Below are 57671 nucleotides of genomic sequence, written 5' to 3' on the forward strand. Positions count from 1 at the left end.
CTTGCCGCAACCCGACTCGCCCACGATGCCGATCGTCGCCCCTCGTCGTACGGCGATACTGACATCGTTGACCGCGTGAACCGTGCCGGGTTTGAACAGTGATCCCGAACGGGTCTTGTGGACGACGTGAATGTTCTTCAGTTCCAGGATGGGTGCTTCAGCTGTAGTCATCGCACGCTCTCCAATTCCGATTCTGCGTGTGCGGGAGTCGCGGACTGGTTCGCGAAGAAATGCTCGGTCTCGCCGATCCGAACCATCTCGGGCTTTCGGTTTGGATCGGAATCCGGACGCAGGGAACGTTCGGCAAAACGGTCACCGGCGGCGAAGCTGCCTGGCGACGGTACGGTTCCCTGGATCTGGTGGAGCCGCGGAGCCTCGTCCTCGATGGAGAGAACGGCGCCGAGGAGGCCCTGAGTGTATTCGTGACGCGGATCGACGAGTAGATCGCTGGTGGGCGCAGACTCGACGACCTGACCGGCGTACATCACCGTGATCTTGTGAGCGAGTGAAGCAACGAGTGCAAGATCGTGGCTCACGAAAACCATGGCAAAGCCGAGCTTTTCCCGAAGATCGTTGAGCAAGTCCACGACCTGGGCCTGGACGGTGACGTCGAGAGCGGTGGTGGGCTCGTCCGCGACGATCAACCGCGGACTGCGGGTGAGCGACATGGCGATCAGAACGCGCTGACGCTGACCACCGGAAAGCTCGTGTGGGTAGCTGGAGAGAGTGCGCACCGGATCGAGTCCGACGAGTTCGAGCAGTTCCTCGGCTGTGCGGGTACCGCCGCGCTTGGTGAGCTGCTTGAACTGCGCGCGGATCAGCATCGCCGGATTCAGTGAACTCAGCGCATCCTGGTAGATCATGGCCATGTCGTGCCCGCGCAGCTTGTTTCGCTCCCGGTTGTTCAGCTCGAGGACGTTGAGGCCGTCGAACAGGATCTCGCCGGTCACCACTGCCGTCTTGGGTAGCAGACCCATGATCGCCAGCGAGGTGAGCGATTTTCCGCAACCGGACTCGCCGACGAGCGCCATCGTCTCGTTCGGGCGGACGGTGAAGCTCACGTTGTCGACGATCGCGGTGTCTCCGTAGCGTTCCGGGAACCGGATCGTGAGATTACGGACCTCGAGGAGTGGTGCTGCATCGCCCTCGTACACAAGACGATCGGAGCGGGATCGCTCGGTTTCCGCCAGGATCTTCAGGTGAGTTTCGAGAGGAGTCGGCTCGGCGGCCGGCTTCAGGACATCTTTCACGACGCTCGGGTCGGCGAAGTCGTCGATCAACTCCGGAGTGTTGGCGACCGATGCGGCTTCGTCCTCCAGAATGAGTTCGTTGGAGGTCTCCTCCGCTGCGGCGGTCTGCGCTGCTTGGAGTGCGGAGGGCGTCTTCTTGGTCTTCTTCAGACTCGGATCGGCCATCGCGTCCGTCAGGCCCTCGGCGAGCACGTTGAGGGAGAGCACCGTCAGAAGAATCAGCAGACCGGGGAACACCGTTGCCCACCAACCACCGAGAAGGACCATGTTCTTGCCGTCGGCGATCACCGATCCCCACGACGGATCCGGGGGACGGACACCTGCTCCGATGAACGACAGGCTGGCTTCCAGCACGATGGCGTCGGCGACCATGACAGTGCAGAAGACGAGAACGGGCGCAGCACAGTTGGCTACGACGTGCTTGACGACGATGTGTGAAGTTCTTGCGCCGATGACCTTTTCGGCCGCGACGTAGTCCTCACCGTACTGAGCGAGAACGTTCGCGCGAACGACGCGGGCGACCATCGGTGTGTAGAGGAACGCGATGGTGACGATCAGAACCGGAATCGAACCACCGAAGGCTGCGACGAGTACGGCAGCGAGCGCGATGCCCGGGAACGCCATGACCACGTCGAGCACTCGCATGATGGTCTCGTCGACGCCTTTTCGGCTCGTTGCGGCGACCGACCCGATGAGAGCACCGGCGCACAATGCGAGGAAGGTGGACCCGAGACCGATGGTCAACGACCAACGTCCGCCGTAGAGCAAGCGGCTGAACAGATCTCGGCCGAGACTGTCCTGACCGAACCAGTGATCGGCGCTGGGGCCCGCGGTACCCACCGCCTGTTCGAGCGGGGTGTACTGCGTGATCAGCGGCGCGAAGAGGCAGGCGAGCACGATGATCGCGAGAACCGCCATCGACAGCCAGGCCGAGAGGGGGAAGCGAGAAAAGGTGATGCCGGGTCGCGAAAGCTTCTCGGTGAGTTTTCTTCTCATCATGCTGCGCTCCGAAGTCGTGGATTGACGAGCAGGTAGAGGATGTCGACAGCGAGGTTGACGACGACGAAGCCGACCGCGATCACGATGACTACACCCTGAACGACTGCGGGGTCACCGTTGGTGACGCCGTTGATCATGAGCTGACCCATTCCGGGAAGACCGAAGATCTGCTCGATGACCACAGCGCCACCGAGGAGGTATCCGACACGTAGACCCAGGACGGTGAGCGGGTTGATCAGTGCGTTACGCAAGACATTTCGCCCGATCACCACGTGATAGGGCAGGCCGCTGCCGATCGCGGTACGGACGTAGTCCTTGTCCAACTCCTCGACCATCGACGTGCGGATGATGCGCGTGAGTTGTGCTGCGACGGGCAGTGACAGGGACAGCGCCGGGAGCGCCATGTACCAGAGCCAGTCGGTGACGGAGTCGCTCGGATTGACGTAGCCACCGGTAGGGAACCATCCGAGTTGGACGGCCAGATACTGAATCATCAGCAGTGCCAACCAGAATGACGGTGCTGCCACACCACCGAGGGAGATCACTCGGATGACCTGATCCGGCCAACGATCGCGGAACAGTGCGCTGGTGACACCGAAGATCAGCGAGAGCACGATGGCGATCACCAGTCCGAGAACCGTGAGCTGAATGGTCAGTGGCAGAGCGGTGGAGATCGAATCCAACACCGGGGTACCGGAAATCAGACTGTCACCCATATTGCCGCTGACCAGATCGGTCACGAAGTGAACGTATTGCAGCGGAAGCGGATCGAGCAGTCCGTTCTCTTCCTTGAACTGCTGCAACTGTTCCGCAGTCGGGTTGCCGCCGTTGAACGCCGCCGTTGCGGGATCGGTGGGCGCGAACTGCATCACGATGAAGACGAACGCGATGATGCCGAGGATCAGGGGGATCAGTATCAGTAATCGCCTGATCAGCATGGGGAGGACTCTTGCCATCGGGGAATCTCTCAGTTGTGGGAAACGGCCGAGCGGGCGGGTATCAGGCCGGCTTCGCCTGAAGCAGGTTGACGCCGGGGTACGGCAGCGGAGTGACGTCGGCGATCTTCTTCGGATCCCACGCAGTCAGGAGTTCCTGATGGAGAACCGGGTAGTAGACAGCGTTTTCGGCGATCTGGTTCAGGTACGACTGCACAAGGGTGCTGCGCTTTGCCGGGTCTGTCTCGCGGGTGGCCTCGTCCATGGTGGCGTAGATCTTCTGTGCCTCGGGGGTGTCGTCCCACTTGGCGTAGGTCTTCGTCCACAGGCCGCCCTTGCTGTACGTGTAGCGCACGAGGAGGTCGACGTCGCTGCCGAACGCCTGTGGGTTGGACGTACCCGCAGCGATCTGGAACTTCTGGCCGCTGTTGAGCTTGCTCACCATGGCGCTGGTGTCCTGCGGTTCGAGCGTCGTGTTGAATCCGACTGCATCCCAAGACTCTTTGATGGTCGGCAAGCAGTCGGCCAACCAGCTGACGTTGGTGGAGAGCAGCGTCAGGTCGAGGCCACTGACACCGGCGGCAGCGAGAAGCGAGCGGGCCTTGTCCGGATCGTACGAGTAGACGGTGGACGCTCGCGCGTAGTCGGGGTTGCGCTCGTACAGGTAGCTCGTGGCCGGTGCTGCCTTGCCGCCGAGGGCGATCTCGATCATCTTCGGGGTGTTGATCGCATAGAACATCGCCTGGCGAACACGAACATCGTCGAACGGTGCCTGAGTGGTGTCGAAGAGCAGGTACATGAGGTTCATGCCCGGGTTGCCCTCGACGGTGCGCCCACCGGAGGTGAGGGTGGGGACGTTGGCGACGGGGATGTTGTCGGCGAGTTGTGCACCGGCATTGTTGCCCGAGACGCGCGCGATGCGTGAGGAGGTGTCGACGATGGAGAGCCAGTTCATGGTCGCGAAGTTGGCCGGACGCGGCCCGTTGTACGCCTCGAACGCCTCGAAAGCTGTGTTGCTCTTGGGGGTATGGCTCTTGAGCTTGTACGGACCGGAACCGACGACCAGCGCTCCGGACTTGGCCTCGTCCCAGTGGCCGTCGAAGACGTGCTTGGGCATGATCTTGGCGATCGAGAGACGCTGTGCGGCAGCGCTGAACGGGTAGTTGAAGTTCAGGGTCACCGTTTGGTCGTCGACCTTGGTGACGGACTGCAACCAGGAGGAGAAGAAGGAGCGGATCAGTACGTTCTGCTGTGGATCGAGGATGCGATCGAAGGTGAAGACGACGTCGTCCGAGGTGACCGGAGTGCCGTCGTGCCAGGTTGCTCCCTCGCGGATTTTCATGGTCCAGCTCGAGGCGGTGGCGTCGGTCGGGACGGCCTGTGCGAGCGCCGCATACGTCTCACCGGTGCCTGGATCGTTTTCGAGCAGTCCCTCGTAGACGTGGTTGACCGCTGCCATGAGGAAACCGGATGCAGTCTGCATCGGGTCGAAGCTCTGGTCGTTGCCGTATCCGATGGCGGTGGTCAGATCGCCGGTGCTCGCGGAACCGCCGACAACCGAGGTCGACGACGGGCCGCCGCCGCAGGCCGCGAGAGTCGCGGTGATACCTGCTGCAGCTCCCAGTAGCCCGGTGTACCGGAACAGGTCTCGGCGTGTGAACGCGGAGCTCAGCGGTCGTTCGTTCTTCAAGGCGGCCTCCAAGGCGGGGAGCGGGACATCAAGGGAGTGGATAGGGGATGTCCTATGTTCGACGTCCGATGTTGCGTAACTTACATTGTGGATCAGAAAGCGTCTAGAGAATCTTCGGAACTGGCGGTGTTGAACTTCGACGTTTCGTCGGTTTCGAACCAAAAATAGTGCTCTCACCTGCATAGATGAAGACTGTGTTACCGACGTCGAATTGACGACCGATGACGCTGGCCGTATAACATAGGACATCCCTCATCCAATCTTTGGAGACTTCATGACCCGATACAAAGTCGGTGTGGTCGGTTGCGGATTCTTCGGTAGTTCTCTCGCTCGCGAGCTGGCTGCCCATCCACGTTTCGAACTGGCGATGCTGTGCGACCGTGACTTCGAGCGGGCCAAGGACGTCGCCGCAGAGTTCTCGGCAACCCCGACAGACGATCACGACGCGGTGGCCGCTCACCCGGAGTTGGCCCTCGTTGTCGTCGCGACGCCCAATCACGCGCACGCCGAACCTGCCATCGCGGCGCTCGAACACGGCAAGGCAGTTTTTGTCGAGAAGCCACTCGCCGTCGAACTGGTCGATGCGCAGAACATGATCGCGAGCGCCGACGCGAGCGGTTCGCCGTTGATGGTCGGGCACATCATGCGGATGATGCCGGGTGTACGACGTCTGGCGGACCTGCTGGCGTCGGGGGAGCTCGGCGAGGTCGCTGCGATCGAAACGTCTCGCTCACGCTGGATCGACACCGACGGCGCAGATCCACAGTGGTGGAAGCTCGACAAGAGCCGAACGGGTGGAGAACTGACTCACGAGATTCACGAACTGGACCTGATGTGCTGGCTCGGCGGCGAGGTGACTGCCGTGTCGAGCATCGCCACTGCGGACGACGGCTTCCGCAACACAGTGGTGTCGTTCGCCGGCGGCGCGATCGGCAGACACACCATCTCGACGCGTTCACACACTTCTTCGTGGGAGCTGACGGTCGATGCCGCCGAAGGCTCGGTCCACGCGGACTTCCACACCGGCCGGGTCAGCCGACTGCGCGGGGGACGGGTCGAAGAGTCGTGGCCGATCTTCGACGTCGACGCCGAGAATCAATCGTTGATCGACTCTGCGAGCAGGACGCAGAAGTACAACTCGGGTAGCGGAGGATCCTCGCTGTGGATGCAGGCTGCGATTCGCCACGAAATCGACGAGATGGCAGCAGTTCTCGACGGCAAGGCTGACTCCGGCTCACCGTTGACATACGCACGTGAACGCGCACTCGTCGTCGCCGAGCAGGTGCGACTCGGTGGCGGGGAACCGGCGGCGCTGTCGGGAAGTGCGAAGTGACCGTGCGTGTAGCCGTCATCGGCAGCGGCGCAATCGCGCGGGACCACGTCAGCGCTTTGGCGCGCATCCCGTCGGTCGAAGTCGCCTACGTATTCGGCAGTGACTTGGACCGTGCCGCATCGGTTGCGGCATTGGCGCCGGGTGCGAAGGCCAGTACCGATCTGGCGAAGATTCTCGCAGACCCGAGCGTGCACGCGGTCAACGTCGTGGGGGCCACTCCGGACCACGCGCCCGTGACGATAGCCGCAGGCCGCGCGGGAAAGCATGTGCACGTGGAGAAGCCCGCAGCGCTGACAGTCGCGGACTTCGACGCGATGGTCGAGGCCACCGAAGGTGGCGGCACCTCACTGATGGTCGGACAGACCGTACGATTCCAGCCGTCGATCACCTCGATCGGAAACTCGGTTGCACAAGGCGCCATCGGCGACCCCCGGTTGATCCACCTCAGTTGGTACACCGGCCACGTCTGGCCAGGGGGCTGGCGAGGCTGGCAACACGACAAGGAACGCTCGGGTGGTCACCCCGTTCACAACGGAACCCACGCTCTCGATCTGGTGACGTGGCTGATCGGTCGTCGTCCGATCCGTGTGTTCGCTCGTAGTTTCCCCACCTTCGCGGCGGGGATGCCCGTGCACGACAGCTTCCATCTGACCGTTCGCTTCGAGGACGGATCGCTGGCGCTCATCGAATTGGCTTACGCACTGCCGCAATCGGGAAAGATGGTACGCCGGATCGTGGTGTCGGGGACGTCCGGCACGCTCGCGCACGACACCGGCGACGACCCAGGCCTGATGACGGATACGACAAACGCGCCGCCGTCGTCGATCGAAGATGCGATGGCGCATCAGATGCGCCACTGGATCGCCACTCTCGACGGTTCCGCGACCCCGATAGTCGAGAACTGGCAGGTACGTGCAGCTCTCGCGACTGCCATCGCTGCACAACAGTCACTCGACACCGGCCGCGCGATCTCGATCGGAGAACACCAATGACCGGCACCGGTTCGATCCGCGTCGGATTTGTCAGCGGCGTAAGGCATGCCGGCTCCTATGCGGACCTGTTGCGCTCCGATCCTCGAGTGAGCTTGATCGGGGCCTCCGACGAATCCTCGGTCCACGATTGGATTCGTGAGGACGGAATCGCGATGGCAAAGGCCGCAGACATCGAGTGGATCGACGAACTCGGCGAGCTGCTCGACCCCGAACGGATAGACCTGGCGATCATCTGCAGTGAGCCGACCAGGCATGCACGGCTTGCGATTGCCGCACTGAACGCGGGACTCGACGTCCTGGTGGACAAGCCGGTGGGTATCGACGAGTCGGAGGCCGCGGCGGTCGAGGAAGCGGCACGGTCGAACGGGCGAATCTGTACGGTGGTGAACCGCACTCATTCACCTGCGCTCCGGCGACTGCGCCGCTGGATCGATGCCGGAAACCTCGGACTGCCGCGCCACGTGGACATCGAGTTCCTTGCAAGCGGAACACATTTCGCGACGTCCGTCGAGCGTCCCGAACTGGTGGTGGATCCCGCGTTGTCCGGCGGGGGAGAAGTAGTGAACTTCGCCGGTTACGCCGCCGACTACCTCAGATACCTCACCGGCCTGGACGTCACCGAGGTGTACGCCGAGACGAGCACACTCTACGGCGGGGCCCACCAGCAGTTCGGAGTCGAAGACACGGCGTTGATCTCGCTCGCCCTGGAAAACGGCGTCACCGCGACGGTGACCGTCGGAAGAATCCCCGCAGCACCGGGTTTCGGCGCGAATACCGCGACGGTTCGGGTCCTCGGCTCCCACGGATACGCGAGTTCCGACGACGACAAACCCGCGGTGACCCACTTCGCATCCTCGGGAGACGTGACCGCACTACCCATCGGCGGCTTCGGTTCGGACAACGCGGTGTCGAGCTTTCTCTCTCACGTGCTCGATCGACTTCCCACACGGACCGAACCCGACTACACCGTGGCAGACGCCCGCGCGTCGATGCGCGTGATCGATGCTGCCTATCTGTCCGCCTCGAGCGGTCAGCCGGTCTCCGTTTCTCCCTGACAGCCGCACCCACAACTCAATCCGACAACCAACATATGGAGACCCCATGAGCACGGAAACCACCACCTTCAGCGGAATCGTCCCGCCGATCGTCACACCACTGACGCTCGAGGGCGAGGTCGACACCACGTCGCTCGAACGCCTGCTCTCACTGCAGATCGAAGCCGGAGTCGACGGCTTGTTCGTCCTCGGTTCCTCGGGTGAGGTCGGTTACCTCACCGACGCTCAGCGCGCCCAGGTGGTGCAGACGGCCATCGGTCACGTCGGCGGCCAGGTACCGGTCCTCGTCGGAGTGAACGACATGACCACCAACCGGGTCATCGCCGTCGCCGAGCAGGCGCGCGAGGCTGGTGCGGATGCCATCGTCGCGACGGCGCCGTTCTACGCGATCACCGACGCAGCCGAGACGGCAACGCATTTCCGCTCCATCCACGCCGCAGTGGATCTTCCGTTGTTCGCCTACGACGTCCCGGTTCGTGTCCACAGCAAGCTCAGCCCGGCAATGCTGGTCGAGCTCGGTCGCGAGGGAGTCATCGCCGGCGTGAAGGATTCGAGCGGCGACGACGTCAGTTTCCGTATGTTGCTCCGTCAGTCGGCCGGGCTCGAAAACTTCGCCGTCTTCACCGGGCACGAGGTAGTCGTCGACGGATGCCTGCTGATGGGTGCTTCGGGCGCTGTGCCCGGCCTGGCCAACGTGGACCCCCACGGTTACGTGCGACTGTGGCGCGCTGCGCAGGCAGGAGACTGGGCGGCGGCGAAGGCCGAGCAGGATCGACTCACCGATCTGTTCTCCATCGTCGAGGCACCGACACCGGGTCGCGTCAGTGCCGGTGCCGCGGGTCTGGGCGCATTCAAGACGGCTCTGGCCCTGCGCGGCGTCATCACCGGCAACACGATGTGCGCCCCGATGCTCTCGCTCGACGAGTCCGAGACCGCAACGATCAAGGTCGTTCTGGAACAGGCCGGGCTCCTCTGACATGACACCTGGGCAGAAGCGATGGATCGGCATCGACATCGGCGGCACCAAAGTGGCTGCCGCGGTGGTGACGTCCGACGGATACGTGATCGACACCGTTCGTGCGGCAACACCGACGGCCGGTAGGGAGGCTGTTCTCGAGACCGCCACCGCGTTGGTCCACCGTTTGAGGGCGGATCACCCGGTAGCCGGAATCGGAGTCGGTGCACCGGGAATCATCGATCGGGTGCGTGGCCGCGTCGTCTTCGCCTCCGACATTCTGTCCGGATGGAGTGGCGCCGAGGTTCGCGGGGAACTCGAGGCGCACTCGGGTCTACCGGTGACGGTGGACAACGACGTGCGCGCGATGGCCCACGGCGAGAACATGATCGGCGCCGGTCGCGGTCGAAGCTCTGCACTGTTCGTCTCGATCGGTACTGGAATCGGTGGCGCGTTGACCGTGGGCGGACAGCTGTATCACGGCGCCCACGGAACAGCCGGCGAGCTCGCGCATCTGCTGGTTCCGGTCTCCGGGGCGATAGGTTGCGGTTGCGGTAGAACCGATCACCTCGAGGCAGTCGCCTCTGGCCCGGCGATGGAGGCCGAGTACGCAGCGCGGGCGGGTGTGCCCACTCAACCGTTGCAGAAGGTGGTGGCACTCATGCGCTCCGGCGACCCGATCGCCCGTGCCGTGGTCACCGACGCCGGTACTCTGCTCGGCCGAGTCCTGGCCGGCGTCGCCACCGCATTCGATCCCGAGGTGATCGTCATCGGCGGCGGCGCAGCCCAGATCGGAGCCGACCTCTTGTCGCCGCTGACGTCCGCTTTCCGGGTGGAAGCGATGGGTCCCATTGCCGAAACCGCCATTCTTCCTGCCCGTTTGGGCACCGATGCGCCGCTCGTCGGAGCTGCGCTCCTGGCCGCCGCAACACGAATCGAGGTAACACCGTGACTGTCGAAGAACTGCTCACGATCATCAGCGGGAAGCTGATCGTGTCCTGTCAGGCCGGACACGGCCATGCCTTGCGCGACACCGGGACCATCGAGAGGATGGCCCGCGCCGCGGTCGACGGCGGTGCAGTGGCGATCCGCTGCGGCGGTGTGGGCGGAACCCCGGATGTCGCCGCAGTCGTGTCGGCAGTGAAGGTACCGGTGATCGGTTTGACGAAGATCGGCTCGGAGGGCGTGTTCATCACGCCGACAAGGGAATCAGCCCTCGAAGTCGTGGATTCGGGTGCGCAGATCGTGGCTGCCGATGCCACGCTGCGACCGCGTCCGGACGGGCTGACCTTTGCCGACACCGTCGACGCGGTCCATGATCGCGGCGGCCTCGTCATGGCTGATTGTGGAACACTCGAGGACGGCATCGCTGCCGCCGCTGCGGGCGCCGACATCATCTCCAGCACACTGGCGGGATATACCGAGAACAGCCGACGGCTGGCAGGCCCGGACCTGGAGCTGGTTTCGGAACTGCGGCAGGCACTTCCAGATGTAGTCCTCATCGCCGAGGGGCGATACCACAGCCCGGAGGATGCGGCACGCGCCATCGCCCTGGGTGCAGACTCGGTGGTTGTCGGAACCGCAATCACGGATCCGGCGTTCATCACGTCGAAATTTGCAGCCGCAGTATCGGGCGCCGAAAGGCAGAGGGTGTGACCCCGACGTCGAAGGCTTTGAAGTCCAAGACTGCTGAACGGATTCGACTGGAGACTTTGCTCGTAGACTCGTTGACGCCGATCCGGTGGGTCTTCACCGGCGACAGCATCACTCAGGGATTGACGCACACCGACGGTCATCGAAGTTACGTCGAACACTGCGCCGAGCGCGTCCGTGGTGAACTTTCCTTGTTCAACCACGTCCTTGTCAACACCGGGGTGAGCGGCAATCGATCCTCCGATGTGCGTGCAGGTTTCGCACACCGCATCGAAGTGTTCGAACCCTCGGTGGTGTTGATCATGCTCGGTACGAATGACGCATTGGATGGCGAAGAAGGACTGGAGCGGTTTCGAGACGACCTCTCGGACATGATTTTCCGGACGCGAGCGATCGGTGCGGTGCCGATCCTGCAGACGCCGCCACCGATCGACGTCGAGAATGCGCCCACCAGAGCGGGATTGGTTCAGTACGTCGAGGTCGTGCGGCAGGTTGCCGCCTCGACGCGCGTTGTGTTCGTCGACCACTACGCGCAGTGGACGGCCCATTCTCCCGAGGGCCCACCGCCGGCTCTCCTGGCTGACGCGTTCCATCCGAACGAACAAGGGCACTACGTGCTCGCGGACGCCGTGCTCCGTGAGTTGTCGATCGCGGATACCGAAGTTCCCGTTGTACCGCAGGTGATGTCGTGATACTTCGTGGACAAATTCTGCGTGGACAATTGGTGACCGGTGGTCGATTGCTCTCGGACGGGGTTGTCGAGATCTCCGGTGATCGTGTGGTGTGGGCCGGACCCGCGTCGCAGCGAACCGACCCGTTACCCGAACGGGCAGCTGCGGGAACAACGATCATTCCGGGTTTGGTGGACGTTCACTGCCACGGCGCCGGCGGATTCGGTTTCCCCGAGGCAGACGAGTTCGGATCAACCGTGGCTGCCGATCACCATCGGACGAACGGCACGACCTCGGTGATCGGCTCGCTCGTCTCCGCGCCGCCGCAGATCCTGCGCAGTCGCATCGAGCTCCTGGCAGGACTGGTGGACGAGGGCACGCTGGCCGGAATTCACCTGGAAGGTCCATTCCTTTCGGTACTCCGTTGTGGCGCCCAGGATCCCGACAGCATTCTCGACGGCGACCCGGCTCTGCTCGAGTCGCTGCTCGAAGCCGGCCGTGGGCACATTCGCTCGATGACGATCGCTCCGGAGACAGCACACTTCGACGAACTTGCCTCATTGCTGGAGCGTCACGGTGCCGTCGTGAGTATCGGACACACCGATGCGTCCAACCCGATTGCGACACGTTCGATCGCACACTCGGCGCATGCACCGCTCAGTGCCACTCACCTGTTCAACGGTATGGCTCCGATGCATCACCGTGCTCCCGGCGCAGTGGCGGCATGTCTTGCCGCGGCTGCGAAAGGACAGATGGTGGTCGAGTTGGTCGGGGACGGAGTACATCTGGCCGACGAGACGGTAGCGACGGTGTTCGATCTTGTCGGTCCGCATCAGATCGCGTTGGTTTCCGACGCGATGGCTGCCGCCGGAATGCCCGACGGCCGTTACCCACTCGGGCCTCTCGACGTCGACGTGGTCGGTGGCGTGGCGCGATTGGCCGGCCAGGGGGAAACGGCCATTGCCGGCGGGACGAGTCGGTTGATGGACATAGTCCGCCGGGCTGTCAATCACGCCGGCGTCGATCTGCTTTCGGCTGTCATCGCAGCGACAGCAACGCCTGCTTCGCTGATGGGGCTGGCCGGAATGGTCGGCGATCTCGTGCCGGGTTGCCGCGCCGATCTGATCGTCACCGGTCCAGAACTCGAAACCCGCGCCGTCATGGCCGCTGGGAACTGGCTCATGAACTACACCGAAAGCTGAGGAATCAACCGATGGAAATTGTCATTGTCGACAGTGCGGATGCGGCCGGCACCGTTGTTGCCGACATCTTCGAACACGCGGTGCATTCAGGTTCAAGGACTTTGGGCCTGGCGACGGGGTCTTCACCGCTCTCTGTCTACCGCGAACTCGCGCGCCGTCACCGCGAGGACGGGTTGAGTTTTGCCGGCGTGCAGGCGTTCCTGTTGGACGAATACGTCGGCCTGCCGGAAGGCCACCCGGAGTCGTATGCCCAGGTGATCCGCACCGAGCTGGTGAATCACCTGGACCTGGACGCGGCAAGGGTATTCAGCCCCGACGGCACCGCGCCGGATCCATTTGCCGCCGCGGCAGCCTACGACCGGGCGATTGCGTCGAATGGTCCGGTGGACGTACAACTACTGGGCATCGGCGGCAACGGTCACATCGGTTTCAACGAACCGACGTCCTCGCTGAATTCGAGGACCCGGGTCAAGACGCTGACGGAACAGACTCGAACCGACAACGCCCGATTCTTCGAGAGTCCGGACGACGTACCACGGCACGTGATCACCCAGGGCCTCGGAACTATTTGCGAAGCAAAGCATCTGGTGATGATCGCGACCGGCGAGCACAAGGCCGCTGCGATTGCCGCTGCCGTCGAGGGGCCGCTGGCCGCGGTGTGCCCGGCATCGGTCCTCCAACTGCATCCACACGCGACGGTGGTGATCGACGATGCAGCGGCATCACAGCTTCGGCTCACCGAGTTTTACAAAACGGTGTCTGCGCACAAACCGCTTGCTCAGCACTACTGAGATATCGGGCTAGACGGGCTCTCGCGTCTTCTCGAGGCCGAGTGCCATTTCGGGAGTGACTAATTGGAAGTCGGATTCTCCGCGCCGGCGGATCCACACCGGATCGGATGTGTTCCATCGTTCGGCGCTCTGCGTTCGAGTGACCACCTTGAACGTCGCCGTTCTCGGGAACTCACTGCACACGCGGATCAAGGTCGGTTTCTGCTTCGGCCCGAGTTCCGGCCGGGAATCGATGTATTCGGCTACGGCTGCCGGGTCGAAGTTGTCGACGTCGCCGACCGGAATCACCGACGCCATGACGCGGTCGCCGACATCGCTGTCGGGGACTGCGTACACGGACACCTGCGCGAAGCCCGGGTAACCGACGAGTGAGCGTTCGATGGGTGCGGCGCCGATGTTCTCGCCGTCCACTCGTAGCCAACCGGAACTGCGTCCCGCGAAGTAGACGTAGCCGTCGAGGTCGGTGTACGCCAGATCGCCGCTCCAGTACTGGCCGTTGCGCATTCGCTCGGCGTCGGCTTCCGGGTTCTTGTAGTACCCGGCGAATGTGCCTGGGCCGGTGACGTTGACCAGTTCACCGGTTGCCTCGTCGGCATTGGTGATCCGGCCGTCAGCGTCGAAGACTGCAGGCGGGCATGGGGCTCCGGTCTCGGGATCGAGGATCTTGACCCCGTCCGGGAGAAGTCCGAGGGCGCCGGTCCGCGGCACCGGCGCCGCGGAAATCGAAATGCCGCCCTCGGTGGAACCGAACCCGTCGATGACGCGGGCATCGAAGCGCCGGACGAAGGTGGCGACGGCGGGCGCCGAACCCTCGTTGCCGTACATGATCTTCAAGGTGTTGTCCCGCTCGTTCGGCACCTCGGGGGTGGAAGCGATGAACGACAACGGCTTTCCGACGTAGTTGGAGTACGTGATTCCGTACTTGTGAACGTCGGGCAGAAAGCCCGAAGCGGAGAACTTGCGGCGCATGGCAATTCCCGCACGAGCGTGCAGCGCGACCGTCCACGCCGCCATCATGGCGTTGGAATGGAACATGGGCATCGCCATGTAGACGACGTCGTCGGCGCCGAGCCCGAAACGATCGGCAAGCATGACTCCGGGAGAGGCCAACTTGTGGTGCGTGCACCGAACCGCTTTGGGATCACCGCTTGTTCCGGAAGTGAAAATGAGCATCAACAGATCGTCGGGCTGCGCCGTCGACGCGTAGGCCGGCGTATCGGCGAAGGGCGCCAACAATTGCGTCCAGGCCGGAGAATCCACGTTGATCACCCGGACGTCACCGAGATCGACGTCGTCGAGTAGATGTGCCTGGTTGTTCTCGGTGAAGATGACCTGGCAGTCGGAGAGTTGGATGTCTCGCGCCAATGCCGGGCCGCGCCTGGTCGTGTTCAGGCCGGCAGCAACCGAACCCGAGAACGATGCTGCGCCGAGCAATAGTGAGAATTCGGGGACGTTCTCCATCAGAAGACCGAAATGCCGGGGGCGCGTTCGATCGAGCAGCGTGTCCAGCAGCGCTGCTCGATCGAACGAGCCTTGAATGTGCTCGCGCCAGGTGATGACCTGGTCCTCGAAACGGATACCGCGGTCGTCGATCTCGCTGACTCCGAGGAGTAGATCGGAAACAGTGGGGCTCTGACTCATAGCTGCATCATCATCGATTCGTCTCGGACCAGGTCATGGATTTCCACTCGGTGGGACGCACTCAGGCAGGAACTGCGGCAAGTTCCTTGCCCAGTGCGCGAAGCTGATCTGTTGCGTTGCCGAGCAGGAACTCGTGATGCTTGGCCGCGAGGAAGTAGCGGTGAACCGGATGGTCCTCGTCCAGACCAACGCCGCCGTGAACGTGAACAGCGGTGTGCCCGACGCGGTGTCCCGCATCTGCAGCCCAGAACTTGGCCGTCTGCACGGCCCCGTCGGACGGAAGTCCTTCGCTCAGACGCCACGCTGCGGCCCAGAGAGTCAGGCGCACGCCCTTGACGTCGATGTATCCGTCGGCGAGGCGCTGGGCCACGGCCTGGAAACTACCGATCGGACGGCCGAACTGTACACGCTCGGTGGCGTATTCGGCGGTCAGCTTCAGCGCTTGATCGAGCACCCCGTACTGGTAGGCGCTGGAACCGAGCTGAATTCGTTCGACGATCCATGCCGCGATGTCGGATCCTTGGGCAACCGAGCCGAGAACACGATCGGCCGGGATCTGCACCGAATCGAACTCGACCAGGGCCGCACTCGAGAAATCCGTGGTCGATTGCCTGGTAATGCTCACGCCCGCGTCCGACGGTTCGACGAGGAAGACCGCGACACCGTCCTCGGTGATGGCAGGGACGAGGAACAGATCTGCGAGCGGAGCACTGTCGACGGTGATCTTGGCTCCGTCGATGCGCCAACCATCGGCGGTCTTCTCGGCACGCGTGATCGGGTGTGCCGGGTCGTCGTTGTATTCCTCGGCGAGGGCCGCGGTGAGTATCTTCTCACCGGCAGCGGCAGCGCTTGCCCAGTCGTCGCGCTGCTTGTCCGAGCCGAATTCGGCTATCGCTGCGGCGGACCCGACGATGGACGTCAGGAACGGAACAGCTGCGACGCCGCGGCCGAGTTCGGCCAGGATGCTGCACTGCTCGAGGACACCGAATCCGTCGCCGCCCACCGATTCCGGAAGGGCCGCGCCGAGAACGCCGGCCGAAGCCAGTGCATTCCACAAGAGGGCATCGAAACGGTCTTCGGCGGCGTCGAGTTCACGAAGGCGGTCGTTGGTGACCAGTTCGGCGACGACGGATCGTGTCAGTCCGGACAGGTCCTGCTGGGCCTCGGTAAGGGTGAATTCCATGATCGTTGGTCCTTATCGCTTCGATGCGGGAAGCCGCAGAGCTGTCATTCCGATGATGTCGCGTTGCACTTCGTTGGTACCGCCGCCGAACGTCAGGATCAGCGAAGAACGATGCATGCGTTCGATGCGTCCACGTAGAAGAGCGCCGGGGGAGTTCTGCCTGATCGTGGCGGAGGATCCGAGGATCTCCATCAGCAAGCGGTAAGCCTCGGTGGCGAATTCGGTACCGAACACCTTGTTGGCCGACGCCGCTTCGGGACCGGGAGCGTGATCGGTTGCGGAGGCGATTTCCCAGTTCATCAACTTCAGGTACTCGGCCTTGGCATGCACGCGAGCCAGATTGATCTGCACCCATTCCTGGTCGATCATGCGTCGGCCGTCGGGCAGCTTGGTGTTCTGTGCCCACTCGCGGACCTCACGCTGCGCGGTCAGAATCGGTCCGGCCGAGGTGAGGGCAACACGCTCGTGGTTGAGCTGATTGGTGATCAGTGCCCAGCCGCCGTGTTCCTGGCCGACTATCGACGACGCCGGGACCCGTACGTCCTGGTAGTAAGTGGCGCTGGTGTCGGGGCCGGCCATGGTGTGAACCGGGGTGTAGGAGAAGCCTTCTGCGGTGGTCGGGACGATCAGCATGCTGATTCCCTTGTGCTTCTTGGCTTCCGGATCGGTGCGGCACGCCAACCACACGTAGTCGGCGTACTGGATCAGGCTCGTCCACATCTTCTGCCCGTTGATGACGTAATCGTCACCGTCACGGACGGCCGACGTGCGCAGAGACGCCAAGTCGGTGCCGGCCTCGGGCTCGGAGTAACCGATCGCGAAGTGGAGCTCACCGCGGGAGATCTTGGGCAGGAAGAAGGCCTTCTGCTCGTCCGTCCCGAAATGCATGATTGTCGGCGCTACGGAATTGATCGTCAGGAACGGCACGGGCGCACCGGCAATGGCAGCTTCGTCGGTGAAGATCAGCTGGTCCATCGCGGAGCGTTCCTGTCCGCCGTACTCTTTCGGCCAACCCAGCGTGAGCCAGCCGTCCTGGCCCATCTGCGCGACGACTTCGCGGTACACATTGCCTTCGCCGTACTCACCCGTCGTGGCAGCGAGTGCTTCACGCCGCTCGGGAGTCATCAGTTGTGCGAAGTAGGCACGCAACTCCTCCTGGAGCTGTTGCTGCTCAGGGGTGTAGGTGATGTGCATGGTTACCTCTCCATAGAGATACGAATCAAAGCGCCAACCATTCGATTGACACAGGTTCTATCGATGCGTACATCGGCGACAAGGGACGCTCTCGCCGTGTCCGGCGGATCGTTCGACGTCCGTTCTCGGTACTTTTTCGAATCATTGCACACGACTGAAACAGGTTCTAGTGTTATCGCCAGGAACGGTGTGCGGCACAGCCCTGCGGCACTCGTTTCGTATCCGTGTTCGCGCCAGTAGTAGTGAGTAGAGAAGAGGAATCGCCATGGAGGTCAGGGTTGATCTGGACCGTTGCGAGGCAAACGGTGTGTGCGTAGGGATCGCACCCGATATTTTCGACCTCGACGACAACGAGGAGCTCGTGATCAGTTCCGTGCGTCCGCCGGAGGATCGCTGGGAAGATGTCCGTTCCGCGATCGCTCAGTGCCCGCGTGCGGCGCTGACCGAACATCCGTGACGATGGTTGCCCAAAACAAGAACACGTTCTAAAGTTGCGAACTCGTGGGTCACGGCAATCGAGCCGGGTAACTCGACACACGACCGCAGAGAACCGGGAGAGCGCTTCGATGAATGCTGTGAACAGCCCAGAAACCAGTCTCGAAGGCAAGGTCGCCATCGTGACCGGTGCCGGATCGGGGCTCGGAAAGTTCGAGGCCATCGGTCTGGCGAAGGCCGGTGCGTCGTTGGTCGTCAACGATCTGGCCCCGAACGAGGCCGTCGAAGCAACGCTCGAGGAGATCCGCGGTCTCGGCGCCAAAGTCGAATTCGTGGCAGGCAACGTCGGTGAGCGTTCTACCGCCGACGCACTGATGGAAGCAGCGCAGGGGCAGTTCGGCAGTGTCGATATTGTCGTCAACAATGCCGGCGTCGTGCGCGACCGGATGCTGTTCAACATGTCCGACGAAGACTGGGATCTGGTACTCGAAGTTCATCTTCGCGGCCATTTCCTCCTGTGCCGCAACGCCGCTGCCTACTGGCGGGCGAAATCCAAGGAAGCCGGGGCGCCGGTGTACGGGCGCATCGTCAACACTTCTTCGGAGGCGGGCCTTCTCGGACCGGAAGGGCAGCCCAACTACGGCGCTGCAAAAGCCGGAATCACGGCGCTGACGTTGTCGGCCGCACGTGGGCTCTCGCGCTACGGCGTTCGGGCCAACGCGATCTGCCCGCGGGCACGGACGTCGATGACCGAAGGTGTGTTCGGTGACGCGCCGGCCGACGGCATCGATCCGCTCTCGCCCGAGCATGTGGCATCGCTCGTCTCGTACCTGGCGTCACCGGCGGCCGACGCCGTCAACGGTCAGGTATTCGTGGTGTACGGACCGATGGTTGCGCTGATGGCGGCGCCCGTCGTCGAGCAGCGGTTCGACGCAGAGGGAGATTCCTGGTCGCCGGAAACGCTGTCCGCGGTGATGGGTGACTACTTCGCTGACCGTGACCCGGCAAAGATGTTCTCGGCATCGGCGGCCCTGCGCGCGTTGGGCTGATCGACGGGTCTGATTCTCAGGTGCGCGACACGTAGAACCGTTGTTCACACTTAGACGGTCTACGTGTCCACTTCCTGGTAGAAATAGCGTGTTCACGAGTCGGTGGGCGCGGCACTCTGCCTGCGTTCTACAACGAGACCAACGGTCTCGAAAAAACTAGACTGTGTTCCAATTTTGCATTCCTGTGAACGATGCGATATTCGATCGACGTGCCCGGTCAAGGCTGGCGCGGTAGCAGGGTCTCGATCCGGCGCCGATAAGCGCTGATCATTCAAAAGTATTAATTTCCAGGATATTTCGGCGAAATTCGCACCGAAAAGGGATGCTTCCCATGGCCCGAACCTTCGGGTTTCGGATCGTCGCCGTGAGGCTACTTCTTAGAGTTGGACACTTGTTTTTGACAGGTGAACACGTTCTAGTTAATATGACCTGAGTCACAAGCTGTCGGGGGCTGGACTATGAGAACAGACAGTACTGCGGCAACCAAGGACGAGGAGGGCGAATGGTAGACCTCGTCGAGGTGCCATTACGAGCGGTCGGTGGCTTCTTTCAGATGTCCGCCCAAACCTTGAGGGCAGTCTTCTCCCGCCCCTTCCAGCGTCAAGAGTTCATCGATCAGGCCTGGTTCGTGGCGCGAGTCTCGATGGTGCCGACGGTGCTGGTCGCAATCCCGTTCACGGTGCTGGTCAGCTTCACCATCAACATTCTCTTGCGCGAGATCGGTGCAGCCGACCTCAGCGGTGCCGGAGCTGCGCTCGGTACCGTCACACAGGTCGGCCCCATCGTCACCGTGCTGATCGTCGCCGGCGCCGGCGCAACCGCCATCTGCGCGGACCTCTCGGCCAGAACCATTCGCGAAGAGATCGACGCCATGAAGGTGCTCGGTATCAATCCGATCCACCGGTTGGTCGTTCCCCGGGTGCTCGCGTCGACGGGAGTGGCGCTGCTCCTCAACGGACTGGTCTGCACCATCGGCATCCTCGGCGGTTTCGTCTTTTCCGTGTTCATCCAGGACGTGAATCCCGGCGCCTTCGTCAACGGCATCACACTGCTCACCGGATTCGGTGAGCTCATGCTCTCCATGGTCAAAGCAGGACTGTTCGGCATGATCGCCGGCCTGGTTGCGGCCTACCTCGGACTCAACGTCAAGGGCGGCGCCAAGAGCGTCGGTGACGCGGTCAACCAGACCGTCGTGTTCGCGTTCATGGCGCTCTTCGTCGTCAACGTGCTCATCACGACCATCGGTATCAAGTTGACGGCCGGATGAGGCACACGGCAGTCGGAGAGATCGAAGTGAACAGAACGACGAACGACGGACGGGAGGAGATCTGATGGCGTTGGCCGCAGCGGGACGCTTCCCGCGCACACGTCGACAGATCGGCTCGATCTCTCGCAGTATCGACAGCATCGGTGATCAAGCGCTGTTCTTCGCGAAGGCTCTCGGTCACGCTCCCAAGGCGCTGATGCGCTATCCGCGTGAAACTCTGCGACTGATCGCCGAGATCAGCATGGGCACCGGTGCGCTCGCCGTCATCGGTGGCACCGTCGTGATCGTCGGATTCCTGACACTGTTCACCGGTGGAACCATCGCCGTTCAGGGCTACAGCTCGCTGGGCAACATCGGTGTCGAAGCACTGACGGGCTTCTTCGCCGCCTTCATCAACGTTCGCATCGCAGCGCCGGTCATCGCCGGAATCGGCCTCGCCGCGACCATCGGCGCCGGCTCCACCGCGCAGCTCGGTGCGATGCGCGTCTCCGAAGAGATCGACGCCCTGGAGACGATGGCGATCCCGTCGATTCCGTATCTGGTCAGCACCCGCGTCATGGCCGGCATGATCGCGATCATCCCGCTGTACTCACTGGCGGTGATCGCGTCGTTCGTCGCCAGCCGCTTTGCGACGGTGTTCCTCTACAACCAGTCCGGCGGCGTGTACGACCACTACTTCACGACCTTCCTGATACCCACGGACATACTGTGGTCGTTCGCCCAGGCGATAGTCATGGCGCTGGCCGTCATGCTCATCCACACCTACTACGGCTTCAACGCAACCGGTGGCCCGGTCGGCGTCGGTGTCGCGGTGGGTAACGCAGTGCGCGCCTCGTTGATCGCGGTCGTCACGGTCACCCTGCTCATCTCACTCGCCATCTACGGCGGGTCCGGCAACTTCAACCTGTCGGGATAGGCGGGCAAGCGATGACCGTACCCAGATGGCACAAGAAGTTGGCCGCAGCCGGCCTGGTCCTCGGACTCGTGGCGATCGTCGCCGTTGCTCTCACCATGTTCTCGGGTGGGTTCACCAAGAGCACGCCCATCACCGTGACGTCCACGCGTGCAGGCCTGGTCATGGAACCGAATGCCAAGGTGAAGCTGCGCGGAGTGCAGGTCGGCCGCGTCGAATCGATCTCCCTCGTCGGCGACCAGGCAAACCTGAAGTTGGCGATGGATCCGGGCCAGATGTCGAAGATTCCGTCGAACGCCCGGGTGGAAATCAAGACCACCACGGTGTTCGGTGCGAAGTACGTCAACATCGTGATTCCCGACGACCCGTCGACCCAGCCGATCCAGGAGGGTGCTGTCATCGCCTCGGACAGCGTCACCGTCGAGTTCAACAGTGTCTTCGAACATCTTTCGGACGTACTCGCGAAGATCGAACCGGAAAAGCTCAACGCCACACTCGGCGCGATCTCCACTGCACTCAACGGGCGCGGCGAGTCGCTGGGTGAGGTTCTCGAGCTCGGTGACACCTATCTGAAGAAGATGAATCCGGTTCTGCCGCAGCTCCAGGAAGACTTGGTCGGCGCCGCCGATGTCACCAACCTGTACGCCGACGTGGCACCGGATCTGATGCGCATCCTCGACAACGCCACCGCGACAAGCGGATCGATCGTGGCGGAGCAGGCAAACCTCGACCTGCTGTTGCTCAACGTCACCGGCCTCGCGGACACCGGCAACGCGTTGTTGACCGACAACGAGCAGAACCTGACCACCGCCCTCGACACTCTGACCGCGACGACGACCCTGCTCGACAAGTACTCGTCGGGTCTGACGTGCTTCATCGTCGGGTTGAACGACGGCCGGATCAAGTTCGAGCCGCTGGCAGGCACCGGGGACAAAGCGGCACTGATGCTGAGCGCGAGCTTCATGTACGGCGCCGAGGCGTACCAGAACCCGCAATCTCTCCCCAAGGTCGCGGCCTCCGGTGGACCCAATTGTTATGGTCTGCCCGAATTCGATCCGAAGGTCGACGGGCATGCCCCGTTCGCAGTCACCAACACCGGCAACGTGCCTTTCGTTCCCAACACCGAACTGCGCGTCACCGTGCCGACTATTTTCCAGTATCTCTTCGGTGACTCCTACGAGCAGGAAGACGGGAAGTGATGAGACCGACCACGGTCAAGCTGCTGATTTTCACCGTCGTCATGGCGGTCATCTTCGCCGGACTGGCGATCGTCTTCAGTCAGGTGCGCTTCAGCAGCAGCAACGGATTTCACGCCACCTTCTCGGACGTCTCGGGACTCAAGTCCGGCGACAAGGTACGTATCGCCGGTGTTCCGGTCGGGTCGGTCACCGGAGTGTCCATCGGTGACTCCAACCAGGCCGAGGTCGAGTTCGACGTCGATACCAAGTACTCACTGATGAAGAGCACCAAAGCGACTGTGCGCTACGAGAACCTGGTGGGCGACCGCTACATGGAACTGCTCGAGGGCGCTGGTTCCACCGAGACGCTTTCGTCAGGTGGATCGATTCCAGTCGACCAGACGTCGCCCGCGCTCGATCTGGATCTGCTGCTCGGCGGATTCAAGCCGCTGCTTCGCTCTCTCGACCCCCAGCAGGTCAACGACCTCTCCGGGGCCCTGCTCCAGGTACTCCAAGGCCAGGGTGGAACATTGGTTTCGCTTCTGGGAAACACCAGTTCGTTCACCAGCACGTTGGCGGACCGAGATCAGCTGATCGGGGACGTCATCACCAACCTCAACGACGTACTCGGCACGATCAACGACAAGGGTGATCAGTTCTCCACCACGATCGATCAGCTCCAGCAGTTGGTCAGTGGATTGGCGAAGGACAGTGGCCCGATCGGTAATTCGATCACCGAGATCGCCGGCGCCACCGGAGATCTCGCATCGCTGCTGCAGGCGACACGTCCGGACATCCAGACCCTGATCGGGGAGACCAACCGAACGATGACGCAGCTGGACCTGGGCAAGGACGACATCAACACCGCTCTCGGTCGTCTGCCGTCCGACTACCGGAAGCTGATCCGAGTGGGCACGTACGGAGCGTTCTTCCAGTTCTATCTGTGCGCCAACACTTTCAAGTTCTCCGGACCTGACGGAACGACGATCATCTTGCCCACGGCAGTGCAGGACACGGGAAGGTGCGCAAAAGTCTCATGACCCCTACCCGTGAACGCAATCCGGTACAGATCGGTGTCATCGGTCTCGTCCTGGCGGTGGCAACCGTGGGTGCCGCGCTTCAATACGATCAACTCCAGTTCATCAACGGCGGCATTCGCTACTCGGCGTACTTCCAGGATGCCGGCGGCCTGGTCACCGGCGACGACGTCACCATGGCCGGCGTGAAGGTCGGCAAGGTCAGCGACGTCGAACTCGACGACCAGAAGGTGCTGGTCACCTTCACCGTTCAAGACGGTGTCGCCCTGGGCGAGCAGACCGCGGCCGACATCAAGACCAACACGGTTCTCGGCCGAAAGTCGTTGGCGGTGCGGCCGGAAGGATCCGGACTGCTGCGCACGGACACGCCGATTCCTATCGAACGCACCAACTCCCCGTACTCGCTCAACGACGCTCTGGGTGACCTCGGTACCACGGTGTCCGAACTCGACACGGAACAGATCAACGATTCGCTCAACGCGATCTCGGACACCCTGGCCGATACTCCGCCAGAACTTCGCACCGCATTGGACGGAATGACGCGGCTTTCGCAGAGCATCAACTCACGCGACGAGAGCCTGCTCCAATTGCTCTCGCGGGCCGAAGATGTCACCAAGATCCTCTCCGACAGAAGCGGTCAGATCGATTCGTTGCTGGTTGACGGCAACAAGCTGTTTGCCGAACTCAGCTTGCGGCGTGACGCGATCAGCGAACTGATCGTCAACACCGGCGCAGTCTCACGTCAACTGTCAGCGCTTGTGCAGGAGAACGAGGCTCAGATGGGGCCGACCCTCGAGAAGCTGAATTCGGTCGCCGAGGTTCTTCAGCAGAACAAGGACAACATCGCCGGGGCGCTCGACGGCCTCGGACCGTACATCACCGCGCTCGGCGAGACCGTGGCCAGCGGCCCGTTCTTCGATGCCTTCATCATCAACATTCTGCCGAGTAACTGGTGGAAGACCTTGGTGGACACCAGCGTCGCGCCCGAGCAGGTTCCGGGCGACCTGGAAGACTTCTTCCCCGGCATTCCACCGACGATCAGGGGGCCGGGAGAATGACCGAGACCATGACTTCACAGGATTCACAGGGCTCCACCAACCCACGCAAGAAGTGGGTGCTGATCGGAGCGGGCGTGCTGGTCGCGCTGCTCGTGGCGGGTGCGGCCTACCTCTTCATCCCTGGCCTGGGCAAGACCAAGATCTCCGCGCACTTCGTCTCGACGACAGGTCTCTACGAGGGCGACGTCGTGCGAGTGCTCGGTGTCAACGTCGGCAAGGTGACGAAGATCGAACCGCGTGATCGGGACACGTACGTCGAGATGAAGATCGACTCGAGCGTCGACGTTCCGGCAGATGCCAAGGCGCTCATCGTTGCTCAAAGCCTCGTGTCCGCACGCTTCGTGCAATTGACCCCCGTGTACTCCGGCGGGGAACAGATGCCCAATGGCGGCGAGATCCCGATCGAGCGCACCGCCGTTCCTGTGGAGTGGGACGAGATCAAGACCGAACTGACCAAACTGTCTGACGCACTCGGACCGGAGGGTCTGGACGATCAGGGTTCCCTCGGCCGATTCATCGACACCGTGGGAACGAACCTCGACGGTAACGGTGAGTCCATTCGGTCGACGTTGCGCGAACTCTCGGCCACGATGCACACGCTGTCCGAAGGCCGGACCGATTTGTTCTCCACCATTCGGAACCTGCAGGCGTTTGTCACTGCGTTGTCCTCGAGCAACGAGCAGATCGTGCAGTTCAGCGGTCACCTCGCTTCGGTGACAAGCGTTCTCGCAAGCAGTTCCGACGAGTTGGGCACCGCCCTCAGCGATCTCGACCTGGCGGTGGGCGACGTTCAGCGGTTCGTCAAGGACAACAGCGAGGGACTGAGCGAATCGGTCGCGCGTCTGGCCGATGCCACCCAGGTACTGACGGACAAGCGCCCGGAGATCGAGCAGGTTCTGCACTCCGGACCGACGTCGCTTGCCAACTTCTATCAGATCTACAAACCGGCTCAGGGCAGCATGACCGGCGCAATTGCACTGAGTAACTTCAAGAATCCAATCCAGTGGATCTGTGGTTCCATCGAAGGCATCGACAGTGGTAACTCCCAGAACAGTGCCGACCTGTGTAAGCAGTACCTCGGGCCGGTGCTCAGCACGATGATCGGCAACTACCCCGGATTCCTGTTCAACCCGGTCGCGGGCGTGCAGGCTTTCCCGGATCAGATCGTCTACACCGAACCGGGATTGGAAGCGGCAAGTCAGAATCAGCCGGAAACCGTCGCAGGACCGATGTCAGGTGCTCCCATGACGAGTGTTCCCAAGGATCTCGCCGAACTCTTCAACATGGGCGGAGGGAACTGATGCGGGTAGCTCGCAAGACCACGGTTGCCGTGTTGGCCACGGCAGTGGCACTCGGCGCCAGCGGTTGTGAATGGAACGGTCTCAACTCTGTGCCGATGCCAGGAACTCAGGGCCGGGGCGAAGGCGCATACGAGGTCCAGATCGAGATGCCGAACGTGACTACCCTGTCGCAGAATTCGCCCGTCCGGGTGGATGACGTTGCAGTGGGAAGCGTTTCGAACATCGAGGTTCAGGGCTGGCACGCTCTGGTGACGGTGTCGCTGAATCCCGAGGTTCAGTTGCCTGCCAACGCGACGGCGAAAATCGGCCAGACCAGCTTGCTCGGCTCTCAGCACATCGAGTTGGCACCGCCGGTTGGAGAAGAGCCCGAGGGCCGACTCGAAGCCGGTGACTTGATTCCCATCGAGCGGGCGGGCGCTTACCCGACGACGGAACAGACGCTGTCGTCTCTGTCGGTTGTTCTCAACGGCGGCGGTCTCGCTCAGGTTCAGGACATCACGAAGGAACTCAACGCCGCTCTCGGTGGGCGTGAAGATTCCGTTCGAGACCTCCTGCCTCAGCTCGATCAGCTGGTCGGAAGTCTGGACAAGCAACGAGGCGACATCGTTTCGGCGATGGAAGGACTCGATCGACTGTCCTCGACCGTCCAGGCACAGCACGACACCTTGAACAAAGCGCTCGAAGGTATTCCGCCGGCACTCGAGGTTCTTGTCGCTCAGCGTCAGGACATCACCAACGCGTTGACCTCCCTCGGTGGTCTCAGCGAGGTGGCGAGCCGTGTCATCCAGGAGAGCGGCGACGATTTCGCGACCAACGTTCGGGCTCTTTCGCCGACTCTGAAGGCCTTGGCGGATTCGGGTAACGCTCTCACTCAAGTTCTCGGAGTCCTCTTGACGTTCCCGTTCCCACAGAACGGAATCGACAACGTCATCCGCGGTGACTACGCCAACCTGGCGATGACCATCGACATCTCGCTGCCCCGACTCGACGCGAACTTCCTCACCGGAACTCCGTTGGCGGGAACGCTCTCCGGCCCGGAAGGTGTGTTGGGTAAGCAGGCCGGGCTCGCCGGACAGACAGGCAACCCGTTGAGCGATCCGCTCAAGCCTGCCGCACCGCCGGCCCAGGCTCCCGCCGGACAGGCTCCCGCTGCGCAGGCCCCGGCAGCGGATCCGAATACCATTCAGATTCCGGGACTTCCGCCGATCAACATTCCAGGACTTCCTCAGGGGGCACCGGCACCATGATGCTCACAAAGTTCGTCCGTATCCAGCTCATCATCTTCGCCGTCTTGACGGTTGTCGGTTTGATCGTGATGGCCACTCAGTACGTGCGTGTTCCGGCGATGGTCGGTATCGGCCGATACGACGTCACTGTCGAATTGCCCGCCACCGGTGGGCTGTACAAGAACTCGAACGTCACCTACCGCGGTCAGACCATCGGTGTCGTGAACGCGGTGGAGCTCTCGGAGACGGGTGTGAATGCGCGACTGTCTCTCGAGAGTGGCGTCAAGGTTCCGTCGGACGTCGATGCTGCGGTCAAGAGTGTGTCGGCGATCGGCGAGCAGTTCGTCGACCTGATTCCGCACACCGACAGCTCCGGAGCGATCGTCGTCGACGGGCATCTGGAAAACGGATCGGTGATTCCCGAAGACAGAACCAGCATTCCGCAGGATGTCGGCGCGATGCTCGATCAGGCAGATCTGTTGCTGCAGAGCATTTCCGACACCAAGCTCAAGACCGTCATCGACGAATCCTTCAAGGCGTTCAACGGTGCCGGCCCGGATCTGCAGAAGCTGATCGACTCGGCTCGGCTGTTCGTCGAGGAGGCGAACAACAACTCCGACGCGACCAAGACGCTGATCGAGCAGGCCGGTCCACTCCTGGACACTCAGGTGGTCAGCAGCGACGCCATCCGTTCCTGGACAAGCAATCTGGTGACGTTCACCGACCAGCTCCGAGCCAGCGACCCTGATCTGCGTGCCGTCATCCAGAAGGGTCCGGCCGCAGCGGCGGAGGCGAATGCTCTTCTGCAAGACATGCAGCCGACATTGCCGATTCTTCTGGCGAACCTCGTGTCCGTCGGACAGGTCGGCGTGATCTACAACAACGCGATCGAGCAGATTCTGGTCATCTACCCGCCGCTGGCCGCAGCGCTGGTCACGGTGGCAGGCTCCGGCCCGGCTGCGGATGGTGCACTGGTGGACTTCCACATGGAGGTCAACGACCCGCCGCCGTGCACTACAGGATTCCTGCCCGCAGAGCAGTGGCGCAGTCCGAAGGACGAATCACCGATCGAGACGCCGTCGGATCTCTTCTGCCAGGTTGCCCAGGATTCGCCGATCGCCGTGCGCGGCGCGAGAAACCTTCCCTGCGAGGAGTATCCGGGACGTCGTGCGCCGACGGTCGAACAGTGCCGTTCCGGCTACGTACCGATGGGCACGAACCCGCAATCCGGGCCTCCGGAACCGATTACCGCGACCCCGAGCTCGTACACGTCGACGCCTTCGGTCTCGGCTCGTCGGTACGATCCGATTACAGGCACGTACATCGGGCCGGACGGAAGGACGTACTCGCAACCGAACCTCGGTGGCGGCGACGTCAGTCTCGAACAGTTCATGAAGGGTCAGCAGGGTTGATGACAGACGAAGATCCACAGGCCGGGCAGCGGGTGCGCCGTCGCGCATCCCGCAGCGCCGGACCCACGGGTGCGGATGCAGACGCTGCCGCGGTAGTAGTGCCCACCGAAAAGAAGTCGGCCGAACAGAAGCCAGCCGAGCAGAAGGCGGCTGAGCAGAAGGCGGCGGCGCCAGTTGCTTTGGGCAAGCCCGATACTCCACCTGAGAAGGTCGTCAGCGGTGATCAGGTCGCGACCAAGGCTGAGCCGACCGGCGCCGCCGAAACCCCCGCAGAAACTGCTGTGGACACCCCTGTTCGTTCGAAGCCCAAGGCCGGGTTGGTAGTCGGGATCGCCGTTGCTTCGGTGATCGCTGTTGCTCTTGCGGCCCTGACGGTGTTTCTTCTCGTCGACCGGAACAAGGCGTCCAATGCCGACGAGGACCGAGCCCGCTACGTGGCCGGTGCCCGGACCACCGCACTGAATCTGACGACACTGCACGCGGATACAGCGGCTGCCGACCTCGACAAGTTCCTCGCCGGCACCACCGACGAGTTCAAGTCGCAGTTCGACGGACGCAAGGATTCGTTTGTCAACGTCCTCGGGCAGGCCGGAGTTCAGACCGACGGCGAGGTACTCGAAGCCGGGTTCGAGAAGTCCGACGGCGATTGCGGGACTTCATTGGTCGCGGTGCGTGCGATGCAGAAGAACGGCGACGAAGCGCCCGCTGAACGCAACTACCGACTTCGAATCACCATGTGCGACGTCGACGGGCAGTTGCTTGCCTCGAATGTGGAGTTTGTGCCATGACCCCAGAAGTAATCCCCGAGACGTCCAAGCCCAAGCGCGTCTCACCGCTCGCCATCGTTCTGTGCGTCATCAGTGCAGTGGCCATCGCGTTGGCGGCAGTGTCGGCGTATCTCTACTTCGGTCCGGGTGGAACGCGTGACATTGCGGCGATCGATCAGACCAGAGACGAAGTGGCACAGGCCTCTTCCGATCAGGCGGTTGCGATGTTCCAGTACGACTACAACAACGTCGACCAGCAGTTGCACGCGGCCACAGACGGTTTGACGGGCGATTTCCAGGGCACGTTCACCAACCTGATCGAATCGGTGATCATTCCGGGAGCCAAGGAAAAGTCGCTGACCGTTCAGGTAGTCGTCCAGGGCGCCGCGGTTCTCGACGCCGAGGCAGACAGTGCGACGACGATGCTGTTCCTCAATCAGATCACCACGTCTTCGGAATCACCCGAAGCCGTCGCCAGTGGTAGTCGCGTCAAGATGAGTCTGGAGAAGCAGGACGGGCGTTGGCTCGTGAACAACGTCCAACCCTTCTGATCGATCACCTGAAACAGGCTGGGGTCGATCACCTGAAACAGGCTGGGGCCGCGGAGATTCACTCTCCGCGGCCCCAGCCTTTGTGCACTGTCCTCAGTGGTCTTGTGCTTCGGCCGGGGCGATCAGCGCCGGACCTGCGGCACCGCCGTGCGCGAGCGCGTCGAGGAACGAGCGTGCCCAGCGGTCGACGTCGTGGGTCAGGACCTGACGACGTAGCGCACGCATGTGGCGTCGGCCGTCCTCTCGCGGTTGATTGAGGGCCTTCTCCATCGAATCCTTGACGTCGTCGAGGTCGTGGGGATTGCACAGGAAAGCCTGGCGGAGTTCTGCTGCAGCGCCGGTGAATTCGCTGAGCAGCAATGCGCCGCCCAGATCACTGCGGCAGGCGACGTACTCCTTGGCGACCAGGTTCATACCGTCACGCAGCGGTGTGACCAGCATGAGGTCGGCAGCGACGAAGAACGCGACCAGTTCGTCGCGGGGGATCGGCCGATGGATGTAGTGGACGACGGGGCGACCGACTTCGCTGAACTCGCCGTTGATCCGGGAGACCTTCTGCTCGATGTCTCCGCGCATCTGTACGTAGCTTTCGACACGTTCGCGGCTCGGGGTCGCCAACTGCACCATGACCGTGTCGGCGGGATCGATGCGCTTCTCCATGAGAAGTTCGTGGAGTGCGGCGAGCCTGACGTCGATGCCCTTGGTGTAGTCGAGGCGGTCGACGCCCAGCATGATGTGCTTGGGGTTTCCGAGTTCTTTGCGAATCTGCTTGGCGCGGTCTCGAATTGCCTTGGTGCGTGATAGCTCGTCGAGCTTGCCGGAGTCGATGGAGATGGGGAATGCACCGACGCGGACGCTACGGAAACCTACTTGCACCACACCGAGTTTGGAGCGGACGCCGACGGTTCCGCGTGAAGTCTGCTGTCCGGCAAGGCGTCTGGCCAGATAGAGGAAGTTCTGTGCGCCACCCGGAAGGTGGAAGCCGATGAGGTCGGCGCCGAGGAGGCCTTCGACGATCTCGGTGCGCCACGGCATCTGCATGAACAGCTCGACCGGGGGAAACGGAATGTGCAGGAAGAATCCGATGGTGAGGTCGGGGCGCAGCATCCGCAGCATCTTCGGTACCAACTGCAGCTGGTAGTCCTGGATCCAGACGGTTGCGCCCTGAGCCGCTGCCTTGGAAGTGGCTTCGGCGAACCGCCGATTCACCTCGACGTAGGCGTTCCACCATTCGCGGTGGTACTCGGGTTTGACGATGACGTCGTGATAGAGCGGCCAGAGGGTGGCGTTGGAGAACCCCTCGTAGTACTCGTTGATCTCCTCGGCGCTCAGCGGCACGGGGTAGAGCTCGAGTCCGTCTTCGACGATGGGGTCGAGATCGGCGTCGGGCACGCCCGCCCAGCCCACCCACGCGCCCTGATTGCTGCGCAGAATCGGCTCGAGAGCGGTGACCAGTCCACCGGGGCTCCGCTTCCAGCGGGTGGTGCCGTCGGGAAGCCGTTCCAAGTCGACGGGCAGGCGGTTCGCTACGACGACGAACTCAGCCTGCCCGGACACGGTGTCACCGGTCGAAGAAGCAAGTGCGCTGTCAGAAAGGGTTGAACTGGTCGAATCCGGACTGACAGGCACGTGGTTCCTTCTCGGTCGGTGAGGGAAAGATTCAGTCGAGCTTGGCGGCGGGAGAGATACCGAGCATCGAGAGCAGCATCCTGCACTCGTCGGCATCCTCCGCGTATGCAGCGACAACGTGCTGCGCCATGCGCGCTGTTTCCTCGGCGACGGTCTCGATTTCCTCGTCCGCGATCTCGGTTTCGACGGTCGTGTTCTCAGCCATCATGTTCCTCTCGTGCTTGCCTGCACGGCGCAAGCAATGTTTCTTACTCGCGACTCTATGAGAACTGGGCGTGTCGACGCTAGTTGCTCATGTATTAGGGTCGACTTACTTATCTCTGTACTCAACTTTATCGCTTCCATCGATGCTTGGAGTTCCATGAGTTCGACCCCCTCGAGTGTGACCGTCGACTCGGACGAGCCCGATAGTGGCAATCACAGTGGTGCTGCGATTTTGCGACGCGTCCTCGTCCGCAACCGTCGCCCGCTCGCTATCGGCACGGTTCTGGTCTGTCTGCACCAACTGACCGAGACGGCGGTGCCGATCTCCATCGGTGTGATCATCGACCGTGCGGTGGAGACTTCAGACACCACGGCCCTGATCGTCTCCATCGTCGGCCTCGCGGCTCTGTTTCTCGTTCTGACGGCCGCGTGGCGCTTCGGTGCACGCTTCATCGTCACCGCGATGCAGCAGGAGGCTCATCGCCTCCGGCTCGAGGTGGCGCACCGCGTCCTCGATCCGCGTGGGGTGCGCACCGATCTGCGTTCAGGTGAACTGCTGACTGTTTCGACATCGGACGCCGAGCAGACTTCGTGGATCGCGGACATCGTCCCGCGCGCGGCTGCGGCCCTGACGGCTGCGGTCGCGTCGGCCGCGGCTTTGGTGTGGATCGACCTCTGGCTGGGATTGGCCGTTCTGATCGGAACGCCGGTCATTCTCGGTCTGCTGCAATTGGCGGCGCCGCTCATCACGTCGAGGGCCACCGGTCAGCAGGCGTCGATCGCGCGGGCGTCGGCGATGGCTACGGATCTGGTCAGCGGATTGCGTCCACTGCGCGGTATCGGCGGTGAGAAGACCGCGTCGGCTCGCTATCGCACAGTCAGCCGTCAGGCGCTCGCGTCGACGATCGGCACGGCCAAGGCGACCGGTATCTACACCGGCGTTGCCGCGACCGTCAGTGCGTTGCTCGCGGTCGGTGTTGCGGGCTTCGCCGGGTACTTCGCGTTGCAGGGCCGGATCACGGTCGGTGAACTGATCACCGTGGTGGGGCTTGCGCAGTTCATCATCGAACCGCTCGGATTGCTTGCGTCCATTCCCGGATACTTCGCGGTGGCGCGGGCGTCGTCGGATCGACTGGCATTGGTCTTGGACGCGGAGCCACTGCGGGGCGCGGGTTCGCAGACCGAACTCGAAGGCACCGACCTGACCCTCGACGGAGTCGAGTACAAGTCGCTCAAGGGCATCGACTTGCACCTGCCTGCGGGAGAACTGCTGGGCGTCGTGGCTTACCAGCCGCAGGACGCCGACGCTCTTGTCGCGGTCCTGTCCGGTCAGCTGGCTCAGGGCGCGTATCGCGGAGTGGTGAGGGTTGGCGGAATCAGCCTGTCCGACATGGACTTGCGATTGGCGCGTCGGACGGTCTTGGTGGAGCCGCACATCACCGATCTGTTCTCCGGGTCCCTCGCCTCGAACGTCACTGCGGGCGCCGGTGACGGCGCTGCTCTAGACATCCAGAGCGCTCTGGCAGCGTCGGCAGCGGCGGATGTCGTCGACGCACATCCGGACGGTCTCGACCTCGAAGTGACCGATCGAGGCGCCAGTTTGTCGGGAGGTCAGCGACAACGCGTCGCCCTCGCGCGCGCCTTGGTGGCACAGGCACCCGTGATGGTCCTGCACGATCCGACTACGGCAGTGGACGCGGTGACCGAGGCGTCGATCGCCGAAGGAATCGCAGAACTGCGGCACGAGGGTGCCGGTGGCATCCACACGACGGTATTGATCACCAGCAGCCCCGCTTTGCTGGCTGTGACGGATCGAGTGATCGTCTTGAACGACGGAGTGATTGCCTCGATCGGCACACATTCCGAACTCTCTCGCGGCGACGCGAACTACCGAGGAGCGGTGCTGCGGTGACGGCCACGGACATGACAACCGATATGCCGGCCGGGGAGAACGCCGAGAAGGTGACCGAGCGCGAACTGTTGCCGATCGCGAGTGGTCGCCAGACCTGGAAGTGGTTGCGGGCAGCGCTGGCCGAACACCGGATGCAGAGCCTGTTGGTCCTGATCGTCGCGGCTTCGGCGTCGGCGATGGCCTTGGTGCCGATTTACGTATTCGGTGTCCTGGTCGACCGGGTCCGGGACAACGCGCCCACGTCGACGATCGTCGGGGTGGTCGTGACCATCGCCGCCGCCGCAATCGTGGGCGGTGTGTTCACCGGTGTGGCCGCCTATCTGATCAAGCGACTCGGCGAGACGATTCTGGCGGACCTGCGCGAGCGAACCGTGGACCGGGCACTGCGCCTGCCGATCCAGACCGTCGAGAAGGTCGGCAAGGGCGATCTGCTCTCACGAGTCGGCGACGACGTGTCGGTGATCGCCAAGGCCGTGTCCGACGTGGTTCCCGGCATGATCGCAGCAGTTCTGCTCGTGGCTCTGAGCATGGTGACCATGCTGGGACTCGACTGGCGCCTCGGCCTCGCCGGAATGGTCGCGCTGCCGATGTACGCGCTGGCGCTCAAGTGGTACCTGCCACGATCGGCTCCCATTTACGCTGCCGAGCGGGTAGCGATGGGCGCTCGTTCACAAGCGCTCATCAGCAGCCTCCAGGGTGCCAAGACGGTCCGCGCGTACAGCCTCGAGAAGGAACACCTCGGTCAGATAGATGCGGCGTCGGCAAAAGCGCGTGATCTGGCCGTCGGCGTGTTCGGCCTGTTCACGAGGTTCGCCGGTCGCGGTAACCGCGCCGAATTCGTGGGCTTGTCCATGATTCTCGTCGTCGGATTCCTGCTGGTCCGTGAGGACGTCGTGACAGTCGGCCAGACGACGACTGCTGCTCTGCTGTTCCATCGCCTGTTCAACCCGATCGGCTCGCTGCTTTACACCTTCGACGAAGTGCAGTCGGCCGGCGCCAGCCTCGCGCGACTGGTCGGCGTCGTCGAGATCGAGGAAACGGAGCCTTCGACGGATGCAGGTTCCGTTCCGGCCGACGGTTCGCTGCGTCTGGACGACATTCGGCACAGCTACGACGGTGGCCATGAGGTTCTCCACGGAGTGACTCTCGCCTTGCGAGCGGGGGAGCGCGTGGCGCTCGTCGGTTCGACCGGAGCCGGAAAAACGACGCTTGCGGCGATCGCTGCCGGTTCGATCACTCCGACGTCGGGGCGGGTGTCGATCGGTGGTGTCCCGCTTGCCGACCTCGACGACCTACGACGCCACATCGCGATCGTGAGTCAGGAGGTCCATGTTTTTGCCGGGCCCCTGATCGAGGATCTGAGGTTGGCCGCGCCCGAATCCTCGGACGAGGACGTAGCCGCGGCACTGCGGACGGTCGGCGCGTACGAGTGGGTGGAGGCTCTCGACGAGGGAATGCTGACCGTCGTGGGCGAAGGCGGGCACGAGATGACGGCGGCACAGGCGCAGCAGTTGGCTTTGGCGCGACTGGTGTTGGCCGACCCGGCCGTCGCGGTACTGGACGAAGCTACAGCGGAGGCGGGCAGCGCCGGAGCACGGGAACTGGAAGCGACTGCCGAAGCCGCTACGGAGGGCCGCACCACTCTGGTTGTTGCACACCGGCTTACACAGGCTGCGGGCGCCGACCGAGTGATCGTGCTCGAACACGGACAGATCGTAGAAGAAGGCCCGCACCGCGAACTGGTGTCCGCGGGCGGGCGTTACGCACAACTGTGGGCGGCCTGGGAAGGTCGCGACTGAGGGGTTGTACTGGGGTTTGCACTGAGGGGTTTGTTCAGACGATCAGGTGAGGTACCCGCCGCCGTGGGGGAAGAACTCGGCGGCGGTGTACTCGCTGCCGTCGTCGAGTCGGACGCGCTCGATCCGCAGTCCCTTGTTCTTGCCCGACCATGCGTCGGGGCCCGCGACGATCACCATGCCGTCGTCTTCCTGGATGAACACGCGGCCGGGGGTTCCTCCGTAGTGCCCGCGTGAGACGGACGCCTTCAGGATGCGGATGCGCTGGCCCTTGAACTCCGCGAAAGCGTTGGGGTACGGATCGGACTGTGCCCGGACGAAACGCTCGATGACCTCGGCCGGCCAGGACCAGTCGACGTGGCTGTCCTGCGGTGCACGCTTGTGGAAGAACGTGGCCTGCGATCGGTCCTGCGGCGTCCAGTCGGTCCGCCCGGACGCGATCAGATCCAGGGCGTCGAGTGTGATGGGGCCGATCATGTCGATCGTGCGGTGGAACAGATCGGTGACGGTGTCGGTCGGGCCGACCGTTGTCGATCGCTGCAGCACGATGTCGCCCGCATCGAGTTCCTCGTCCATCAGGTGCGCCGTGAGGCCGACTTCTTCTTCGCCGTTGATCAGAGCCCAGATGAGCGGGGAGAATCCCGTGTACTTGGGTAGCAGCGAATCGTGGATGTTGAGGGTGCCGTACTTGGGTGCGTCGAAGACCTCCGCCGGCAGCCAGGTACGCCAGTTGTTGGCGACGATGATGTCGGGAGCTGCTTCGGCCAGCGCGGCTTTGAAGGCGTCGTCAGGCTTGTTCGCCACGTGAACGGGTACACCGTTCTCGGCCGCCAGATCTGCAACCGAGTCCGCCCACATCTGTTCGTAGACGTGCTCACTCTTCGGGTGTGTGATTGCCAGCACGACCTCGTGATCGGAGTCGATCAAGGCCTGCAGGGTACGGTGGCCCCAGGTTTGGTATCCGAGCGTAGCGACTCTCAACGGGGGTCCTCCTGGACGAGCATGGGCTGGGGTTGCGGTCACACGACCGCCCATCAGCTTAGGCTATCCAACCAAAATTGTTGATCACACGTACGAGGAGGAAGGCTGACATGACGGTCGCCACAATCAACGGAATCCCCATCAATTACCAGGTCAAGGGTGATGGAGATCTGGTGGTGCTCATCATGGGGACCGGCAGCCCCGGCCGCGTCTGGGATCTGCACCAGACCCCGGCGCTGGTGGCCGCCGGCTACCGAGTCTGCACCTTCGACAACCGCGGAATCGCACCGTCCGGCGAGAGCCTCGGCGGCATCACGATGCCCGACATGGTTGCGGACACCGCCGGACTGATCGAGCACCTCGGTGGCGGCCCCGCCCATGTCATCGGAACCTCGATGGGCGCCCGGGTGGCGCAGGAACTGACGCTCGCCAGGCCCGATCTGGTTCGCAAAGCAGTGTTCCTCGCCGGCCACGCCCGGATGGATCATTTCCAGCAGGTCCTGACCGAGGGTGAGCGCCAGTTGTTCGACAGTGGCGTCGCTCTGCCGGCCAAATACCGTGCCGCAGTGACCGCGGTGATGAACCTTTCGCCGGCCACGCTGGCAGACGATCACTCCGCGCGCGACTGGATGGATATCTTCGAGTTCACCGGCGGCGCAACGTCACCGGGTGTTCGCGCGCAGCTCGGTATGGACCGCGCCTTCGATCGACGGGGCGCGTACAAGTCGATCATGCGCCCCTGCCTGTCCGTCGCTTTCGCCGACGACCGCATGATCCCGCCCTACCTCTCCCGCGAGGTGGCGGACTGCATCGCGACGGCGTCGTTCGAAGAGATTCCCGACGCCGGACACTACGGGTACCTCGAGCGTCCGGAGGCCGTGAACAAGGTGCTGATCGACTTCCTGGCGAAGTAGTTTTCCGCATGCGAGAAAGGGCCTGACCTGCTGACTGCAGGTCAGGCCCTTCTCATATTTCAGGCCAGTGCCAGGAACAGCTTCTCGAGTTCGGCCTCGGTCATCGGTTCCTGACCTTCCGCGCTGTCACCGCTCAGGCATTCACGCAGCCCGGAAGCGACGATCTTGAACCCTGCTCGGTCCAGCGCCTTCGACACGGCTGCGAGCTGCGTCACGACGTCCTTGCAGTCGCGGCCGTTCTCGATCATCGAGATGACCCCGGCAAGTTGGCCGTGAGCACGCCGCAGTCTGTTCAGTACGAGCGCAATGCTCTCTTCGTCGCCGGTCATGGTGGCCCCTTCTCGAGTGTTCGTGCTGCGACCGAGGGTACCCCTGGGGGCATGTCACTGCTTGATCCAGTGTTTGATCCGGCTGCGGTGTCAGATCAACGAGTCGACGGCTGCCCGCAACTTGACGGCGGCGTCGGCCGCCACGGACTCCAGGCCTGGTTCGCCGGAAACCTGAACCATGAGAGCGGGATTCATCGCTTCGACGAAGAACGAATTCTCGGTAGTCGTATCTTCGCGGACGACAACGTTGCACGGCAGCAGGAGGCCGATCTGACGATCCACCGAAACTGCCCGATGGGCCAACGGCGGGTTACAGGCACCTAGGATCAGGTACTTTTCCATGTCCTCGTCCAGCTTCGCCTTGAGTGTTGCCTGCATGTCGATCTCGGTCAGGATGCCGAAGCCCTGCTCGGCGAGAGCAGCACGAGTTCGGGTGACGACGTCGTCGAAAGTTCCGGTGACCTTGGCTGCGATCGCTGTCGGTTCTGTGGGTGTTGTCATTGCCCGCTCCTTGTCGTCGGCTTTGGTGCCATTGGCTTCGATGTCGTTGGCTTCGATTTCTCTTGTCTCCATCATACCCCTGGGGGTATCAAGAAGACAGTGATGTCGGGTACACGGTCAGCCATGCGAGAAGCTGATGTTCGGCAGGATGCGTCGTAACCATGCCGGCGCCCACCAGGCTGCCCGGCCGCTGAGGCGCAGGAGAACGGGCAGCAGCACCAAGCGGACGAGCACTGCGTCCAGGAGGACAGCTACACCGAGAATGATGCCCATTTCCTTGGGTGGCAAGGGATCTGCGAGCGCAAAAGTGAAGAAGACCGCAACCATCACCGCTGCTGCCGCCGCAATGACCCGACCCGAATGTGCGAGGCCGTCGATGTGTGCGGTCTCGGGGTCACCTGTGCGTTCGTAGTGCTCCTTGGCGCTCGAGAGCAGGAACACGGTGTAGTCCATCGCGATGGCAAAGATCATGGCGAAGAAGAAGACCGGACCCCACCCGTTGAGAAACCCCTGGGGATCGAAGCCGAGCAGGCCTGCTCCGTGGCCGTCCTGGAAAATCAACTTCGCGATTCCGAATGCGGCCCCAGTGGACAGCAGGCTGACCAGCGTGCCGATCAAGGCGATCAAGGGTGCCTGGAGGGCGATCAGCAGCAACAGGAATCCGAGCGTCAGAATCACGACCACCACGAAGGGAAGGTAGTCGTCGAGCGCCTGCTGAAGGTCGAGATTTTCAGCCGGAGCGCCGCCGACGAGCGCCGATTCCGGCAGTTGCGACCGAAGGTCGGCAAGGATGGTTTCCATCGCAGGATCTGACGGGTCGACGGTGGGAACTGCTTGCAGCATAACCAGATCGGATCCGTCGGCCGCTTGTTGCGTCGGGGTGATCATTGCGACGCCATCCACGCTCATGGCAAGACGCGAGGTGTCGGCTGCATCGTCGGCGGACGTGACGATCTGCAGCATTCCGGGTGCCCCGTCACCGAACTGCTGCTGCACCAATTCGTATCCCTGTCGAACCGGGGCGTCCTCGGGAACCACGGCGATGGAGGGCATTGCAACCTTCAGTCCGAACACCGGAACGACGAGAGCGATAAGGACGATCACGGCGCCGATGCCGAAAGGCCACGGGTGCTTGTGCAGCAGTGATGCCCAAGCTGCGAACATCGGGGAGCGGTGCTGCTGGCGCTTTGCATGCGGTAGTGAACCGCCGTTGACCTTGGCGCCGATCCGGCCGAGCACGGCAGGTAGCAGGGTGAGTGTTGCGGCGAGAACGAAGATCACAGCGAGCATGATTCCGACAGCCATCGTGCGTACGGCCGGGGCTGGAACGATGAGCACCGCAGACAAGCTGACCAGAACTGTGAGGCCGGAGAGGACAACAGCTTTGCCGGCGGTGTCCATCGTTTGAGCCACGGCGGCCCGCGGATCCGGATCGGTTCGCAGTGCTTCCCGGAACCTCGCGACGAGGAAGAGTGCGTAGTCGATGCCGAGTGCGAGAGCGAACATCATCGCGAAGTTCATGGCCCACACGGAAATCGGCGTGATCTCGTTGAGGATCACAAGCCCGCCCGCCGAGGCGACCAGACCTGCGAGTGTCAGAAGCAGTGGGAGTCCTGCGGCAACCAGGGAGCCGAAGGCCAACACCATGATCGCGAGAGTGACGGGCCACGACATCATTTCGGCCTTGATCATCGCTTCGTGATTGGCCTTGTTGAAATCGCTCCACAAAGCCGACGCGCCGGTGGGGTACACCTCGATGGTGTCCGTGGACAATGCAGTGAGTTCCTTGCCGAGTTCGTCTACCGCACTGACCATCTCGTCGGTACTTGCGTTGGCGCCCGCGATCATGATGCCGGTATGTCCGTCCGGGCTGATGGTCATGCCGGCCTGCGGGGCGACCACTTCGCCGAAACGAGGGTCCGCGGAGAAGATTTCCGTTGCCGCCGCCAGCGTTTGCTGCATCGACGGATCGGTGATGGGTAGAGAATCCGAGTGAACGACCACCTGCACTGCAGCGGAGGAGTTTCCACCGAAATGCTGCTCGGCCAACTCGCGAACCTGCACTGATTCGGATCCGTTTGCCTGCCAACCTGCGCCGGCGAGGGAGGTGAAGACGCTGGGTGCTGCGGCGCCGAGTGCGACCAACGCGATCAACCAGACGCCGATGACGAGGCGGGTGTGCGCCGCCATCGATCGACCGAGGCGCGCGAGTATGCCGTCGGATTGGGCGGGTGGGTCCGCGGTGACTGTTCTGGTCGCTGACATCTTCGCTCCTGATACGGGTGGGGGTATTCCTGACCGTCACCTGTATACCCCCAGGGGTATGTGTCTGTCACGTTTGAGGGTTCTCTATGCTGCTCGTTGCACCGTCTGATCGGAGACAGTGAAACGAACCGCGGTGAAACGAACCACGAGGAGCAGTGATCATGGACGCACACGACTGGGACGAGCGATACCGAGCGGTGACGGAGCCGTGGGGAATCGACCCGGCGGGAACCGTCGCAACACGAATTGCCGACCTGCAGCCGGGCACTGCGATCGATCTGGCCTGCGGCGACGGCCGTCACGCGCGGTGGATGGCCGGGCAAGGGTGGTCGGTGACTGCCGTCGACTACTCGTCGGTGGCGATCGATCTGGCACGGGCGAGTGACTTGGACAAGGCTGTCGACTGGCAGGTCGGCGACGCGACCACGTGGCAACCGGAAGGGGTAGTTGACCTGGTGTTGGTCAGCTTTCTTCACCTCGAGGTCGACGAGTTGGCCGACACGCTCAAACGCGTCGGGGAGTGGCTGACGCCAGGCGGGCGCGTCCTCTATTTGGGGCATTCGATCGAGAACTTCCACCGTGGTGTGGGCGGACCACCCGAACCGACCATTCTGCCCGGTATTTCCGATCTCGCTCGCGCCGCGGAGGGATCGAGGGTCTACGCCCTCGAACATGTCGTCCGGCCGCAGGACGGTAAGACGGCAATCGACGTTTTGCTCGAATTCGGTCCGTGGGAACAGGTCTGACCAGGGCGGGAGCGCACCTTCACGTTCCTGGGTAGCCTACCCTAAACTTGCGAGGGTGTTCGTCGTTCGATGAGCATGAACGACGATGATCGGATTTCTCGATGTCTGACCACTCTCAGGTAGCTCACCCGTCTGTATCGGGCGGTGGCGATCTGGACGCAACGCTCCCGGCGACGGCCGCTCAGCGTGAGGTGTGGGTTGCTCAGAACGTCGATCCGAGCAGTCCGGTGTACAACATCGGACTTGTCGTCGAGGTCGACGGGACGATCGACGTCGAGCGCGCGGCAGCGGCGATCAAGGCCACAGTCGGGCGCGTCGAAGCGCTGTTCGTGCACTTTCGGGCGAATGCTGACAACCAGCTGATCCAGGTGCCGATTCCGGATGCGCGCTGGGATGTGGAAATTCTCGACCTTCGCGCCGAGGCGGATCCCGATTCGACTGCGCAGTCGTGGATGGACACCGACATGGCTCGGGTCTTCGGTGCGGACGATCTGCTGTTCCGCCAGGTGCTTCTGCGAACTGCTGACGACCGAGTCATCTGGTATCAGCGCTATCACCACAGCGTGGTCGACGGGTACGGCATCTCGCTCATCGTCGCCGACGTCGCCGAGCGGTACGACGATCCGGACCTCGAGACTGCGGCGCCGGTGTGGTCGCTCGATGCGGTGGTGGCGGCCGATCTGGAATACCGGAACTCTCCGCGGTTCCTGCTCGACCGTCAGTACTGGGTCGAACGAGTTGAATCAGGACCGGAAGCGACGCGGATTTTGCATGGGCAGGTGGATGATTCGCTGCCGCCGATCGCGGCGATGCTCACGCTCGACGTCGATCGTGCAGCGCAGCTCTATCGCTATGCCGCCGACGCCGGGATTCGGCGAACTCGCCTGCCCATGGCTGCGCTGATCGCGTACATTGCACGAACCACCGGACAGCACGACGTTGTCGTCTCGGTGCCGATGGCCGCTCGGGTGGGTCGCGACATGCGGCGCACTCCCTCGATGGCGTCGACGATTCTGCCGCTCGGTATTCGGGTCGAACGCTCGGAAACCATCGGCCAGTTGGCAACTCGTCTCGACACCGCCTTGATCTCGATACTCAAGCACGGGCGGTACCGGGGAGAGGATCTCGCACGCGACGTGCGAGCAATCGATCCCGACCGCCAGGTCTTCGGTCCCGGCATCAACTCGATGATGTTCGAACACACACTCACCTTCGGCGGCTGCCCGGTGCGCGTGCGTAATTCGGTGACCGGTCGAGTCAGTGACCTGGATCTGAGTGTGCGCGGTGGTCAGGACGGGGAACCGATCGAGATCGACGTCCGCGCCCCGGCCGGATTCGACAGGGAGTTGGCCGATCACACCGCCAGAATCGAACAGTTCCTCGATCGATTCGTGGCCGAGCCGCAGCTTCCGATCTCGGCACTCGACCCCATGTCGCTCGCGGAGCGTGAACTCGTGCTCCACGGGTGGAACGACACCGCAGAACCGCAGCCCGTGACGACGGTGCCGGATTTGTTGCGCAGCAGCTTCTCGGCCGATCGGGGCGCTGTCGCCGTGGTCGACGGCAACGTTCGGCTGACCTACGGCGAGCTCGAAAGTCGGGTATCGCAGCTCGCCGCGCACTTGATCTCGCGCGGTGTCGCATCCGAAACCGTTGTGGCGATCGGCCTTCCGAGATCCGCCGAGATGGTGGTGGGGTTGTTGGCCGTCATGTGCGCCGGCGGCGCCTTCGTGCCACTGGATCCGTCCTGGCCCGCAGAGCGCCGCGAATCGGTCCTCGCCGATGCCGGTGCCACATTGGTGCTCACCTCGGACGGCGTAGACGACTCCGTATTGGTCGATCTCTCCGCGTGGGCATACGAGGACGGGCCTTCGGACCTGTCCGAGATAATGACCTCTGGCATTCGTATTCACGGTGCCCAACTCGCGTACGTCATCTTCACGTCCGGTTCGACCGGACGTCCGAAGGGCGCCATGATCCGCCACGAGGCAATCTGCGCAAGGTTGCTGTGGCAGCGGGAGCGGATTCTCGGGTTCGGGTCCGGCGATGCCTCTCTGTTCAAAGCCCCACTCTCGTTCGACATCTCGATCAACGAGATCCTGCTCCCGCTCGTCTCCGGCGGTCGATTGGTGATCGCGAAGCCAGAGGGGGAACGCGACCCGCAATACCTGCTCGACCTGATCGCCGGAGAATCGGTCACTTTTGTCTACTTGGTTTCGTCGATGCTCGACATCCTTCTGGATCTGGCGAACGGGACCGATCAGCTCGATTCGTTGAAGCACGTGTGGTGCGGCGGTGAGGTTCTCACGCCTGAACTCTTCGATCGGTTCCGTGCCCAACTGTCCACGACGCTGTATCACGGCTACGGGCCGGCGGAAGCGACTATCGGTGTCTCCCATGTGATCTACCGCGAGGACGCGGAACGAATTGCCACATCCATCGGGCGCCCGAACCCCAACACTCGCCTGTACGTGTTGGACGGCGACCTGCAGCCGGTTCCGGTCGGCACCGGCGGCGAACTCTACGCAGCGGGCTTCTTACTGGGGCGCGGATATGTGGGCGCGTCGGCGTTGACCGCGTCTCGTTTTCTTGCAGATCCCTTTGTTTCCGGCGATTTGGCCGGATCCCGGATGTATCGCACCGGTGACTTGGCTCGATGGACCGCCGACGGCACCCTCGACTTCCTGGGGCGCACGGACAATCAGGTGAAGATTCGTGGCATGCGCCTAGAACTCGAAGACGTCGAAGCCGCCGTGATCTCACACCCCGGAGTGCGCCACGTGGCAGTTCTGGTGCGTCAAGCACCCACAGGTGCAAAGTATCTCGCCGCGTACGTGAGTGCAGCGTCGGGGACGAACCTTGCGGTCGACTCACAGGACATTCGCGAGTGGGCGGCGAGCAAGCTGCCCGACTACATGGTCCCGACCACCGTCACTGTCCTCGACGAGTTTCCGCTCACGGCCAACGGCAAACTCGACCGTCGAGCCCTTCCTGAGCCCGATCTCGCCGAACTGAGTGCACACGTCGCCGCGAGAAACGAAGTCGAACAACAATTCTGCACGTTGATCGCGTCGGCGGTAGGTCTCGAATCGGTTGGCGTGACCGACGATTTCTTTGCACTGGGCGGTGACAGCATCGTCGCGATCTCGCTCGTGACCGCGGCTCGTGCAGCCGGTTTGTCGATCAGTCCACGCGAGGTGTTTCAGCTGCGCACCGCAGAGGCGATGGCGCGCGCCCAATCCGGCCGAACGGCTGAGATCGTCGATCATGCGGACGAACCGATCGGCCACGTAGCCACGACGCCCATCGCTGCCAGGGCCCTCGGGACGCCGGACGCAGCACGAACCTTCCATCAGCGAGCGCTGATTCAGACTCCGTCAGCTTTGACGTCCGAGCACGTCGAGGCGGCGCTCGATGCCCTGGTGGCACGCCACGATGGACTTCGTGCGAAGTTGACTTCCGAAGGATCGCTGCTTGTTCCGGCCACCAACGAATCGGCTGTGGTCTTCGAGACCCGTGCACTACCGGTGCCGCTCGCAGAATGCGGACCGCTGATCGTCGCCGAGACCGAGCGAGCCGTCAGGCGTCTGAACCCGGCAGACGGCACGATGGTCAGTGCTGTTCTCTTCACCACTGCGACCGGTCCCGGAAGACTGTTGCTTGTCATCCACCACGCGGTCGTCGACGGTGTCTCCTGGCGCATCATCCTCGAAGACCTTGCGCGCGCGGGTATCGCAGCGATACAAGGCGACGAACCCTCACTCGCTCCGGTCGGCACGTCGGTGAGAAGGTATGCCGAACTCGTTTCGGAGGCGGTCGGAACCGGGCGACTGGACTCGGAGATCGAGTTCTGGGACTCGGTGACTTCCGCACGACAGTCACCTCTCGGCCGTCGGGCACTCGACCCGGCAGTTGACCTCGCGCGCACCGCTGCGGCGCGATCGATCACCCTGCCTCCGGAATTCGCCGATCGGTTGTTGGGCAGTGTCCCACGGGCGTTCGGGGCCGACGTGAGCGAAGTGCTGATCACCGCATTGGCCGTTGCGCTGACCAAGTGGAGCGGTGCCGCATCGGTGACCATCGACTTGGAAGGGCACGGACGCGACGAAGACATCGTTCGCGGTGACGGCGCTGCGCACGTCGACCTGACACGTACTGTCGGATGGTTCACCACGGTATTCCCGGTTGCACTCGAGATCGGTACAGCCGCTCCGGATCTCGAAGCGAGCGGCGAGTTGGCGGCGGTTCTCAAGAGTGTCAAGGAGCAACTTCGACGCGTCCCGAACGCAGGGTTCGGGTACGGCGCATTGCGATACCTCGGCAGCTCGGATCAGTTGCGTAGCGTCGCAGCACCCGAGGTGGTGCTCAACTATCTGGGGCGCACTGCAGTTGCAGAGGGGGACTGGTTCCCGGTGTCGATGGACGGCGCTGCCGATCCGTCCATGCCGTTGGGTCACGCGTTGTCTGTCGACGTCGTAGCCGAGGAAGCGGCCGGTGGGCCACGACTGCGGGCCACTCTGACCTGGGCGTCGAATATCTTCCTGCGTAGCGATATCGACAGGTTTGCGCGGTTGTGGCTGGACTCGCTCAAGGCCGTGTCCGGGCTCGCAGCCTTCGGCGGCGCGACACCGTCCGACTACCCTCTGGTGGCGCTCACTCAGGCCGATGTGGACGGGTTGCCGAAGGCAGAAGAGATTCTCCCGCTCACTCCGTTGCAGGAAGGGATCTACTTCCATTCGGCTTTTGCCGATCCGGGGGCTGATCAGTATGTCGTGCAACAGGTCGTGGAGCTGACCGGCGCCGTGGACAGCGCGGCTCTGCGCCGTGCGCTGCAATCCGTCGTGGATCGACACGAGGCGCTGCGCACCGGATTCTCGGTCCTGGGCGACGGCCGGGTCGTGCAGGTGGTGCACCCGAGCGTCGTCGTGGAGATGGCAGTAGTCACGGATGCCGGCGCCGACGTGGATGAACTGCTTTCCGCCGACCGCGCGCGCGGGTTCGACCTCGCGCAGCCGCCGCTCGTCCGTTACACACTGCTCCGTGCCTCTTCGGAGAAGTACCTTCTGCTGCAGTCGATTCACCATGCGGTTGCAGACGGATGGTCGGTCCCGGTGATGCTGCGGGAGCTGATGGCGTCGTACAGCGTTGGCGATTCCGGCGTGGTGCTCCCGAGTCCGGCGCCGTACCGCAGCTACCTCGAATGGTTGGCCGACCACGATCACGAGGCTTCGGCAGCGGTGTGGAGAAAAGCACTGAACTCTCCCGGGCCCGCGGTCGAACTTCCCGCGCCGAGCGCGGGCAGCAGCGGAATCCATGCTACCCGAGTCGGGCTGTCCGCCAGTGATACTCGCGCGCTGTCGACCACCGGACGCTCCTACGGTTTGACGCTGAGCACGCTCGTGCACGGCGCCTGGGGACTGGTGCTCGGCCGAATGACCGGCCGAACAGACGTGCTGTTCGGATCAACCGTATCGGGACGCGGTGGAGACCTGCCCGGCATCGAGTCCATGGTGGGCTTGTTCATCAACACTGTGCCGGCTCGGTTGCGGTTCGATCCGGCAGAGACAGCCGCGCAAGCACTTTCTCGTTGGCAGAGGGAACAATCGGAACTACTCGACCATCAGTACCTGGGGCTACCGGAACTGCGGCGGACCGGCGGACTGGAGCAGAACTTCGAATCACTGGTCGTGTTCGAGAACTATCCACTCGGTGACACGGCAATCGCTGATCCGACGAACTCGGTGAGACTGACGGGAATTCGATTCGACGAGCGACCGGCCTACCCGCTGACCCTGATCGTCGTCCCCGGCGATCAATTGGCGTTGGAGCTCAAGTACGACACTGCTCAGGTGGACGGCGATGCCGCTGCGTCGCTGGCGGAAGCTCTCGCAGTCGTGCTAGCAGAACTCTCTCGCGATCTCGACCAGGTCATCGGCCGGATCGCGCTGGCACCCGCACAGCCCGGGAGCGTCGGCACGGCCTTGGATCGGCCGCGCGCAACGCTGACCGAGTTGCTGCAGGATCAAGCCGGGCGTACGCCCGAAGCCACCGCAGTGATCTTCCGTGAAGAGTCGTTGACCTACGCCGAACTTCACTCTCGCGCTGATCGTTTTGCGCATCTGCTGCGCGAACGTGGCGTCGGACGCGAATCATTGGTGGCGGTTGCCTTGCCGCGCTCGGTCGATCTGATGGTTGCGATACTCGGCATCGGGAAGGCAGGGGGAGCGTACGTTCCGCTCGACACCGGCTACCCGGCGGAGCGGCTGACGTACATGCTGGACGACGCCGATCCGGTGTGCGTCGTGGTGTCGGAAGATTCTTCACTCGATTCGGGTTCGGTTCCGCGGGTGACGGTATCGGAGTCCGCGCAGTTCCCAGCCGAACCGCTGAGTGTCCCAGGATCGCCCGCGGATGCCGCGTACATGATCTACACCTCGGGTTCGACCGGTCGTCCCAAAGGCGTTGTGGTCACCAACGAGGGTGTCGTCAACCGATTGCTCTGGGCACAGCAGATACGTCCGCTGGACTTCTCCGACCGGATGCTGCAGAAGACCCCGTCGAGTTTTGACGTCTCCGTCCCCGAATTCTTCTGGCCGTTCCTGGTGGGGGCAACTCTGGTGATGGCCGAGCCGGACGGGCACAAGGATCCGGGCTATCTGGCCGACGTCATCGTCGAACATTCCGTGACCCGAGTGCATTTTGTTCCGTCGATGCTGGAAGTTTTTCTTGCGCAGCCGAAAGCAGCACTGTGCTCTTCCCTCGAGATCGTCAACTGCAGCGGTGAGGCACTGCCCGTTCACGTTGCACGCAAGGTTGCCGAGATCCTGCCGAACGTTCTGGTGGACAACCTCTACGGCCCCACCGAGGCCGCCGTCGACGTCAGTTGGCAGCCGTCGGTGCAGGACACTCCGGCAGACGCGGTCAGTGTCCCGATCGGCGCACCCGCCGCCAATACCGGCCTGTTCGTTCTCGATCCGTATCTGCAGAACGTACCGGCCGGTGCCGCCGGTGAGCTGTATCTGGCTGGACCACAACTGGCGCGTGGTTACCATGGACGTGGGGGATTGACTTCCGAAAGATTTGTGGCGAATCCGTACAGCGACGGCGGCTCGCGGATGTACCGGACCGGTGACATCGTGCGGTGGAATGCCGACGGCGTTCTTGAGTACCTCGGCCGTGTCGACGAGCAGGTGAAGGTTCGTGGATTCCGCATCGAGCTCGGTGAAATCGAAGCGCAGTTGGCATTGTGCCCCGGAGTCTCGGCAAGTGCCGTGATCGTCCGAACCGACGGTCCGAGTAACCGCGCACAGGTGGTCGCCTATCTGGTCGGAGATGCTGATGACGCTGCGGTTCGAGGGCAGTTGTTGTCCGTGCTACCGGAGTTCATGGTGCCGAGCGCGTTCGTGCGGCTCGAGTCCCTGCCGCTGAGCCCGAGTGGCAAGCTCGACCGAAAAGCCCTACCGGCACCGGATTTCGCGGCACAGGTGGGCGAAACGACGGGAGTAGTTTCCTCGGGCGTTGCAGACCTGCTCGCCAGGCATTTCGCGACAGTTCTCGGCCTGCCACGCGTCGGGGCACGCGACGACTTCTTCACTCTCGGCGGCGACAGTATCCTGGCGATCCGACTGGTCAACCTGGCTCGTCGTGATTCGGTAGTACTGACCCCGCGTCAGATCTTCGAATTGCGCACTCCCTCTGCGATCGCCGCAGCGGTGGGTGATGTCGCCACGTCGGTTGCCACCGTCACGGCCGACATCGGCGTGGGTGAGCTGGTTCCGCTGCCGGTGGTGCACCGCTTGTCCGAATGGACGGGTGGTACCGATCGCTTCAACCAGGCAGTTCTGATCCACTCTCCGGCAACATCTCTCGATTCGATCACCGGCGCATTGCAGGCCGTGCTCGATCACCACGACGGACTTCGCCAAACCTTGATCCGACATGACCGCGGAATGTGGTCGGCGCGGATCGAGGAACCCGGCAGTATCCGGGCAGCGAACCTTGTCGAACGCGTTGATGCTCGGGGACTGGATGACACCGAGTTGCGGACGCTCATCACCGAACGTTCCGAGTGTGCGACCAGTCGTTTGGATCCGTCTGCAGGACGGATGGTCTCGGTGGTCTGGTTCGATTGTGGCGCTGATAATCTGGGCCGACTCGCGATAGTCGCGCACCATCTGGTCGTGGACGGGGTTTCGTGGGGAACCCTGCTCGAGGATCTCGCGATGGCCTGGGTGGCCGTCGAGGCCGGAGAGCCCGCAGCATTGGACGCCGTCGGAACTTCGCTGCGTACCTTCTCCCGCACGGTGGCCGAACACGCAAGCAGTGCTCATCGATTTGCCGAACTCGATCACTGGTTGACCGTGACCGCTCCGGGCGCGGAGTTGATCCCCGGTACCGCGAGCTATGCCGTTGTATCCGGAGGCGCGAGGCGCACGGTCACGGTGGACGGAGCAATCTCCGAGGCGGCACTCGGAACGGTTGCGGCAATGCTGGGTGCCGAGGGAACGGATGTTCTGTTGGCTGCGTTGGTGATGTCGGTCGAGCGCTGGCGTCGTTCCACCGGTCGCAGTGAGCGCGAACTGCTGGTCGATCTCGAAAGGCACGGCCGCGAGGAATTGGTACCCGGGACCGATCTGTCGCGAACAGTCGGCTGGTTCACCACGATTGCCCCGATGCGACTGCTCGGCGGAACCGACCCGGTGGACACGCTGCGCGAGGTGAAGGAGAGCCTGCGGGCGGCTCCGGACGGCGGTATCGGCTACGGGATGTTGCGGTACGTGAATGCACGTACGGCATCGAGATTGGCGGGGCGCTCCGAATCTCAGATCCTGTTCAATTATCTCGGACGTACGACGACAGCTGGATCGACAGCATGGTCCCTGGCAGCGGAATCCGAAGCCATGTCCACCGATCCCGACGCAGACATGGGAGGTCCGTATCGGCTGATCGTGAATGTCGTCAGCGTGGATTCGGAACTCCGTGCCGACTTCGCTTGGGCAAGTGAAGATTTGTCCGAGGAGGATGCGCAGTCACTCTCCGACGGCTGGGTTTCGGCGCTCGGCGATCTGGCGGCTGCGGCCGCGGAGCATGACGGGCCTCCCATCCTGACCCCGTCCGATGTGCCGTTGCTCGACCTGAGTCAGGCCGAGATCGACGCGATAGCCGACGCGAGCCCGGCCGGTGTCAGCAGCATCCTCCCACTCTCACCGTTGCAGGAAGGCCTGTACTTCCAAGCCGGCTACGCAGGCAGCAGCGACAGCAGTAGTGGTGGAGACATCTACACGGCACAGTTCTCGATGGATTTCGGGCACACCCTCGATGTCGACAAGTTGGCTGCGGCCGCCCGGACACTTCAACGACGAAATCCCACGTTGCGAGCGGGATTCGTGAGCGAAGGACTGAACGAGCCCGTGCAGTTCTTCAGTGCGGGACTCGATGTTCCCGTCGCCGTCCACGATCTCCGTCAACTCGACGACTCGGCTGCTCGTGAGCGCGCCGAGGCCGTCGCCGCCCAAGACAGAGTGACTCCATTCGACCTGACCGCGCCGCCGCTGTGGCGTATGAGCGTGCTGCATCTGCCCGGCGGACATGATCGACTGGTGATCAACAGGCAGTTCCTGTTGTGGGACGGCTGGTCCAACGGCCTTGTCGTCAGTCAGCTTCTGGCGCTGTACGACACCGGCGGGGACGACAGCGCATTCGGCGAACCCGAGGGGTCGTTCGAGGCCTACCTCGCCTGGTTGGCCGACCGCGACGGTGCAGCCGCCGACGCGGGGTGGCGCGGAGCGCTCGCAGGACTCGAGGAGCCGACGCTTGTTGCCGAGCCGACGCCCGGCGTCGAACCTCAGCTTCCGGATCGCCGCGATGCGGTTCTGTCGGAATCGCTTTCGCGTGCATTGCGGGAGCGCGCTGCCGCGTCCGGCGTCACGTTCAATACGGTATTGAACGCAGCGCTGGCTCTGGTGCTGGCGTCGGCCACCGGTCGACAGGACGTCGTCTTCGGCTCCACGGTTGCCGGAAGGCCGCCGGAGGTACCGGGAATCGACACCGTGGTGGGCATGTTCCTCAACACCGTTCCCGTTCGGCTGCAACTGGATCCGAACGAGAGCGTCGAGGAACTTCTTCGTCGCACTCAGGCGGATCGACTTTCGCAGATGCCGTTCGACTATCTCGGATTGGCCTCGATCCAGCGTGTTTCCGAGCATCGTCAACTGTTCGACGTGCTGATGGTCCTGCAGAACTTCGTGGACGAGAAGCAAGTCGACGCACTCAATGCCGCACACGACGTGAGCGGCAGCGACAGTATCGATCACACGCACTATCCGCTGACCGTCGTGGTCACCCCGGGTGCCACCGTCAACGTCAAGTTCGAGTTCCATCCGCACCTGGTGACAGCGCGCCGAGCCGAGGACCTACTGGGTCACTTCGTCGATCTGCTGCAGAGTTGGTCGCACGACATGACGGGATCGGTTGTCGCATCTCCGGTTCCCGCAGTAGGGCGGCTGACACAGATCCGGGATTTGCCGGAGCGTACCATCGCCGACCTGTTCGAAGAGGTGGCGTCGACGCAACCGAACGACACGGCACTCGTGTTCGGGAAGCGTCGGATGACCTACGCCGATCTCGACGGCGAGATCAATCGGATGGCGCGGTTGCTGATCAACTACGGCGCCGGGCCGGAAAAGATCGTGGCTCTTGGTCTGCCGCGCTCGGTGGACATGGTCGTCGCGCTCTTCGCCGTATTGCGCACGGGCGCTGCCTACCTACCCCTCGAACTCGACCATCCGGCCGAACGGTTGGCCGTGATGATCGACGACGCAGATCCGGTCGTGTTGCTGACGACTGTCGCCGCCGCACCGAAATTCGAAGGCGCGGACGTCCGCACCGCGGACATTCGGACCATCGTGCTCGACGAGCCGGACACTGCGGCAAGGCGACTGACGATCTCGGCGCGGGCACTCTCCGCGGCGGAACTCGGAGCATTCGCCCCGGGAGCACCGCATCGGCTCGACCACCCCGCGTACGTCATCTACACCTCCGGTTCGACCGGCAAGCCCAAGGGCGTGGTCACCGGTTACCGCGGCTTGACGAACATGCAGTTCAACCACCGCGAGGCGATCTTCGAACCGGTGATCGCCGCGACGGGCCGGCGCCTGCGGATCGCGCACACCGTGTCCTTCGCCTTCGACATGTCGTGGGAGGAACTTCTGTGGCTCGTGGAAGGTCACGAGGTGCACATCTGTGACGAGGATCTGCGTCGTGATGCCGAGGCGCTCGTTGCATACTGCGACGCACAGGAAATCGACGTCGTCAACGTGACACCGACCTACGCGACGCACCTGATCGACAGCGGGTTGCTCGACGACGGTGTGGGACAACACCGTCCTCCGCTGGTCCTGCTCGGCGGTGAAGCCGTTCCGGATTCGGTGTGGAACAGGCTGCGCGAGACCGAGGGAACCGTGGGCTACAACCTCTACGGTCCGACGGAATACACGATCAACACTCTCGGCGGCGGAACGGCCGACAGTGTCACCCCGACGGTCGGCAAGCCGATCTGGAACACCACGGCGCACATTCTCGACGGCTGGCTGCGACCGGTCCCCGACGGGGTTGCCGGCGAACTGTACATTGCCGGAGCCGGTTTGGCTCGCGGCTACCTCGGACGCTTTGCGCTCACGTCCGAGCGCTTTGTCGCAGAACCGGCCGGGACCGGAGAACGTATGTACCGCACCGGGGATCTGGTGCGGCGACGCGCTGACGGCAACCTGGACTTCCTGGGCCGCACCGACGACCAGGTGAAGATCAGAGGTCACCGCATCGAGCCGAGCGAAATCGTCTCCGTCCTCGAATCCGACGAGCACGTGCGGCAAGCAGCGGTCGTGGTCGACGTCGGGGCGGGCGGAGTCAAGAGGCTCGTCGGCTACGTGACACCCGTGCAACTCGGCGCCCTGCACGACTACCGCGCGCAGGCGCGAGTTCTCCTACCCGACTATATGGTTCCGGCCGTGGTGATCGAGGTGGAGTCACTACCGATGACCGTCAACGGCAAGCTCGACGTCAAGGCACTGCCCACGGCCGATTCGGTGCTGGGGGAGCGGAGTGGGGAGTCGATTGCACCGCGGAACCACACGGAAGAGGTTCTCTGTGAGCTCTTCTCCGACGTACTCGATGTGGACGACATCGGTGTCGACGACAACTTCTTCGACCTCGGTGGGCACTCGCTTCTGGCCACCAAACTGATCAGTCGAGCTCGGATCGCCATTCCGAACAGTCTGACCATGCGTGATCTCTTCGAAGCGCCGACCGTCGCGGAACTCGCGGAACGCATTGTGGCCGAGCAGGGATCGACGCGACCGATGCTGGTAGCGAAGCCGCGGCCGGACCACCTTCCACTTTCTGCCGCTCAACAGCGTTTGTGGCTGATCGGACAGATGGAAGAGAACTCCGCGGCCTACAACTTCCCGATCGTGCTCCGCTTGGACAGTGCATTGGACGCGGACGTCTTCGCCGCGGCGCTGGGTGACGTCGTTGGACGACACGAATCCTTGCGTACGGTCTTCCGGTTGGTGGACGGAACACCGGAACAGATAATTCTCGAATCGGCGAAGGTTCCGGTCGAGACAGTTCATTCACGGGAATCCGGTGTCGCCGGTGAAGTTGCAGTGGCAGTAGGCCGTCCGTTCGACCTTTCGAACGAGATTCCGATTCGCGCCCGTCTGATCCGAGTAGACGGTGCCGTAATCGTCGTGATCGTCATGCATCACATCACAACGGACGAATGGTCCGATCGGCCGTTCCTGCGCGATCTGATGTCTGCCTACTCCTCTCGGATTCAGGGCGAGGAGCCAGCTTTCGAACCGTTACCGGTTCAGTACGCGGACTACACCCTGTGGCAACGGGAATTGCTCGGCAGCGCCGACGATCCGTCGAGTTTACTGAGCACGCAGTTGGACTTCTGGGCGAAGAGTTTGGACGGAGCCCCCGAAGAACTGCTGCTTCCCGCCGACCGGAGCCGACCGGCCAGACCGAGTTTCTCCGGTGGCGCAGTGGTAACACGGTTGGGTGTGGACACAACTGCCGCACTGCGAGATATGGCGCGCGAGAGCCAGAGTTCGATGTTCATGGTCCTGCACGCGGCGTCGGCGGCGTTGCTGACTGCGCTCGGAGCGGGTGAGGACCTTCCCCTCGGCGCTCCCGTAGCCGGACGTAGTGAACAGGGGCTCGACGACTTGGTCGGCTTCTTCGTCAATACGATTGTGCTGCGCACGGATACGTCAGGTAACCCGACGTTCCGGGAGTTGGTGGATCGCGTTCGCGAGGGAGACCTCGAGGCCTTCGCCAACGCCGATGTTCCCTTCGAAACTGTGGTGGAACGCCTCAATCCGTCGCGCACCTTGGCACGCAACCCGCTTTTCCAGGTCATGGTCGGCTATCACAGCCGCGAGGAGATGGGCGGGGATCCGTTCGAACTCGAGGAGTACACAGCCAAGTTCGATCTGGTGTTCAACTTCACCGAGTACCTCGGCGACGAAGGCTGCATCGACGTCCGACTCGAATACGGCAGCGACCTCTTCGATCGCGAAACAGCACAGCGAATTTCGAACCGATTGGAATCGGTGATCGCTGCAGTCGTGGAATCGGCCGACATTGAGATCGGCGACATCGACATCTTCTTGTCAGGCGAACTCGAGCAAGTTGTCACCTCGTTCAACGACACCGCCGTCGACGTGCCGGAGGAAACATTCTACGACGCCTTCGCGCGTGGGGTCGCTGATACACCCGAGGCGATTGCGGTGCGCGACGAGGCGGGGCAGGCCACTTACCGCGAGCTCTCCGAGCAATGTGATCGGATAGCCGGCGTGCTGTATCGGCGCGGGGTCTCGGTCGAAGACGTGGTGGGACTTGCCGTCCCGCGTTCGGTGGAGATGGTCGCATCGGTCCTCGCCGTGCTCAAGCTGGGGGCAGCGTATCTACCCCTGGATCTGAGCCACCCGAGCGAGCGCATCGCCTACATGCTCACCGATTCTCGCACCTCGGTACTGCTGTCCACCTCGGAGGAAAGCTCGCGGATCGAGGATGTGGCCGGTGTCGAGCGAATCCTCTTGGACGATCCGCTGATACGTGCGGAACTGGACGAGGCAGTGATCGTCGAAACTCCCAGGCCACCAGTTGGCGTCAACCACGCAGCCTATGTCATCTACACTTCGGGATCGACCGGCAAGCCGAAGGGCGCTGTCCTTTCTCATGACGGTATTCCGAGTCTTGTTGCCACAGCCGAGGTTCGGATGCGACTGGTACCGGGTTCGGTGGTGATGCAGTTTGCTTCGGTCGGCTTCGACGTAGCGGTATTCGAATTGGCGATGGCTCTGTGCACGAGCAGCACCCTGGTGATCGTGCCGCAGAGCGCACGAGTGGCCGGCCCGGCGTTGACCGATTTCATGACGAGCAATCGCGTGACTCATGCAATCATCCCTCCCTCGTTGCTGGCCGCCCTGCCGGCGGGATGTGAAGTACCGCAGGGTTGCACGGTGTTGGTCGGAACCGAGACGGTTCCGCCCGAGCTGATCGGGCGATGGGCGGAGCGGCTGAATTTGCTTGCCGCATACGGACTCACCGAAGCCACGGTGAACAACACACTGTGGCAGGCGGAACCCGGTTGGAACGGTGCTGTGCCCATCGGAGTCCCAGACCCCAACGAACAGGCGTACGTGCTCGACGATCAACTGCGTCCGGTTCCGCCGGGAGTATCCGGCGAGCTGTACATCGCGGGACGAGGCCTGGCGAGAGGCTACCTGGGCCGATTCGATCTGACGGCACAGAGATTCATCGCCGATCCCTTCACCGCGGGCGATCGCATGTATCGCACCGGCGACCGAGCGCGGTGGCGCTCGGACGGGAACATCGACTTCCTCGGCCGCGTGGACGATCAGGTCAAGATTCGCGGTTTCCGAATCGAATTGGGTGAAATAATCGGAGCTCTCAGTGCCCATCCTTCGGTGAAGCAGGCAACGGTCGTCGCGGATCGGCAGGGCGAAATCACGCGCCTGGTCGGTTACGTGTCACCCGAACCCGGTGCTGTGGTGGACACGACGGCAGTGCGAAATCTCGCTGCAGTGTCGTTGCCCGACTACATGGTCCCGACCATGGTTGTCGCTCTCGATGGTCCGCTCCCGTTGACGCCCAACGGAAAGCTCGACCGCAAGGCGTTGCCCGCTCCGGACTGGTCGGAGTTGGCGGGTGATGTTGCTCCTCGCTCTGCCGTGGAGTCCACGGTTGCAGCTGCCTTCGCGGAGATATTGCAACTCCCGAGCGTCGGAGTCCACGACAGTTTCTTCGAACTCGGTGGACATTCGATGGCTTCGATGAAACTCGTCGGTCGCATTCGTGAAGCGTTCGGCGTGGACGTCAGTATTCGAGACGTGTTCGACGCACCGAGCGTTGCGGAGTTGGCGGCAGTCGTTGCGCGTTCGGAGGGTGGACGCCCGGTCCTGGCGCCGGCGGCGAGGCGTCCGGAGACTATGGGTCTGTCTGCGCCGCAACGTCGTCAGTGGGAGTTGTTCCGCGCAGCCGGCGAGCACCCGCAAGCAAGCCACGCTCTGGCGCTGACCCTGAAATCGAAGATCGATCCGGAGATTCTCGGGCACGCCTTGGACGATGTGACGTCGCGGCACGAACCCCTGCGGACCACCTTCGTCGAGGTCGACGGCATCGTCGTGGCAAGAGAATCGGTGCGGCCGACTGTCGATGTGGTCGATGTCGGCGCCGGCGATGTAGGTCGAGTGGTGTTCGAACTGGCTCAACTTCCGATGGATCTGCGTGAGCAATCGCCGTTGCGGGTTCATCTGGTGCTCGGTGAAGACGGCTCTCGGACACTGCTTCTCGTCATGCACTACATCGCCGTCGACGAGTGGTCCGTAGTGCCGCTGCTGGGAGATCTGGTCTCTGCTTATGCAGCCAGGTCGCAGGGAGATCAACCGATCTGGGACGAGCTTGCGTTGACCTACGCCGACTACACCGTGTGGTCGGACGAGCTGTTGGGAGACCCCCTGGACGTCGACAGCCGTGCCTCGAAGCAGCTTGCGTACTGGCAGGATGCGCTCGACGGAATACCGACCAGTGTGAATCTTCCGTTGCCGGAAGATGACTCGGAACCTCGGGGCGACGTGGTCTCTGTCGCCATCGACGCGGATCTGCACGCCAGGATCGACGCACTGGCTGCGCGCACCGGGACGAGTATGTTCATGGTCCTTCAGGCTGCGCTGGCTGCCGTTCTCACGAAGGCTGGGGCGGGTACCGATCTTCCGATCGGTTCATTGGTTGCGGGCAGGTCGGATCCCCGTCTCGAACCGATGATCGGATCCTTCTTCAATGTTGTTCTCCTGCGCACGGATACGTCCGGTAGTCCGACGTTTGTAGAATTGCTCGGTCGGGTGAGGGAAGGCAACCTGGAAGCGCTGAGCAATCAGGACGTCTCATATGTGTATGTCGAGCAGGCTCTGGGTAATCCGGCGTCGATGAGACCTCAGGTGATGGTGATCCATCACCAACAGGCGGATTTGGACGGGCTCGGCGACTTCGGTTCTCTCGTACCGATTCCGGTGGGAGTGCCCGCTGTGGATTTGACGTTGAGTTTTTACGAGCCGGTGGGCGAAGGGC

The 57671-nt window shown here is 62.9% G+C and carries 39 protein-coding genes (2 of these 39 cut by a window edge); 26 read left to right on the plus strand and 13 right to left on the minus strand.

Annotated elements, in window-relative coordinates:
* The 4 genes in view from AC3WQS_RS11845 to AC3WQS_RS11860 are tightly spaced (at most 43 nt apart) and all read right to left on the minus strand, a layout consistent with a single transcriptional unit that may run on beyond the window.
* Positions 1 to 171, minus strand: partial view of an ABC transporter ATP-binding protein gene (locus AC3WQS_RS11845; protein WP_060938397.1) — the beginning only. The gene continues 648 nt to the left of window position 1, outside the view; the window shows 171 of its 819 coding nt (coding positions 1-171); its start codon is at positions 169 to 171; the stop codon falls past the left edge of the window.
* Positions 168 to 2246 (minus strand): dipeptide/oligopeptide/nickel ABC transporter permease/ATP-binding protein, encoded by a 2079-nt coding sequence (locus AC3WQS_RS11850; RefSeq protein ID WP_051119010.1) that lies wholly within the window; start codon positions 2244 to 2246, stop codon positions 168 to 170. The genes AC3WQS_RS11845 and AC3WQS_RS11850 overlap by 4 nt, the downstream gene beginning before the upstream one ends.
* Complete coding sequence (locus AC3WQS_RS11855) at positions 2246 to 3205, minus strand: ABC transporter permease (RefSeq protein WP_020906304.1); 960 nt, start codon at positions 3203 to 3205, stop codon at positions 2246 to 2248. The genes AC3WQS_RS11850 and AC3WQS_RS11855 overlap by 1 nt, the downstream gene beginning before the upstream one ends.
* Positions 3206 to 3248: 43 nt before the next feature.
* A complete protein-coding gene (locus AC3WQS_RS11860) occupies positions 3249 to 4874 on the minus strand; it encodes an ABC transporter substrate-binding protein (RefSeq protein ID WP_003945716.1) in 1626 nt (541 codons plus the stop codon).
* Between the two features lie 274 nt (positions 4875 to 5148).
* On the opposite strand from AC3WQS_RS11860, the gene AC3WQS_RS11865 reads away from it, so the two are divergent.
* From AC3WQS_RS11865 to nagB, 9 genes are read left to right on the plus strand one after another with little or no spacing between them, the layout of a single operon-like run.
* Positions 5149 to 6207, plus strand: a complete 1059-nt coding sequence (locus AC3WQS_RS11865; RefSeq protein WP_492713452.1) for a Gfo/Idh/MocA family protein — start codon at positions 5149 to 5151, stop codon at positions 6205 to 6207.
* A complete protein-coding gene (locus AC3WQS_RS11870) occupies positions 6204 to 7199 on the plus strand; it encodes a Gfo/Idh/MocA family protein (protein WP_080908956.1) in 996 nt (331 codons plus the stop codon). The genes AC3WQS_RS11865 and AC3WQS_RS11870 overlap by 4 nt, the downstream gene beginning before the upstream one ends.
* A complete protein-coding gene (locus AC3WQS_RS11875; RefSeq protein ID WP_080908957.1) occupies positions 7196 to 8254 on the plus strand; it encodes a Gfo/Idh/MocA family protein in 1059 nt (352 codons plus the stop codon). The genes AC3WQS_RS11870 and AC3WQS_RS11875 overlap by 4 nt, the downstream gene beginning before the upstream one ends.
* A 46-nt stretch (positions 8255 to 8300) precedes the next feature.
* The gene (locus tag AC3WQS_RS11880; RefSeq protein WP_007734313.1) at positions 8301 to 9230 is read left to right on the plus strand and encodes a dihydrodipicolinate synthase family protein; all 930 of its coding nucleotides are present in this window, start codon (positions 8301 to 8303) and stop codon (positions 9228 to 9230) included.
* Position 9231: 1 nt separating this feature from the next.
* On the plus strand, positions 9232 to 10161 hold the full coding sequence (locus AC3WQS_RS11885; protein WP_492713453.1) for an ROK family protein: 930 nt from the start codon (positions 9232 to 9234) through the stop codon (positions 10159 to 10161).
* Entirely contained in the window at positions 10158 to 10865 is a 708-nt protein-coding gene (locus AC3WQS_RS11890) for an N-acetylmannosamine-6-phosphate 2-epimerase (protein WP_133727670.1), read from the plus strand. The genes AC3WQS_RS11885 and AC3WQS_RS11890 overlap by 4 nt, the downstream gene beginning before the upstream one ends.
* Complete coding sequence (locus tag AC3WQS_RS11895) at positions 10862 to 11554, plus strand: SGNH/GDSL hydrolase family protein (protein ID WP_133727669.1); 693 nt, start codon at positions 10862 to 10864, stop codon at positions 11552 to 11554. Before AC3WQS_RS11890 ends, AC3WQS_RS11895 begins: the two co-directional genes overlap by 4 nt.
* Positions 11551 to 12735, plus strand: a complete 1185-nt coding sequence (locus AC3WQS_RS11900) for an N-acetylglucosamine-6-phosphate deacetylase (RefSeq protein WP_021332430.1) — start codon at positions 11551 to 11553, stop codon at positions 12733 to 12735. Before AC3WQS_RS11895 ends, AC3WQS_RS11900 begins: the two co-directional genes overlap by 4 nt.
* A gap of 11 nt (positions 12736 to 12746) precedes the next feature.
* Positions 12747 to 13526, plus strand: a complete 780-nt coding sequence (nagB, locus tag AC3WQS_RS11905; protein ID WP_182261391.1) for a glucosamine-6-phosphate deaminase — start codon at positions 12747 to 12749, stop codon at positions 13524 to 13526.
* 9 nt (positions 13527 to 13535) lie between these two features.
* Here nagB and AC3WQS_RS11910 read toward each other — a convergent pair whose 3' ends face one another.
* The 3 genes from AC3WQS_RS11910 to AC3WQS_RS11920 all read right to left on the minus strand — a co-directional run bounded on the left by AC3WQS_RS11910 (position 13536) and on the right by AC3WQS_RS11920 (position 17544).
* Positions 13536 to 15167 carry a long-chain-fatty-acid--CoA ligase gene (locus AC3WQS_RS11910; RefSeq protein ID WP_492713454.1) on the minus strand — a complete coding sequence of 544 codons (1632 nt, stop codon included), beginning with the start codon at positions 15165 to 15167 and terminating at the stop codon, positions 13536 to 13538.
* Positions 15168 to 15228: 61 nt separating this feature from the next.
* Positions 15229 to 16350, minus strand: a complete 1122-nt coding sequence (locus AC3WQS_RS11915; protein ID WP_021332432.1) for an acyl-CoA dehydrogenase family protein — start codon at positions 16348 to 16350, stop codon at positions 15229 to 15231.
* 12 nt (positions 16351 to 16362) lie between these two features.
* Positions 16363 to 17544, minus strand: a complete 1182-nt coding sequence (locus AC3WQS_RS11920; RefSeq protein WP_003945878.1) for an acyl-CoA dehydrogenase family protein — start codon at positions 17542 to 17544, stop codon at positions 16363 to 16365.
* Positions 17545 to 17809: 265 nt separating this feature from the next.
* Here AC3WQS_RS11920 and AC3WQS_RS11925 point away from each other — a divergent pair, with 265 nt between their 5' ends.
* From AC3WQS_RS11925 to AC3WQS_RS11980, 12 genes are all read left to right on the plus strand, one after another.
* Positions 17810 to 18001, plus strand: coding sequence for a ferredoxin (locus tag AC3WQS_RS11925; RefSeq protein WP_007734330.1), 192 nt, complete (start codon positions 17810 to 17812; stop codon positions 17999 to 18001).
* A 109-nt stretch (positions 18002 to 18110) separates the two neighbouring features.
* Entirely contained in the window at positions 18111 to 19028 is a 918-nt protein-coding gene (locus AC3WQS_RS11930) for a 3-oxoacyl-ACP reductase (protein ID WP_007734334.1), read from the plus strand.
* 502 nt (positions 19029 to 19530) lie between these two features.
* On the plus strand, positions 19531 to 20295 hold the full coding sequence (locus AC3WQS_RS11935) for an MlaE family ABC transporter permease (protein ID WP_003945687.1): 765 nt from the start codon (positions 19531 to 19533) through the stop codon (positions 20293 to 20295).
* A 64-nt stretch (positions 20296 to 20359) separates the two neighbouring features.
* Positions 20360 to 21211 (plus strand): MlaE family ABC transporter permease, encoded by an 852-nt coding sequence (locus AC3WQS_RS11940; RefSeq protein ID WP_003945759.1) that lies wholly within the window; start codon positions 20360 to 20362, stop codon positions 21209 to 21211.
* A gap of 11 nt (positions 21212 to 21222) precedes the next feature.
* Complete coding sequence (locus tag AC3WQS_RS11945) at positions 21223 to 22407, plus strand: MCE family protein (protein WP_003945815.1); 1185 nt, start codon at positions 21223 to 21225, stop codon at positions 22405 to 22407.
* Positions 22407 to 23426, plus strand: coding sequence for an MCE family protein (locus tag AC3WQS_RS11950; RefSeq protein ID WP_019746999.1), 1020 nt, complete (start codon positions 22407 to 22409; stop codon positions 23424 to 23426). Before AC3WQS_RS11945 ends, AC3WQS_RS11950 begins: the two co-directional genes overlap by 1 nt.
* Positions 23423 to 24481, plus strand: coding sequence for an MCE family protein (locus tag AC3WQS_RS11955; RefSeq protein WP_054781758.1), 1059 nt, complete (start codon positions 23423 to 23425; stop codon positions 24479 to 24481). The genes AC3WQS_RS11950 and AC3WQS_RS11955 overlap by 4 nt, the downstream gene beginning before the upstream one ends.
* Complete coding sequence (locus AC3WQS_RS11960) at positions 24478 to 25782, plus strand: MCE family protein (RefSeq protein WP_019747000.1); 1305 nt, start codon at positions 24478 to 24480, stop codon at positions 25780 to 25782. The genes AC3WQS_RS11955 and AC3WQS_RS11960 overlap by 4 nt, the downstream gene beginning before the upstream one ends.
* Complete coding sequence (locus AC3WQS_RS11965; protein ID WP_020968506.1) at positions 25782 to 27029, plus strand: MCE family protein; 1248 nt, start codon at positions 25782 to 25784, stop codon at positions 27027 to 27029. The genes AC3WQS_RS11960 and AC3WQS_RS11965 overlap by 1 nt, the downstream gene beginning before the upstream one ends.
* Positions 27026 to 28420, plus strand: a complete 1395-nt coding sequence (locus tag AC3WQS_RS11970) for an MCE family protein (RefSeq protein ID WP_020906318.1) — start codon at positions 27026 to 27028, stop codon at positions 28418 to 28420. The genes AC3WQS_RS11965 and AC3WQS_RS11970 overlap by 4 nt, the downstream gene beginning before the upstream one ends.
* On the plus strand, positions 28420 to 29208 hold the full coding sequence (locus AC3WQS_RS11975; protein WP_029254526.1) for an Rv1363c family protein: 789 nt from the start codon (positions 28420 to 28422) through the stop codon (positions 29206 to 29208). Before AC3WQS_RS11970 ends, AC3WQS_RS11975 begins: the two co-directional genes overlap by 1 nt.
* The gene (locus AC3WQS_RS11980) at positions 29205 to 29738 is read left to right on the plus strand and encodes a twin-arginine translocation pathway signal (RefSeq protein WP_019747004.1); all 534 of its coding nucleotides are present in this window, start codon (positions 29205 to 29207) and stop codon (positions 29736 to 29738) included. Before AC3WQS_RS11975 ends, AC3WQS_RS11980 begins: the two co-directional genes overlap by 4 nt.
* A gap of 93 nt (positions 29739 to 29831) precedes the next feature.
* Here AC3WQS_RS11980 and AC3WQS_RS11985 read toward each other — a convergent pair whose 3' ends face one another.
* Positions 29832 to 31295, minus strand: coding sequence for an alpha,alpha-trehalose-phosphate synthase (UDP-forming) (locus AC3WQS_RS11985; protein ID WP_020906320.1), 1464 nt, complete (start codon positions 31293 to 31295; stop codon positions 29832 to 29834).
* 103 nt (positions 31296 to 31398) lie between these two features.
* On the minus strand, positions 31399 to 31572 hold the full coding sequence (locus AC3WQS_RS11990) for a hypothetical protein (protein WP_020968508.1): 174 nt from the start codon (positions 31570 to 31572) through the stop codon (positions 31399 to 31401).
* A 156-nt stretch (positions 31573 to 31728) separates the two neighbouring features.
* Between AC3WQS_RS11990 and AC3WQS_RS11995 the strand changes: the two genes are divergently transcribed.
* Both AC3WQS_RS11995 and AC3WQS_RS12000 read left to right on the plus strand, forming a co-directional pair.
* A complete protein-coding gene (locus AC3WQS_RS11995; protein WP_259349067.1) occupies positions 31729 to 33483 on the plus strand; it encodes an ABC transporter ATP-binding protein in 1755 nt (584 codons plus the stop codon).
* Positions 33484 to 33494: 11 nt separating this feature from the next.
* Positions 33495 to 35282, plus strand: coding sequence for an ABC transporter ATP-binding protein (locus AC3WQS_RS12000; protein ID WP_492713398.1), 1788 nt, complete (start codon positions 33495 to 33497; stop codon positions 35280 to 35282).
* Between the two features lie 42 nt (positions 35283 to 35324).
* On the opposite strand, the gene AC3WQS_RS12005 is transcribed toward AC3WQS_RS12000, so the two are convergent.
* Positions 35325 to 36260: a methionyl-tRNA formyltransferase gene (locus AC3WQS_RS12005; protein ID WP_007734348.1), complete on the minus strand. Its 936-nt coding sequence runs from the start codon at positions 36258 to 36260 to the stop codon at positions 35325 to 35327.
* Between the two features lie 110 nt (positions 36261 to 36370).
* On the opposite strand from AC3WQS_RS12005, the gene AC3WQS_RS12010 reads away from it, so the two are divergent.
* Positions 36371 to 37174: an alpha/beta fold hydrolase gene (locus AC3WQS_RS12010; RefSeq protein WP_020906324.1), complete on the plus strand. Its 804-nt coding sequence runs from the start codon at positions 36371 to 36373 to the stop codon at positions 37172 to 37174.
* A gap of 59 nt (positions 37175 to 37233) precedes the next feature.
* On the opposite strand, the gene AC3WQS_RS12015 is transcribed toward AC3WQS_RS12010, so the two are convergent.
* The 3 genes from AC3WQS_RS12015 to AC3WQS_RS12025 form a co-directional block, all read right to left on the minus strand.
* Positions 37234 to 37503: a metal-sensitive transcriptional regulator gene (locus tag AC3WQS_RS12015; RefSeq protein ID WP_007734349.1), complete on the minus strand. Its 270-nt coding sequence runs from the start codon at positions 37501 to 37503 to the stop codon at positions 37234 to 37236.
* A gap of 90 nt (positions 37504 to 37593) precedes the next feature.
* Complete coding sequence (locus AC3WQS_RS12020; RefSeq protein WP_492713397.1) at positions 37594 to 38004, minus strand: DUF302 domain-containing protein; 411 nt, start codon at positions 38002 to 38004, stop codon at positions 37594 to 37596.
* Positions 38005 to 38121: 117 nt separating this feature from the next.
* On the minus strand, positions 38122 to 40269 hold the full coding sequence (locus AC3WQS_RS12025) for an MMPL family transporter (protein WP_492713396.1): 2148 nt from the start codon (positions 40267 to 40269) through the stop codon (positions 38122 to 38124).
* A 161-nt stretch (positions 40270 to 40430) separates the two neighbouring features.
* Here AC3WQS_RS12025 and AC3WQS_RS12030 point away from each other — a divergent pair, with 161 nt between their 5' ends.
* Together AC3WQS_RS12030 and AC3WQS_RS12035 are read left to right on the plus strand one after the other, a co-directional pair.
* On the plus strand, positions 40431 to 41015 hold the full coding sequence (locus tag AC3WQS_RS12030) for a class I SAM-dependent methyltransferase (protein WP_060938453.1): 585 nt from the start codon (positions 40431 to 40433) through the stop codon (positions 41013 to 41015).
* 101 nt (positions 41016 to 41116) lie between these two features.
* On the plus strand, positions 41117 to 57671 hold the 5' portion of the coding sequence (locus tag AC3WQS_RS12035; protein WP_492713395.1) for an amino acid adenylation domain-containing protein. Its footprint extends 140 nt past the window's final position; 16555 of the gene's 16695 nt are visible here — the first part of the coding sequence; its start codon is at positions 41117 to 41119; the stop codon falls past the right edge of the window.

The sequence above is a fragment of the Rhodococcus sp. FW305-130 genome (assembly GCF_058788335.1).

What these genes read in the sequence shown, in the direction of transcription:
- AC3WQS_RS11850 (WP_051119010.1), bottom strand. Translation starts at nt 2,246, where the DNA reads ATGAGAAGAAAACTCACCGAGAAGCTTTCGCGACCCGGCATCACCTTT.
- AC3WQS_RS11855 (WP_020906304.1), bottom strand. Translation starts at nt 3,205, where the DNA reads ATGGCAAGAGTCCTCCCCATGCTGATCAGGCGATTACTGATACTGATC.
- AC3WQS_RS11865 (WP_492713452.1), top strand. Translation starts at nt 5,149, where the DNA reads ATGACCCGATACAAAGTCGGTGTGGTCGGTTGCGGATTCTTCGGTAGT.
- AC3WQS_RS11875 (WP_080908957.1), top strand. Translation starts at nt 7,196, where the DNA reads ATGACCGGCACCGGTTCGATCCGCGTCGGATTTGTCAGCGGCGTAAGG.
- AC3WQS_RS11880 (WP_007734313.1), top strand. Translation starts at nt 8,301, where the DNA reads ATGAGCACGGAAACCACCACCTTCAGCGGAATCGTCCCGCCGATCGTC.
- AC3WQS_RS11885 (WP_492713453.1), top strand. Translation starts at nt 9,232, where the DNA reads ATGACACCTGGGCAGAAGCGATGGATCGGCATCGACATCGGCGGCACC.
- nagB (WP_182261391.1), top strand. Translation starts at nt 12,747, where the DNA reads ATGGAAATTGTCATTGTCGACAGTGCGGATGCGGCCGGCACCGTTGTT.
- AC3WQS_RS11910 (WP_492713454.1), bottom strand. Translation starts at nt 15,167, where the DNA reads ATGAGTCAGAGCCCCACTGTTTCCGATCTACTCCTCGGAGTCAGCGAG.
- AC3WQS_RS11915 (WP_021332432.1), bottom strand. Translation starts at nt 16,350, where the DNA reads ATGGAATTCACCCTTACCGAGGCCCAGCAGGACCTGTCCGGACTGACA.
- AC3WQS_RS11920 (WP_003945878.1), bottom strand. Translation starts at nt 17,544, where the DNA reads ATGCACATCACCTACACCCCTGAGCAGCAACAGCTCCAGGAGGAGTTG.
- AC3WQS_RS11925 (WP_007734330.1), top strand. Translation starts at nt 17,810, where the DNA reads ATGGAGGTCAGGGTTGATCTGGACCGTTGCGAGGCAAACGGTGTGTGC.
- AC3WQS_RS11930 (WP_007734334.1), top strand. Translation starts at nt 18,111, where the DNA reads ATGAATGCTGTGAACAGCCCAGAAACCAGTCTCGAAGGCAAGGTCGCC.
- AC3WQS_RS11935 (WP_003945687.1), top strand. Translation starts at nt 19,531, where the DNA reads ATGGTAGACCTCGTCGAGGTGCCATTACGAGCGGTCGGTGGCTTCTTT.
- AC3WQS_RS11940 (WP_003945759.1), top strand. Translation starts at nt 20,360, where the DNA reads ATGGCGTTGGCCGCAGCGGGACGCTTCCCGCGCACACGTCGACAGATC.
- AC3WQS_RS11945 (WP_003945815.1), top strand. Translation starts at nt 21,223, where the DNA reads ATGACCGTACCCAGATGGCACAAGAAGTTGGCCGCAGCCGGCCTGGTC.
- AC3WQS_RS11950 (WP_019746999.1), top strand. Translation starts at nt 22,407, where the DNA reads ATGAGACCGACCACGGTCAAGCTGCTGATTTTCACCGTCGTCATGGCG.
- AC3WQS_RS11955 (WP_054781758.1), top strand. Translation starts at nt 23,423, where the DNA reads ATGACCCCTACCCGTGAACGCAATCCGGTACAGATCGGTGTCATCGGT.
- AC3WQS_RS11960 (WP_019747000.1), top strand. Translation starts at nt 24,478, where the DNA reads ATGACCGAGACCATGACTTCACAGGATTCACAGGGCTCCACCAACCCA.
- AC3WQS_RS11965 (WP_020968506.1), top strand. Translation starts at nt 25,782, where the DNA reads ATGCGGGTAGCTCGCAAGACCACGGTTGCCGTGTTGGCCACGGCAGTG.
- AC3WQS_RS11970 (WP_020906318.1), top strand. Translation starts at nt 27,026, where the DNA reads ATGATGCTCACAAAGTTCGTCCGTATCCAGCTCATCATCTTCGCCGTC.
- AC3WQS_RS11975 (WP_029254526.1), top strand. Translation starts at nt 28,420, where the DNA reads ATGACAGACGAAGATCCACAGGCCGGGCAGCGGGTGCGCCGTCGCGCA.
- AC3WQS_RS11980 (WP_019747004.1), top strand. Translation starts at nt 29,205, where the DNA reads ATGACCCCAGAAGTAATCCCCGAGACGTCCAAGCCCAAGCGCGTCTCA.
- AC3WQS_RS11990 (WP_020968508.1), bottom strand. Translation starts at nt 31,572, where the DNA reads ATGGCTGAGAACACGACCGTCGAAACCGAGATCGCGGACGAGGAAATC.
- AC3WQS_RS11995 (WP_259349067.1), top strand. Translation starts at nt 31,729, where the DNA reads ATGAGTTCGACCCCCTCGAGTGTGACCGTCGACTCGGACGAGCCCGAT.
- AC3WQS_RS12000 (WP_492713398.1), top strand. Translation starts at nt 33,495, where the DNA reads ATGACAACCGATATGCCGGCCGGGGAGAACGCCGAGAAGGTGACCGAG.
- AC3WQS_RS12010 (WP_020906324.1), top strand. Translation starts at nt 36,371, where the DNA reads ATGACGGTCGCCACAATCAACGGAATCCCCATCAATTACCAGGTCAAG.
- AC3WQS_RS12015 (WP_007734349.1), bottom strand. Translation starts at nt 37,503, where the DNA reads ATGACCGGCGACGAAGAGAGCATTGCGCTCGTACTGAACAGACTGCGG.
- AC3WQS_RS12020 (WP_492713397.1), bottom strand. Translation starts at nt 38,004, where the DNA reads ATGACAACACCCACAGAACCGACAGCGATCGCAGCCAAGGTCACCGGA.
- AC3WQS_RS12025 (WP_492713396.1), bottom strand. Translation starts at nt 40,269, where the DNA reads ATGTCAGCGACCAGAACAGTCACCGCGGACCCACCCGCCCAATCCGAC.
- AC3WQS_RS12030 (WP_060938453.1), top strand. Translation starts at nt 40,431, where the DNA reads ATGGACGCACACGACTGGGACGAGCGATACCGAGCGGTGACGGAGCCG.